Source organism: Enterobacter sp. LM3 (genome assembly GCF_046622475.1).
In the GTDB taxonomy this organism is placed as follows: domain Bacteria; phylum Pseudomonadota; class Gammaproteobacteria; order Enterobacterales; family Enterobacteriaceae; genus Enterobacter; species Enterobacter cloacae_P.
The window spans coordinates 360631-417788 of record NZ_JBJURN010000002.1; the positions used below are offsets into that span (position 1 = coordinate 360631).

Here is a 57158-nt window from a genome sequence, read left to right on the forward strand (position 1 = left end):
TGAGCGTCATTGAGGTGCTGTTGGTTAACGCTTCCAGACGCGCCTCAACGGCTTTCATTTTTCCCTTTACTTCCGCCAGCTGTTCCTCGGTTTTGCTGGCGTTAATGTCCGTTTCGACCCCTTCCACGGAGGAGTTTATCCCGTGCTGGTAGAGCTCGCGGTCGGCACCAATAATATTCTCCTGCTCTTGTTTGATATCTGCGAGGACATCTCCCACGGCGGCCTGAGTTTGCCACTCCCAGTACAGCCGCGCGACGCTGCTGGCAAGCAGTTGACGCGTTTGTTCCATCTCTGCATTTTGCGCATTCACCTTGCCAATACGGGCTTCAACCTGCGCACGGTTTTTGCCCCACAGATCAAGATCCCAGCCAGCAGTCAGGCCAAATGTCCCGTTGGTGTACCACGGCCCGGTGGTGCCAGCAGCCGGGTCGGTGATGGCAAATGGCCCCATTAACCCCTCAGCCGACATTTTCTGGCGTTCAGCATCAGCCGAAAAATCAATGTGTGGGCCGTCGGCAGCCATCGTGGCTTTTGCCTGAGCTTCTGCCAGCGTGATGCGCTGCCGGGCAATTTGCATATCTGGCGCATCATTCAATGCTTTCGCAATCAGCGAATTAAGCTCGGGGTCGTTATAGTCTTTCCACCATTCATTTTTCGGCCAGTCAGTACGACGTAAATGCGTATTTACCGAAGCCACTGTGGTTTGTGTTTTAACAGGCGATACTGTGGAATGTTCTGGCGCACAGGCGGCCAGAATAAAGACGAGGGGAGCACTCAGAGATAAAATAAAGGAACGTTTCATTACGCCATTCACTCAAAAATAAAGGCGCAAATTACGCTTGATACTGTTCGTTTTTTTAGTAACGCGTGGCAATCTGCAAATTGTTATACATTTAAACAATCAGAAAAATATTCATATTAAAAATTAATTAGTTAGCATTATTCACCAAAATTATAAATCTTCAAAAAGAATCGACCTGGATGAACGATCACGTATCACTTTGACTGAATCACCCGCGCAATATCCGCGGAAGTCTGTAACGTACGGATCTCCTGGAATAATCCTAACGCTTCGCTGTACTCTTTGCGCAAATAACTGAGCCACTGCTTAATACGTGCAACATGATACAAGCCGGTATCCCCCTGCTTTTCCAGACGGCTGTATTTTTGCAGTAGCGTCACCACCTCAGCCCACGGCATGCGCGGTTCGTTATATTTCACCATCCGGCTGAGATTCGGCACATTCAACGCCCCACGGCCAATCATTACCGCATCGCAGCCAGTCTCTTTCAGACAGGCCTGTGCGCTCTCGTAATCCCAGATTTCGCCATTCGCAATCACGGGAATAGAGAGTCGTTTGCGGATCTCGCCAATCGCCTGCCAGTTGATGCGATCGGCCTTATAACCATCCTCTTTGGTACGGCCATGCACGACTAACTCTGTTGCACCCGCCTGTTGTACCGCATCGGCTATTTCAAACTGTCGCGCATCGCTGTCCCAGCCCAGTCGCACCTTCACCGTCACCGGTAAATGCGACGGTACAGCTTCACGCATGGCTTTTGCACCGCGATAAATCAGCTCAGGATCTTTCAGCAATGTTGCCCCACCGCCGCTGCCGTTGACCAGTTTCGACGGGCAGCCGCAGTTGAGATCGACCCCGTAAGAACCAAGATCCACCGCACGGGCGGCATTTTCCGCCAGCCATTGCGGATACTGGCCCAGCAACTGAATGCGCACCAGCGTGCCGGATGTTGTTCGGCTCTGGTTGTGCAGCTCCGGGCAGAGCCTGTGAAAAGATTTTACCGGCAATAACATATCGACCACGCGTAAAAATTCCGTCACGCAGAGATCGTAATCATTCACCTCGGTCAGAAGCTCGCGCACGAGGGAGTCGAGCACGCCTTCCATTGGGGCCAGTAAAACACGCATATCAGTACCTGTAAAAAAAGACGCGCTATAGTTGCATTTAAACTTAAGACTGTCCATTTGTGGCAATGTCAGACGTTCCATTCAGGAATGTCTGGTATGCTCAAAATTCATGATGTGATCCGTAGCACATTTCAGGGTTTAATTGTATGATGAATGCGTTTCATCAAGGACTTTCACCATGAGCAAATCATTGAATACTATCTGGCAATACCTGCGCGCATTCGTCCTGATTTACGCCTGTCTGTACGCCGGGATTTTCATCGCGTCCCTGTTACCTATCACCATTCCCGGCAGCATTATCGGTATGCTGATCCTGTTTGTGCTGCTGGCACTGCAGGTTTTGCCTGCAAAGTGGGTCAACCCTGGCTGCTTCGTTCTCATTCGCTACATGGCGCTACTGTTTGTCCCCATCGGCGTCGGGGTCATGCAATATTACGATTTGCTCAAAGCACAGTTCGGCCCCATTGTCGTCTCCTGCGCGGTCAGTACGCTGGTGGTTTTCCTGGTGGTGAGCTGGAGTTCGCATCTGGTGCATGGCGAACGTAAAGTGATTGGGCAAAAAGGAACAAAGCAATGATGGAGAATATCTGGTGGTCGCTGCCGTTAACCCTGGTGGTGTTCTTCGCCGCGCGTAAACTTGCCGTACGTTTCAGAATGCCATTGCTCAACCCTCTGCTGGTGGCGATGGTGGTGATCATTCCTTTCCTGCTTCTCACCGGCATTCCTTACGAACGCTACTTTGCCGGGAGCAAGATTTTAAACGATCTGCTGCAGCCTGCCGTTGTGGCGCTCGCCTTTCCTTTATATGAACAGTTGCACCAGATCCGTGCCCGCTGGAAGTCCATCATTACTATCTGTTTTGTGGGGAGTCTGGTGGCGATGATTACCGGAACGTCGGTCGCACTGTTGATGGGAGCCTCTCCGCAGATTGCTGCCTCTATTCTGCCAAAATCCGTCACCACGCCAATCGCGATGGCGGTGGGCGGCAGCATCGGCGGTATACCGGCCATCAGCGCCGTATGCGTAATTTTCGTGGGTATTCTTGGTGCGGTATTTGGCCATACCCTGTTGAATGCTATGCGCATTCATACCAAAGCCGCGCGTGGTCTGGCGATGGGGACGGCTTCACACGCCCTGGGTACCGCACGTTGCGCTGAGCTGGATTATCAGGAAGGGGCATTCAGCTCGCTGGCACTGGTCATCTGTGGGATCATGACCTCTCTGATCGCGCCGTTCCTGTTCCCGATCATTCTGGCAGTTGTGGGCTAAAATTTGCGATACGTCGCGCAAATTTCATTTTGTTTTCATAAGTTGCATAAGTAATGAGAAGTGGATCACATATAAAGCCGTAATGGCTCCGTACACTACCGATCCATTAACCTTTATGAGGCAAACGCCATGCATCCACGTTTTCAAGCTGCTTTCGCCCAGCTTGCAGAGAATTTGCAATCAGCCCTGGCCCCGGTTCTGGCGGATGAGCATTTCCCCGCCCTGCTGACGGCTGAGCAGGTCACTCTGCTTCAACAGGCAACAGGACTGGACGAAGACGCGCTGGCTTTCGCACTGCTGCCGCTGGCCGCCGCCTGCGCACGCGCTGACCTCTCCCACTTCAATGTAGGGGCGATTGCACGCGGTGTAAGCGGAACCTGGTACTTTGGCGGTAACATGGAGTTCCTGGGTGCGACGATGCAGCAAACTGTCCACGCGGAACAAAGCGCCATCAGCCACGCCTGGCTGCGCGGCGAAAAAGCGCTAAGCGCCATTACCGTTAACTACACCCCTTGTGGCCACTGTCGTCAGTTTATGAACGAGCTGAACAGCGGACTGCAATTGCGCATCAACCTGCCAGGTCGTGCACCACACACGCTGGGTGATTACCTGCCTGACGCTTTCGGCCCGAAAGATCTGGATATCAAAACGCTGCTGATGGATGAGCAGGATCACGGCTTCGCCCTGTCCGGCGATGACCTGAGCCAGGCCGCTATCACCGCCGCCAACAAGAGCCACACCCCGTACAGCAAATCACCTAGTGGCGTAGCGCTACAGTGCCGTGATGGCCGTATCTTCAGCGGCAGCTATGCGGAAAATGCCGCATTTAACCCAACGCTGCCACCGCTGCAGGGCGCACTGAATCTGCTGAACCTGAACGGTTATGACTACCCGGATATTCAGCGCGCTATTCTGGCAGAAATTGCCGATGCACCGCTGATTCAGTGGGATGCTACCGCCGCCACGCTGAAAGCGCTGGGCTGTTCATCGATTGAACGCGTGCTGCTTGCGTAATCCTTCCGGCGGGCAGGAATGCCCGCCAGTGTGATGAAAAACCCCTCAGTTGATTCGCTGTTTCTTGCGCTAACCATGCGGGTAAAGTAGCCTGAGTTAAATTTCACCTTTGGTACGAGCCATCTGCATGTTAAAGCGCGTTTTTTACAGCCTGTCTGTCCTGCTCGGCATACTGCTGTTGACTGTGCTTGGCCTCGACCGCTGGATAAGCTGGAAAACAGCGCCCTACATCTTTGATGACCTGCAGGATCTCCCCTATCGTCAGGTTGGTGTGGTACTCGGTACCGCCAAATATTACCGTACCGGCGTCATCAATCAGTATTACCGTTATCGTATTCAGGGGGCGCTAAACGCCTATAATAGCGGCAAGGTGAATTACCTGCTGTTGAGCGGCGATAACGCGCTGCAAAGCTATAACGAACCGGTGACGATGCGTAAGGATTTGATTGCCGCAGGGGTCGACCCGGCCGATATCGTGCTCGACTACGCCGGATTCCGCACCCTGGACTCCATCGTGCGTACCCGTAAAGTGTTCGACACCAACGATTTCATCATCATTACCCAGCGCTTCCACTGCGAACGGGCATTGTTTATTGCGTTGCATATGGGTATTCAGGCCCAGTGCTACGCGGTGCCATCGCCAAAAGACATGCTGAGCGTGCGCGTACGCGAGTTCGGTGCCCGTTTTGGTGCGCTGGCTGACCTGTACATCTTCAAACGAGAACCGCGCTTTTTAGGCCCACTGGTGCCAATTCCGGCGATGCATGAAGTGCCAGAAGATGCGCAGGGTTACCCGGCAGTGACGCCTGAACAACTGCTGGATATGCAGAAAAAAGAGAAAAAATAGCCCCGCTTTTATACTTTCTTTACGTCGGGCATCACTCTTTTTATCCGCCCTTTACTCTCGCCCTTTTAAGCTGAGTTCATTGCCGCTACGGCTTCATTGAAGAATGACTATGAACTCAATAATGAATGCTTTTTTCCTGAAAAATATCCGCCCGTATTTTAACTTCCCGGGATTATCGCTCCCGACCGCCCTCAATTCAGGCCTGTATCTCGATGAGAAAATTGCAGCCATGAAACAGAATTTGTCAGCGGAAGTGACGGATTATCTGGCACGTTATCCGCAGACTAAACACATTGACGTTTACCTGAACGACATCAATGGCATTATGCGTGGCAAACGGCTCTCAGTGGAAAGCATGCTGAATCTTGAGAAAGGCTGCTATTTTCCCCTTTCGGTCTACTCGATGGATCAAAAAGGAAAGATTGCCGCATCACTTCATGATGAGCCAGACCGGCTTTGCGTACCCGTTCCCGGTTCCCTGTGCCCTTCGCCCCAGGCTCCTGAGCATAACGCGCAGATCCTGTTGACCATGAATGACAGCGATGGAAAATCCTGTCCGCTTGAGCCACGCGTGATATTGCAAAACGTCCTTGCTCGCTTCCACCAGCATGGGCTTTTCCCGGTGATTGCACCAGAGATTGAGTTCTATCTGACGGGGTCAGATTCTCAGGATCCGCAGAATCAGGGTTGCTTTCATATGGATACGTCAACGGCGCACGCGGCATTGTTTGACGAACTGGAGCAGCTGGCGCAACACCAGCACATTCCACTGACCGGGATCGTGGCAGAAGCCGAACCCGGTCAGTACGAGTTGAACCTGAAGCACAGCCATCGGGTTATTGAGGTATGCGATAACGTACTGGCTCTGCGGCGCTTAACCCGATACGTTGCAGAGAAACACGGGCTCCAGGCCAGCTTTATGGCCAAACCCTTCAGCCTTCAGTCCGGCAGCGGTCTGCATTTCCATTTCAGCCTGAATAATATTCACGGCGAAAACATGTTCGCCTCACCGGTGGATGAGCTCAATAGCATGATGCGCCTGTGTATCGCGGGCCAGCTGGCACTGATGCCCGCGTCCGTCGCCATTCTGGCGCCGGGTGTTAACGCTTTCCGCCGCCTGCGTAAAAACCTCAATGAGCCACTATTTAACTCCTGGGGCTATAACACCCGCTCCGCCGCGCTGCGTATTCCCTGCTCGGATGAGAACAACCGTCGTATTGAGTATCGTCTGGCGGGTGCGGATGCCAACCCGTATCTGGTGGTCGCCACAATCCTCACGGGCATGTTGTATGGTCTGGAAAATTTCGATGAGGATGATTTACCTGAACCGCAACAGGATGAACCTGTATTGCCGCTGTTCCAGCAGCAGGCCATTGAGGTATTTTCCCGCAACCAATATCTCACCGACAGCCTTGGCGAAGCCTTTTCCCAACAGTGGGTTGCCTGCAAGCTCTCAGAGCTGGACTGGTTTGAAAGTATCGTCACCGAACAAGAATCCGCGCTGACGTGAAAAACAAAAAAGCCCGCTCAATGAGCGGGCCTGGTCAGGCATGAAGCCATTATTTCTTACGCGCGTATTTCAGTGAATCCAGGGCAACCGCGAAGATGATGATTGCGCCTTTGATGATGTACTGCCAGTACGGGTTCACACCGATGTAGGTCAGACCGTAGTTGATAACGGTGAAGATGATGACACCGGTTACCACGCCAAGCACGGTACCAACACCGCCGCTGAAGGAAACACCACCTACCACACACGCAGCAATCGCATCCAGTTCGTACATAAAACCAAGGTTGTTGGTTGCAGAACCGATACGACCGGCTTCCAGCATCCCACCGAAGGCATAGAACACGCCGGACAGGGCATAAATCATCAGCAGGTTCAGCGCAACGTTAACGCCAGACACTTTTGCCGCTTCCGGGTTACCACCGATAGCGAAGATATTTTTACCGAAGCGAGTTTTGTTCCACAGGATCCAGACGAAGGACACTGCAATCAACGCATAGAAGGTGATGTACGACAGGCGGAAACTGCCCAGCGCGATAAACCCTTGCGTGAAGGTCGAGAAGCCACTGTCAAACCCCGAGATTGGGGACGCACCGACGAAGTCGTAGTACAGGGAGTTGATACCGTAAACGATGATCATCGTACCCAACGTGGTGATAAATGGCGTCACGTTCAGGTAAGCAATGATGATGCCGTTAATCAGACCAATTACCGCACCGATGACGCAGACAATCAGGATCACCACGAAAATCGGCATGGTCGCCATTTCCGGGAACACTTTGTTGGCATTTTCCATCGACTGCAACATCGTTGCCGCGATAACCGCCGCCAGCCCCACCTGACGCCCCGCCGAAAGGTCAGTACCCTGGGTGACGATAAGACCCGCTACGCCCAGTGCGATGATAATACGCACGGAAGATTGGGTCAGAATGTTACTCAGGTTCAGCAGACTTAAGAACGTAGGATCCTGGAAAATAATGATGGCCAGTAACACTAAAAGAACAACGTAAATACCGCCTTCTTTCAGATAAGTGAGAAAACTTTTTTTATTTAACGCACTCATGAGGAGCCCCTGATCTTAAAGGTGCAAAGACGCAAGACGCAGAATTTCGTTTTGCGTTGTCGTTTTGGTGTCAACAATACCGGCAACGAGACCATTGCTCATAACCAGAATACGATCTGTGATCCCTAACAATTCCGGCATTTCGGAAGAAATAATAATGATCCCTTTATTCTTTTTCGCCAGCTCAGCAATCAGCTGATAAATTTCAAATTTTGCACCCACATCAATACCACGGGTTGGTTCATCCAGCATCAGAATTTCAGGCTGAGTTAATAACCAGCGACCGATAATGACTTTTTGCTGGTTTCCCCCCGAGAGCGAACCAATTTGTGTACGGTGGCCAGGCGTTTTCACGCGCATGGAGTCGATCACCCATTGGGTATCGCTTTTCATACGAGAATTATCCAGCAGGCCGATTTTGTTTTTGTAGTTACGAATATTCGAAATTAACGAGTTAAAGTTAATATCGAGATAGGCATAAATACCGGTAGAGCGTCGCTCTTCCGTCACCAGCGCAAAACCGTGGTTAATGGCTTCGTTGGCATTGTGGTTATTAATTTTCTTACCGTGCAGTGTAATGGTCCCCTCGGCTTTCTCACGAATACCAAACAGGGTTTCCACGATATCGGTACGTTTGGCACCCACCAGCCCCGCAATCCCCAGAATTTCGCCTTTGTGCAAGTCGAAGGAGACGTCGCGAATCGATGGCTGACGCAGCGAGGTCAGGTTACGCACCTCAAGGATCACCTCACCCGGTTTGTTTTCACGATCCGGGAAACGCTGATTCAGCGAACGGCCAACCATCATGGCAATGATCTTGTCCATGTCCAGCCCTTCCAGAGGCTGAGTGGCAATCCACTGACCGTCACGCAGGATGGTAATTTCATCACACAGCTGGAAGATCTCTTCCATCTTATGGGAGATATATACAATGCCGCAGCCGCGTTCTTTCAGTTTGCGAATAATGGTAAAAAGGTGGTTAACCTCTTTTTCCGTTAATGACGATGTCGGTTCGTCCATGATGACAATTTTCGCATCATAGGAGAACGCTTTCGCAATTTCGATCATCTGCATCTGGGAAACTGATAATGTCCCGACGCGAGCGCGTGGATCGATATCAATATCCAGTTCATCGAAAATTGCTTTGGTGTCACGATACATTTTATCTTGATCGACAAAGACACCTTTGGTTGGGTAACGCCCCAGCCACATATTATCCATAACCGAGCGTTGCAGTACCAGGTTCAATTCCTGGTGAACCATTGAGATACCGTTTTCCAGTGCTTCTTTAGCTGAATGGAAATCGATCTCTTTCCCCTGAAAAAGAATGCTGCCAGAATCTTTTTGATAGATCCCAAAAAGACATTTTAATAATGTTGATTTACCCGCACCGTTTTCACCCATTAATGCATGAATAGAGTGGGGACGGACTTTTAAATTAACATTATCGAGTGCCTTAACACCGGGAAAAGACTTGTTGACACCGGTCATTTCCAACAAGTATTCACCGGACGACTGAGTAGTTGTGCTGACCATAATTATACCTTGTTGGCCTCGCATATCGCGTTATAAAAGGGCGCAACGAATTGCGCCCAGTGAAGACATGACGACTAACTTATTTGCCGATGAACTCAGCCAGGTTGGACTGGTCTACGCCCACGTAAGGTACGCGAACGATTTTGTTGTCGATTTTCCAGTTGGTGCCATCAGCTGCACCTTTACCGTCGGCCAGGTTTTTCGCCAGATCGAAGGTCGCTTTCGCCTGGTTGTTGGCATCGTTCAGCACGGTACCGGCCATTGCGCCAGACTTAACCAGAGCCAGCGCTTCTGGCAGAGCATCCACACCGAACACAGGAATGGAAGATTTGTTGTGTGCTTTCAGCGCTTCTACTGCACCCATTGCCATCGCATCGTTGTTGGCGATAACCACTTCGATTTTGTTAGCGTTCGGGCCAGACAGCCATGCGTCCATCTTATCTTTCGCCTGAGCGGTATCCCACATTGCGGTATCTAACGCCAGTTGCTGGGTTTTCAGACCTTTGTCGTTCAGCTCTTTGATAACGTAAGTGGTACGTGCTTCAGCATCCGGGTGGCCTGGTTCGCCTTTCAGCAGAACGAACTGAACCTGACCATCTTTGTTCAGGTCCCAGTTCGGGTTAGCCGCCCAGTGTTTAGCAATCAGATCGCCCTGGATAATACCGGACTCTTTGGAGTCGGTACCCACATAGTACGCTTTGTCGTAGCTATCCAGCGCTTTACGAGAAGGTTCTTTGTTGAAGAAGACGATTGGCACGTTCTGGCCACGCGCTTTCTCAATAACTGTGCCTGCTGCAGCCGGGTCAACCAGGTTGATGGCCAGCGCTTTCACGCCTTTTGCCAGCAGAACGTCAATCTGGTCGTTCTGTTTGGACTGGTCGTTCTGGGAGTCATTCATCAGCAGCTGAACGTCTGGCGCTGCTTTAGCGTCTTTCTCGATAGCTTTACGCACAACAGACATGAAGTTGTCGTCGTATTTATAGATAGTCACGCCAATACGGGTATCCGCAGCGTGCGCTGCTGCACCAAAAAGCATACTTGCCATAACAGCAGACAGAGTCAACACCTTCTTATTCATGGTATCTCCGGTTTTTTTATGCAGGGTAGTTCTTGTGAATAACGGTCGGCGGGCAGATGTTAATAAAACGTTACTGACAGCCGAAGTTCACTTATAAAATTTCTATCTTCCGTGTTCGGTAACGCTCCAGAAATGCGTTTTATTGGTTGTTTGCGGCACGTTGGCTATGATGAAAGTGATTAATCACCGTTACATAGCGTTTCAGTCCCTAAAACGCTGACATCATAGTCAGCACCTTGTTAAGATACTGTGAATTTACTCACAGATTGAAAACGGTTACATCAAGCCAAGTAATCAGTTAGTGATCGGAACCACAATTTGCCGAATAGATACGGAATGGCGACGCACTAAAGTCGGCATGAAACAGTGCGTTGCCCCCGGATCCAGCAGCCCTGCAGCCCCCTGTAACGCCAGCTCAGTCGCCAGTTTTGCCATGGATGCAATCGGGTAACGCACCGTCGTCAGCTGTGGGTCGGTGTAACGGGCAATCGGGATATCATCAAAGCCAATCAACGACAAATGCTGTGGCACAGCAATACCGTTATCTTTCAGTGCAGTAAGTGCTCCCGCCGCCATGCTGTCGTTATAGGCAAAGACCGCTGAAAGTTGCAGATTGCGGCCCAGTAACTCCACCATCGCGGCCTCACCGCCCTGCATGTCCGGTGTTCCGGTTCCCACCCAGCTTTCCGGCGGCACAATGCCGTGCTCTTTCAGCGCGTTTTGCCACCCTTCGCGGCGCATCTCGTCATCTTCAATATGGTGGCTGGAAGCAAGGAAACCGATGCGCTGATGACCATTGTTGATGAGCATTCGCGTCGCCATCATTGCACCGCTGACGTTATCCAGCCCGACGCAGCGGTGGGCGTAGCCAGGCACAATTCGGTTGATCAGCACCATACCCGGGATCTGCTCCATAAACCCGGCAAGCTCTTCATCGCTCAGTGCTTTTGAGTGGACAATCAAGGCATTACAACGCTGGCGGATCAGCACTTCGATAGCATGACGTTCTTTTTCAGCCTCATGGTAACTGTTGCCGATCAGCACATATTTCTGGTGCTGCTGGGCGACAACATCCACCGCTTTGACCAACGCACCGAAAAATGCATCCGAGACATCCATCACTACTACGCCAATGGTGTCACTGACCTGAGTCGCAAGCGCCTGCGCATTGGCATTAGGCCGGTATCCCAGTTGGGTGACAGCTTTCATTACGGTTTCACGGGTTTCAGGGCTGACCAGTGCGCTGTTGTTCAGCACACGGGAGACGGTAGCAACAGAAACACCCGCCTGACGGGCGACGTCACGAATGGTGATCATATTCACCATCCTTCAAAGGATTGCAGCAACTCACAGACACCCCCTGTGTTTAGCAAGGAGGCTATTTTGGCAGCGAGAGAAAGGGGACTACGTGAAGAAGCTCACACGAATGAAAACGCTTACATCCGTTTTGTTAATGATTGTGATCCAGATCGTTATCTGGATGTATTAGTCAATGATACACCCGAAGCATGTGAGGTTAATTGCCGCCACCCCCACTCCAGTGGACCCTGGCGAAAATAGCGCAGCCAGATAACAGAAAATGCCACGTTAACAACCCAGACAGGAATAACAAACGCCAACAGCGTAAACCGGTCGAATTTCATAAACAGGCCAAATTGATAGAAAAGCGTGGTGCAAATCAGCGTCTGCAGAATGTAATTGCTTAATGCCATACGGCCAACGCAGGCGATGGCGCTCACCAGCCACAGGCGGCAGATCTGCGGCCAGAAGCCATAAATCAGCGCCGCGTAGCCAATGGTCTGGAATGGTGCGCTCAGTTCCCGGGGAGCCTGAAGCAGGAAAGCGCACCAGCGGTAGTTCCAGTGCAAATGCCACTGCAGCATAACCGCCGGAAGATTGATCAGTATGCCGAGCAGTAACAGCCCCGCCCCTACCAGACGGTAGTGGCGAAGACTGAATTCACCTTTCAGCCAGCCGGTACGCATCAGCGACGCCCCCATCAGCATCATTCCCGCCAGCTGCCAGCCGTATTGTGCGCCCAGCGCAAGAAGGTTGTCCCCGAGCATATCCGCCCGGTTGCTGATGGCTTCAGTACCGCCTTTAAGCTTCCAGTACTGCTCATACTGGAGGTTGGCGGCATCCGGTATCCATGAGCGGTTCGTCGCCTCACCGGAAATCATCCCCAGCAATACCAGTACACCAACGCCCATGACATAGAGCATCACACCGGTGTTAAACAGGCTTTTCACACTGTGTGCATCGCGGATAAGCCGCCAGCAGATCAGCCCCACCAGACCATAGGCCAGCAGAATATCGCCATCCCAGAAGAGTAAACCGTGAATGAATCCGAAGATCACCAGCAGCGTCAGACGTGACTGGATCCAGCGCGTACCGCGCCTGAGCAGAAGCTGCAGACCCGCGCCAAACAGCAGTGCAAATAACGTAAGGAATTTCACCTGCGCGAGGAGATCGAGGATCGCCCATGTCCAGGCATCGCTACGGGTAATCTCACCATACCAGGCTGGGTTGAGATAGGCGGCCTTTGGCAAGCCAAAGGCGCAGATGTTAAGCAGCAGGATACCGAGAATGGCGACGCCGCGAACAAAATCGAGCGTGACGTTTCGCTCCATGTACCCTGCCCTGTCTGATTAGTTGTGGTGACGCACGGCGCGCAGGAACTCCTGGCGGGTGTTCTGGCTGGATTTAAACAGACCGCCCAGCGATGTCGTGGTGGTTGCACTGGTGGCATCACGGACGCCGCGCGCTTTCACGCAGTAGTGAACCGCGTCGATGGATACCGCCACGTTATTGGTGCCCAGCAGCGTTTGCAGCGCGGTCAGGATCTGCTGCGTCAGACGCTCCTGCACCTGAGGGCGCTGCGCGAAGAACTGCACAATGCGGTTGATCTTGGACAGACCAATCACCATATCTTTTGGAATATAAGCCACCGTCGCTTTGCCATCGATGGTCACGAAGTGATGCTCACAGGTGCTGGTGAGTGTGATATCGCGTACCGTTACCATCTCATCAACCTTCATCTTATTTTCGATGACGGTGATTTTCGGGAAGTTGGCGTAATCAAGACCGGAGAAAATTTCGTCGACGTACATTTTGGCAATACGGTTCGGCGTCTCCATCAGACTGTCGTCGCTCAGATCGAGGTTCAGCAGTTGCATGATCTCGGTCATGTGCCCGGAAATCAGACGCTTACGTGTTTCATTATCCATTGCATGAACTGGCGGACGCAGTGGCGTTTCAAGGCCGCGCGCAACCAACGCTTCATGGACCAGGGCAGCTTCTTTACTGAGTGATGACATTCTTTTCTCCTGCAGGTGTGGCGTCTTTCGCCCTCGTAGTGGCAAAAGTGTGCGTTCATTGTGCGTGAGGCGACGCACATAATCCAGTATTCACGACGATAATTATTGCAATTGTTGTTGCCTTTCAGCCTGACGGTTCCACACTAACGCACCGCCGACGAACAATGCCAGACCAGCCAACCCTAACGCTGGCTCCAGCTGATGCGTGAGCCAGGTCGACAGCGCCGAGGTCATCGGGCCAATCAGTTGCCCAATCGCATAGCCAGTGGTCAGAAGGCCTGCCATATAACGGGTATGATTCGGTGCAAGTTCCCGACCATACAGTAAAGAGAGCTGTACGGCGCACAAAAAACCGCCCCCCACCAGCAGCCCACCAATCAGCAGGCCACCAATTCCAGGCAACAGCCAGGCTGCCAGCACACCGGTTCCCTGCAGCCACAGCACGATAGCCAGCCTGCGGTTGGACGTTGAAGTGTGGCGCAAAACGATACTGAGTGCGATACCCACAACGGATGCAACACCGAATATCGGCCAGACAAACTGGGCAAACAGGCTGCCGGGGAACCGCACGGCTGCCATTTGTGATAAAAAGGTCGCCGGCAGGATATAACCAAACCCGGCCAGGCTATAGCTCCAGACCAGACGTTTTAAATTCGTCGTCAGAACGAGAGGTTCCGGCGCGGTTCCAGGCCGATGAAGCTGACCCGCTCGAGGCAGATACCGCGCCACCAGTGCGACGAGCACCAGCGCCAGCACGCCATAAATCTGCCATGCTGCCCCGGCTGACAGCGACTTCGCCTGAATACAGACGGCAAGCAACCCGCTCAGGGCGATACCCGCTCCCGGTCCGGCAAACACCGCGGCGCTGAGACCCGGTTTCCCCAGTTGCCCCAGACGTTCGTTGGTCCACGCGGCAATCAACACCATTGACCAACCGCTCATGCAGCCAATAGCAAAGCGCAGCAGACCGTGAACGATCGCATTATCTGCTGCGGCAGAAAGCAGCGTGAGCGCAACGGCACCAAAAATCCCCAGCCAGAGGCGTGTTTCAACGAAGCGGTGGGCGCGCATCGCATCCCATGCGCCTACCAGATACCCCAGATAGTTCATCGCCGCCACCAGACCCGCACTGGTGAGCGTGAGTTGTCCGGCGGTCATCATCAGCGGTACCTGGGGCGTAAAGGCAAAGCGCCCTATTCCCATTGCCACCACCAGAACCACAAATCCGCTGAATGCAATACGCAGCGCCATGACCGCCCCAATTGTTAAAAATAAGTAAAATCATGATGCAGTATCTGACCGCCAGGCGGAAGTGAAAGTTACTCACAGGTCGATGAAAACTCTGTATTATGGATTTTATGAATAGCAATTCGCATTAAGGAGCCCTGCATGGAACTGCTCGAAGAGCATCGTTGTTTTGAAGGTCGACAGCAGCGCTGGCGGCACGACTCCGCCGTACTGAACTGTGCCATGACGTTCAGCATTTTCCTGCCACCGACAAATGGCGACGTGAAGCCTCCGGTGCTGTTCTGGCTGTCAGGTTTAACCTGCAATGATGAAAACTTCACCACCAAAGCGGGTGCGCAGCGTATTGCCGCCGAACTGGGTATCGCGCTGGTGATGCCGGACACCAGCCCGCGTGGGGATGATGTCGCGGACGATGCCGGATACGATTTGGGCAAAGGTGCAGGGTTTTATCTGAACGCCACGGAACAACCGTGGGCGAGTCATTACCGCATGTATGATTACATTCGTGACGAGCTACCCGCACTGATTCAGGCTGAATTTGAGGTCAGTGACCGAAGTGCCATTAGCGGGCATTCAATGGGTGGACACGGAGCGTTAATAATGGCGCTGAAAAACCCGGGGAAATACACCAGCGTGTCGGCCTTTGCGCCGATTGTGACCCCAACCCTGGTACCGTGGGGGCAGAAAGCATTTACCCATTATCTGGGTAATGATGCCCAAAAATGGCAGGAATGGGATAGCAGTGTGCTGATGCTGGCAAGCCAGGCGGAAGATGCGATCCCGACGCTTATCGATCAGGGTGATGCAGATCAGTTCCTCGCCGGGCAGTTACAACCCGCGGTACTGGCTGAAGCCGCGCGCCAGAAAGACTGGCCGCTAACGCTGCGTATTCAGCCGGGGCATGACCACAGCTATTACTTTATTGCGTCGTTTATTGAGGATCATCTCCGCTTCCATGCGGAGCATTTGTTCGGGTAAGTGCGGTCTGATGCCCTTACCCTGGCCCTCTCCCACTGGGAGAGGGAACAAACATTAAAAACGGTACGTCAGTAAATCAGAACTTATAATCCACACCTACAAAGTAACGGCGGCCATCTTCCGTGTAGCTGTAGTCGTCGCGGCTCAGATCTTTATCCAGCAGGTTTTGCACGCCCGCGCGCAGCTTCACGCTCTTCGTTGCCTGCCACGCGGCACCGGTATTCCAGACCACATAGCCACCCGGCGTTGCCGCGCCAGCAGTAAGCGCACGTTTCTCACCGGTATAGTTACCCTGAACGTAGAACGACCAGTCCTGGGTCGCCTTCCAGTCAACGGTACCGTTGGCGGTATGGAACGGCAGTTCGGACAGCGGTTTATTGCCACCGTTGCTGATATCACGTCCATCGTTGTAGGTGTAGTTCAGCGTCACTTTCCAGTCTTCAGCCACCGGGAACTTCAGCTCTGTCTCCACGCCACGAATACGCGCCTTGTTGACGTTGTAATAACGGAAAATAGGTTCACCGTCAGCGTTCAGGCCCACATAGTTCGGGTAGCTCTGTGCCTGGTTCACGTTAGCCGTACGGCTGATGCTGATACGGTCATCTACATCGTTCTGGAAAGTGGTAATACTGGCCTGCACGCCCTCTAACCAGCCCTCTTCCCCGCTGTAATACAGGCCAAGTTCGAAGCTTTCACTGGTTTCCGGTTTTAGATCCGGATTACCGACAATTTCACAGGCTCCACGGCACGAACCGGTGACCCAGTCCGGGCTAAGCTGCAGCAGCGACGGGGCTTTAAACGCGGTTGCCCAGCCCCCTTTTACCGTCACGGTATCGGTCGCGTTGTAGACCAGATAGGCGCGCGGACTCCAGTGATCGCCGTAAGTTTCGTGGTCATCCATACGGATACCGGTCGTCAGCGCCAGCGGCTCAAAGATACGCCATTCGTCTTCGAGGAAGAGCGCGTACTGGCTTGCAGAGGTATTGCTGCTGGAGCCACCCGTCAGGTTAACCGGATCTTTCAGCTTGTCATGACGCCACTCACCGCCGAAGGTCAGGAGCTGGTTGATTTCACCCAGTGGCAGCACATATTTCCCGTCAACCGAGTTGCTCTCGGAGGTAATCGGGTTACTGTTACCCGGGTTTTTGTTATCAACCTTCTCGCCGTAAACTTTCAGTTCGCTATTACCCACGCCCCAGCGTCCATTGTGGCTCAGAGAGTAATTCTGGCGCTCAAGACGGTTTTTATCGAGGGAATCAGAGTCACGATCCTGACGATCAAAACCATAGCCCGCGGTAAAATCATGCTCTTCCGTTGGTGTCCAGGCGAACTCGACGTTAGCATCACGGCTGGTGAAGCCCTCGATACGTGGCGTTTCACCTGTGGCAGTGGTAGAAGATTTTTGCTGATCGTCTTTTTCTCGCTTCGAGAGGCTACCGTAGGCTTTCAGCCCCAGTACGCCGTCCACCAGCGGGCCGCTGGTATAGAACTGGCCGTTGTATGTGTCACCACGATCGCGGTGTTCCTGAATGGTGGAATCAGCGCTCAGGGTTCCCGTCCACTTCTGTCCAATTTTTTTGGTGATAATGTTCACCACGCCACCCAGCGCATCAGAACCGTAGAGTGAAGACATCGGCCCACGTACCACTTCGATGCGCTCAATGGCATCGACCGGTACCCAGTTCAGGTCAAAATCATTGTGGCGGAACACCGCATTGCGGGAGTTGACGCGTTTACCGTCAACCAGGATCAGCGTGTAGCTGCTGTCCAGACCACGAATACTTACCCCTTTACGGTTATCCCCTTCGTTTGTGAGCTGTACGCCTGGCACGTCCTGTAACACATCTTTCAGGTTCTGGACGGGTTTGCGCTGCAAGTCTTCCTGGGTAATGACGCTGATGCTTGCCGGTGCGTCTTTCAGGTTTTGCTCAGTCGCGGATGCCGTGACAACCAGAGTGTCACCAGATTCCGCTGCAATGACGGGCAGTGCCAGGGACATTGCGGACGCACAAAGTCCTCCCCTGACGAAGGGATTAAGCCTAAACATTCCATATCTCCATGAGGTAAATACAACTAAATCAAATAATGATTGCTCACAGCGCCTTACTGTCCGCCCGCATCTTCGGCAGGTCGGAGGACAACGTATTTTTAGATAACGATAAAGCAAACGATAATTATTATCAATTAAATTGTTAAAAATTATATCTGCTCTTCATACTGCAGAGATAAAAAAGCCCGCTCAAATGAGCGGGCTAAAGAGAGGAAGTGCGGTTATTTTCTAAATCGTTCCGGGAATTCCATTTCACTGTAGCGAACGAATTGCGTTCCTTTCGTCAGTTTGTAGCCAAACCAGATGACCAGGAACAGCGGAATACCAATGTAAGTGGCCGTTACTGCACCCCAGTCAATGGTGTCCGCAAGGAAAGCTTCATAGTTCTGCCCCAGTGTAATAATCAGGCACAGAATGAAGGCGAAAATAGGTCCCAGCGGGAAGAAGCCTGAACGATACGGCAGGTTGTTAAGGTCATGACCCTGCATCACATAACCGCGACGGAAGCGGTAATGGCTGATAGCAATCCCCAGCCAGGCGATGAAGCCCGTCATGCCCGACGTGTTCAGCAGCCACAGATAAACTGTCTGGTTGCCGAACATCGAGGTCAGGAAGCACAGACCCGCAATCACAGTGGTAGCATACAGCGCGTTACGCGGTACGCCGCCACGGGACAATTTCGCGAAGATGCGCGGCGCTTTACCGTCGCACGCCAGGGTGTAGAGCATACGGGTTGAGGCGTACATACCGGAGTTACCCGCAGACAGCACCGCAGTCAGGATAACGGCGTTCATCACCGCCGCCGCAGAGAGCAGACCCGCGTGCTGGAAGACCAGCGTAAACGGACTCACGCTGATGTCTTTCACATCATTACGCAGCAGGCTCGGATCGGTATAAGGAATGATCAGGCTGATAATCAGAATAGCGAACACATAGAACAGCAGGATACGCCAGAACACCTGACGCACCGCGCGCGGAATGTTTTTCTCTGGATCTTCAGATTCACCTGCGGCGATGCCGATAAGCTCTGTCCCCTGGAAGGAGAAGCCGACAATCATCGCCACGCCAATCATCGCCGAAAGCCCACCCGCAAACGGGGCATCACCTATCGTCCAGTTGCTCCAGCCCGCAGGCTCTGCACCTTTGAAAATACCCACGATCATCGCCACACCAACGACGATAAAGATGATGACCGTCGCCACTTTGATCAGCGAGAACCAGTACTCTGCTTCACCAAAGCCACGCACGGAGATGTAGTTCAGCAAGAAGATCACCACCAGGAACAGCGCACTCCAGATCCAGCCTGGGGTATCCGGGAACCACCAGGTCATCACCAGCTGTGCGGCGACCAGGTCAACAGCGATAGTCACCGCCCAGTTGTACCAGTAGTTCCAGCCCAGTGCGAAACCGAAACCTTCTTCAACGTATTTTTGACCGTAGGTCGAAAACGACCCCGACACTGGCATGTATGCTGCCAGTTCGCCCAGACTGGTCATCAGGAAGTACACCATCAGGCCAATCAGGATATAAGAGAAAAGAGCCCCGCCCGGGCCAGCTGCTGAAATCGTTGCACCGGAGGCAACGAAAAGACCTGTACCGATTGAACCGCCGATGGCGATCATCGTCAGGTGGCGCGCTTTAAGTGCGCGACGTAACGTGGGCGCTTCTGTGGTTTTAATTTCTGAAACCATGTGAAAATGCTGTCCATCTAATAAATGAGGCGCGATTGTAGCAGACGATACGCGTTCATTCTGGCAGAAATACTCTGTTATAAGAGAGCTTCATGACTCGGCCAGGATTATAAGCAAAGTATGAATTCGGTCTTTCCCCTCTCCCCTTTTGTGCGAGTGCTCAGATCTCGCAATAACGTAAAAAACGCTGCAGCGAACTGGAAAGGTGTTTCTGACGATGATGGATGCACCACAGCGTGCGTACCAGCTTTGGCAGTGGAACCGCAATTTCAACCAGCGTACCGGCTTCAAGCTGTTCAGCAATCACCCGCCGGGAAAGACAGCTGATCCCCAGGCCATGACGCACCGCATGCTTGATTGCCTCAGAGTTACCCAGCTCCATACCCAGCTGGAAATGAGGCAGATGTGACAGCAACACATAATCGACAATTTCACGCGTGCCGGAACCTTGCTCACGCAGGATCCACTGCGCCTGTGAAAGGCGCTCAAGCGTCACCTCCCCCTGCAGTAAAGAAGAGGCCGGAGAAGCAAAGACCACCAGCTCATCTTCCAGCCAGGGTTCAGCAATGATATCCACGTTATGGCACGGCCCTTCGATGAGACCAATGTCCACGCGAAAATCGATCACCGCATTGATCACATCCTGGCTATTGCCGACGCTCATCTCCAGCGGCAAGGTCGGGAAGTCACGACGATAGCGGGCAATCACTTCCGGCAGAATGTAGTTACCGATTGTGCTACTGGCATAAACGCGGATTGCGCCGTTGTCTTCGCGAAACAGCTGTTCTATTTCAGTGGCCTGCTCCAGCAGCGCCAGCGCACGTGGATAAAGCAAGCGACCGTGTTCATTGACCACCAGACGCTTCCCTACCCTGTCGAAAAGCTGCACGCCCAGCTGCCCTTCGAGATCGGTCAGGGCGGCGCTGACCGCAGACTGAGAGAGAGCCAGCATCAGTGAGGCCTGGGTCGTCGACCCGCTTTTCAGCACTTCGGCAAAAACTTCCAGCTGACGCAATGTAATGTGCATGGTTGCTTACCACTTATAAAGATTGATTATAAATATATAATCAATTTTATTTTTAAACCAGAGCACCGTAACCTTTTAGCCAGAGAAAGGAGAAGGTTATGACAGAACTCACCCTACAGAATCACCGAACAGTGTGGCACTTCGTGCCGGGTCTGGCGCTTAGCGCCGTCGTCACGGGCGTGGCATTATGGGGCGGCAGCATTCCGGCCATCGCAGGCGCAGGGTTTAGCGCCTTAACGCTGGCCATTTTGCTCGGCATGGTCGTCGGCAACACCGTTTACCCACACATCTGGAAATCCTGCGATGGCGGTGTGATTTTCGCCAAGCAACATCTGCTGCGCCTGGGCATTATTCTTTACGGCTTCCGCCTTACCTTTTCGCAGATTGCGGATGTCGGCATCAGCGGAATAGCCATCGACGTGCTGACGCTGACCAGTACCTTCTTACTGGCGTGCTTTATCGGCCAGAAAGTGTTCGGGCTGGACAAACAAACCAGCTGGTTGATTGGTGCAGGTAGCAGTATCTGCGGGGCTGCGGCGGTGCTGGCAACTGAACCTGTCGTGAAGGCGGAATCCAGCAAAGTGACAGTGGCCGTCGCGACTGTGGTGATCTTCGGTACGCTGGCGATTTTCCTCTACCCGGCCATGTACCCGCTGGTTGCTCACTGGTTTAGCCCGGAAACCTACGGCATCTATATTGGTTCGACCATGCATGAAGTGGCGCAGGTGGTCGCGGCAGGTCACGCCATTAACCCCGAGGCGGAAAACGCGGCTGTTATTGCCAAAATGCTTCGCGTCATGATGCTGGCCCCGTTCCTGATTATCCTGGCCGCGCGGGTGAAACAGCTTGCTCCGGCAGGAAGTAACCAGAAAAGCAAAATCACGATCCCCTGGTTTGCGATCCTGTTTATCGTGGTCGCGGTCTTTAACTCTTTCCACCTGCTGCCGAAATCCGTAGTCGATATGCTGGTCACGCTGGATACCGTATTGCTGGCGATGGCGATGGCGGCGCTGGGGGTAACCACTCATGTCAGCGCGCTGAAAAAAGCCGGTGCGAAGCCGCTGCTGATGGCGCTGGTACTCTTCATCTGGTTGATTGTCGGCGGTGGCGCGATTAACCTCGCGGTTCACAGCCTGATGGCATAAACCACTACATCCTTCTCCTGTTAACCCGCTATCATAAGCATTTAGGGTTAACAGGAGTTCTTTTATGAAATATGTTGGAGCGCACGTCAGCGCTGCAGGTGGCCTTGCAAATGCCGCCATTCGCGCCGCCGAAATCGAGGCGACCGCTTTCGCCCTGTTCACCAAAAATCAGCGCCAGTGGCATGCGGCACCGCTCACCACAGAAGTGATTGATGATTTCAAAGCCGCCTGTGAGAAATACCATTTTGGACCAGGCCAGATCCTTCCCCACGACAGCTACCTGATTAACCTCGGTCATCCGGTTGAAGAAGCTCTGGAGAAATCCCGTGAAGCCTTTCTTGATGAAATCCAGCGCTGCGAACAGCTGGGGTTAACGCTGCTGAACTTCCATCCTGGCAGCCATCTGATGCAGATTGACGAAGATGCTTGTCTGGCTCGTATTGCGGAGTCCATCAACATCACCCTGGATAAAACCAAAGGCGTGACGGCGGTGATTGAAAATACCGCCGGTCAGGGCAGCAACCTCGGCTTTAAGTTCGAACATCTGGCGGCCATCATCGACGGCGTGGAAGATAAATCCCGCGTGGGTGTATGTATTGATACCTGCCACGCCTTTGCCGCCGGTTATGATCTGCGCACCCGCGACGAGACGAAAAAAACCTTCGCCGAGTTTGAACGCATTGTCGGTTTTAAATACCTGCGCGGTATGCACTTAAACGACGCAAAGAGTGATTTTGGCAGCCGTGTAGACCGTCACCACAGCCTGGGTGAGGGCAATATTGGCCATGATGCTTTCCGCTTTATCATGCAGGACGCCCGCTTTGACGGTATTCCAATGGTGCTGGAAACCATCAATCCGGATATCTGGGCAGAAGAAATCGCCTGGCTGAAAGCGCAGCAAATCACAGAACAAATGGCATAAAAAAAGCCGGGTTGCATAAGCACCCGGCTTTTTTGTCGGTCGGGTAAAGCGACACCGCTACCCGACATTCATTTCTTTTAAGCCGCTTTAGCAGCAACCGCTTCTGCTTCCGGGCGCTTCAGCACCGCGTAAGACAGACCTGCCACCAGCGTACCGGCAACAATCGCCATCAGGTAACCCAGTACCGGGGTAATTGCGCCAGGGATCAGCAGAACAAACAGACCACCGTGCGGAGCCATCAGTTTCGCGCCAATCGCCATCGAGATAGCACCAGTCACCGCACCACCCACGATACAGCAAGGCAGTACACGCATTGGATCACGTGCTGCGAACGGAATCGCCCCTTCGGTGATGAAGCACAGACCCAGCACCAGCGCCGCTTTACCCCCTTCCTGCTGCGCTTTGTCAAACTTACGACGCGCAACGATAGTGGCCAGCCCCAGTGCCAGCGGTGGCACCATACCTGCCGCCATGATGGCCGCCATCGGTGCATAGGTCTGAGTACTCAACAGGCCGACACCAAAAGCGTATGCCGCTTTGTTTACCGGGCCGCCCATATCGGTACACATCATGCCACCGAGGATTGCACCCAGCAGAACCGCGTTCGCCGTGCCCATCGTTTGCAGCCAGTGGGTCAGACCCGCCAGGATACCCGCAACCGGTTTACCAATCAGGTAAATCATCGCCAGACCGACCACCAGGCTGGAAATCAGCGGGATGATCAGGATCGGTTTCAGCGCTTCCATACTTTGCGGCAGTTTCAGCTTCGAGCTGATAAGCTTCGCGACGTAACCTGCCAGGAAGCCCGCAATAATCCCGCCGATAAAGCCGGAACCGGTGCTCACTGCCAGCATACCGCCGATCAGACCCGGCGTCAGGCCAGGACGGTCAGCGATGGAGAACGCAATAAAACCTGCCAGTACGGGCACCATCAGCGCGAACGCGGAGCCACCACCAATCTGCATTAACGCCGCCGCCAGAGTCCCTTGTTCTTTAAACGCCGTAATACCAAATGCGAAGGAAAGTGCGATACACAGACCACCTGCCACCACCATCGGCAGCATGTAGGAGACGCCGGTCAGCAGGTGGCGGTAAGCCCCCGCAGACTCTTTCTTACCTTCGGTCGCCGCCTGAGCGCTACCGGTTGCCTGGTAAGGCTTCGCTTCTGCCAGTGCTTTATCAAACTCCTGAGCCGTCTTTTTCAGCGCCAGGCCGGTAGAGGTGCGGTACATCGGCTTACCGGCGAATTTCGCCAGATCCACTTCGATGTCTGCCGCCACAATCACCAGATCGGCCTCAGCCACTTCTTCAGGGGTGATAGCATTACCCGCGCCCACGGAACCGCGCGTTTCAACTTTTACCCACCAGCCACGTTTTTTCGCTTCGGTTTCAATCGCTTCAGCCGCCATAAAGGTATGGGCTACGCCTGTTGGGCAAGCCGTTACCGCCACAACGCGTTTCGGACCGGAAGCCGCAGCCGGAGCCGCAGCAACAGGTACGCTATAGACAGACGCATGGCCTTTCGCTTCGCTCAGGAACAGTTCCGGATGCGCAACTGCGCGATTAATATCGCCCAGCCACACTTTTTTGCCGTTCAGCGCGCTATCAGCCGGGAGCTTATCGCCCAGAACAATCGCCAGTTCGGCTTCGCCCGGGTTATCGGTAATCTCCAGATGTGTTTTGTTCGCCGCCGCTCCCAGCAAAGTCTTCGCCATATAGGCACGAGCCTGTCCGAGACCGGAGTCAATGATCAGCAGCGTTTTCATTATTCCTCTCCTGCTGTTAGTTAAAAGGTTTTAAGTCAACGCGCGCCATCATCGCGGCCAACTGGGTACGATCGGTAATACCGACATTGCTCTGGCTCACGGCCAGGGCAGCAACGGCGGTGGCAAGGCGTAAAGTATGTTCACTGGATTCGCGCATCAGCAGGCCATAGATCAGGCCACCAACCATTGAATCCCCTGCGCCAACGGTGCTGACAACCTCTACCGATGGCGGTTTGGCGATCCATTCGCCAGAAGCGTTAACCCACAACGCACCTTCTGCACCAAGAGAAATCACCACATGAGCAATACCCTGCTCGCGCAGCGCATGTGCAGCATCAATCACGTCTTTTAATTCTGGCAGCTTACGGCCAGCCCAGATCTCCAGCTCGCGGCGATTAGGTTTAACCAGCCACGGAGCCGCTTTCAGACCGGCAACCAGCGCATCACGGCTACTGTCAAAAATAATACATGGGCACTGGCTACGCAGGCGCGTCATCCAGTCGGTGAACGCTTCCGGGCTAACACCGGACGGCAGACTGCCGCTCACGCACACCATGTCGAACTGACCCAGCCAGGTCAGGGAATCGTTAACAAAACGCTCCCAGTCAGACGGCGTCACTTCGAAGCCAGAGAAGTTCAGATCGGTCACTTCACCGTCTTTCTCCGTCAGTTTGACGTTGATACGGGTACGGCCCTGAACGACCTGAAAACGGTTAGCAATCCCCAGCTCGCTGAACAGCTGCTGGAAACCATCCTGGTTATCTTTGCCGAGGAATCCGCCTACGGTGACATCGATACCGAGATCCTTGAGCACTTTCGCGACGTTAATCCCTTTGCCTGCAGCATGCAGGCCAGTGGTACGCACGAGGTTTACTTCGCCGCGCTCAATTTCCGGGCAAAACCCCACCAGGTCATAAGCCGGGTTCAGCGTAATAGTCGCAACACGTCTGCTCATTATACGCCCTCCCCCAGACCCGCCGCGATGGCGTCGCCAATCGCTTTCAGCGCCTGTTCAGCATCTGCACCCTGCGCGGTAAAACGCAGGCGGTGTCCTTTCTTCACGCCCAGCGCGACCACTTTCATCAGACTACGCCCATTGGCCGGTTTGCCTGTGCCATCCAGATTAGCCACGGTGATCTCACTTTCGAATTGTTTAATAGTATTAACCAGCATCGTGCCAGGACGGGCATGCAGGCCGTGTTCGTTACGCACGACAAACTCAGCATTCAGCACGTCATCCGTCAGCGCGTCGTCGCTGGTCAGCAACGCCAGCAGCGTCGCCGCATCAGCGTTCAGCAATTTTTCAGCTTTGTTGCTCAGCAGCATGTCACTCAGACGTTTCAGCACGGAAACCGGCTGATCATCCGTCATGGCGACGGTCACGAGCATCGCTGCGCGATCGCCGTCTACGTCAAATGCGCTGGCCGCACGGCTGACCGCGATAGCACTGAACAGGTTGCCTTCAGCACTGTCGTTCAGCCAGATACCCTGTCCCAGGTTCAGCGGTTTATCGTTAACTACACTTGCCACAAATGCAGCGTCTGCCGCACCGGCTTCTTTCAGACGACCCGCGTTCAGCGCCTGCAGCGTCACCAGATCGGAGGCAACGACATCCAGTGTCAGCGTTTCATTATCCAGTTTCAGCGCTTCGCTCTGTTTTTCGCCCATCAGCAAGGCACGCAACTCTTCAGACGTGGTGGCCGATTTCAGCTGCTCAGCAACCGAATCATCGCTCAGTACGTGCGTCAGCTGGCGCAGCAAACCTAAGTGCTCGTCGCTGCTGGCAGCAATGCCGATGGCCACGTACGCCACCTGACCGTCGCCCCACAGCACGCCCTGCGGGAACTGATAAACCTGAACGCCGGTTTTCAGCACCTGATCGCGGGTGTCCGTCGTACCGTGCGGGATCGCGATGCCATTGCCGAGGAAGGTCGAGGTTTGCTGCTCGCGTGCCAGCATGCCGTTAACGTAGCCGTCAGCCACGTTGCCCGCCTGCACGAGGGCAGCAGCAACCTGGCGAATAGCCTCTTCTTTATTCCCGGCCTGTGCGCCCGGATGAATATCCTGTACAGATAACTGGAACATGGTTCTCCTCTCCTGCTGAAATTGAATCGTTTCAGCTCATATGAGAAAAAATGCGCTAACCTGTTCCATCAGTCAAAACAAGAAAGCGCTGAAACGTTTCAAAAAGTCTTGCTCTTTCTGCAAAGTGTTGCAAGGAAAGTTACATTTCTCATTTCAGAATTTAGAGATGCACCACATTTCTTTGTCATTCAGCTGATTTTTGCTGACGTCCAGCACCACCATTTCAGCTACCTTCAGCATCCATCAGCTGGAACGGGTAAGTTGAAATACTATTTTGATTTTTCGTGTCTAAATTAACCACGATCTCTGTTTATTTTCTGACTCGCGGCGTAAACTCCGCCTCTCTTTCTGAACTGCTGATAGTGAACATGCATAACACCCCCGCCGCCGCCCCACCGAAGCCTTTTGATCTGACGTCATCGGCGTTTTTGATTGTTGCCTTCCTCACCGGGATCGCCGGTGCGTTACAGACCCCCACGCTCAGTCTGTTTCTGACCAATGAAGTCCACGCCCGTCCGGCTATGGTGGGTTTCTTCTTTACCGGAAGCGCTATCATCGGCATCCTGGTCAGCCAGTTTCTGGCTGGCCGTTCCGACAGAAAAGGCGATCGTAAAAGTCTGATCGTCTTTTGCTGCCTGCTGGGCGTGTTCGCCTGTATCCTGTTTGCCTGGAACCGAAACTACTTCATTCTGCTGTTTGTGGGGGTGTTCCTGAGCAGCTTTGGCTCAACCGCGAACCCGCAGATGTTTGCCCTTGCCCGCGAACATGCCGACCACACCGGACGTGAAGCGGTGATGTTCAGCTCCATTCTGCGCGCTCAGGTGTCGCTGGCGTGGGTGATTGGCCCGCCGCTGGCCTACGCGCTGGCGATGGGGTTTGGCTTTACGGTAATGTACCTGAGCGCAGCTGTCGCGTTTGTGGTGTGTGGCACAATGGTGTGGTTCTTCCTGCCGTCGATGCGTAAAGAGCCGAAGGCGGCAACAGGTGCGCTGGAAGCTCCGCGTCGCCATCGCCGTGATGCGCTACTCCTCTTTATTATCTGCACGCTAATGTGGGGCACAAACAGCCTTTACATCATCAACATGCCGCTGTTTATTATTGATGAGCTGCATCTGCCGGAGAAGCTGGCGGGGATCATGATGGGCACCGCGGCAGGCCTGGAAATCCCGACCATGTTGATTGCGGGTTATTATGCGAAGCGCTTCGGGAAGCGTTTTTTGATGCGTATCGCCGCCGTTGCCGGGCTGCTTTTCTATGTCGGTATGCTGACGGTACACACGCCGGGGTTGCTGCTGGCTTTACAACTGCTGAACGCCATTTATATCGGCATACTGGCCGGGATTGGTATGCTCTACTTCCAGGATCTGATGCCGGGTCAGGCAGGTTCAGCTACCACCCTTTATACTAATACCACCCGCGTGGGCTGGATCATTGCAGGTTCAATGGCCGGGGTGGTTGCGGAGATCTGGAACTATCACACGGTGTTCTGGATTGCTCTGGTAATGTGTACCCTGACGATAGGCTGTCTGGCACGGATCAAAGACGTTTAAGGCGCGGTGAGCGTTTCCAGCTCAAGAAGATACGTCATTGCCTGTGCTCGCGTGCTGCCGCACATTTCACCCGTAGGCTGAAGCCCGGAACACACCTTCGGGCGCAGGGGCGAGCCAAAAATCATACACAGGTTGGTTTCAGAGAGCTGAACACAGCGGGTGTTGGCAGGCTTGCCTTCCGGCATTCCTGGAATGGGGCTGGAAATAGACGGTGCAGTACAGCACGCGCCACAATCTGGACGACAATCCATAAATGCTCTCTTCGGTGACAAATACCCGCGTAATCGGGCATCGCGCGCACAGTAACACCTTTTGCGTATTGATAGCAAAAGCCACGAATTCCACTTGCCTGAAAGGCCGCGCGCGAGTAATTTGGCGCGATATTTTTGACCTCCCGTAAACAGGATTACTGCAATGCCAAGAGCGAACGAAATTAAGAAAGGTATGGTACTGAATTACAACGGCAAACTGCTGATTGTGAAAGATATCGATATTCAGGCCCCTAGCGCCCGTGGTGCAGCAACGCTGTACAAAATGCGTTTCTCCGACGTTCGTACCGGCCTGAAGGTTGAAGAGCGCTTTAAGGGCGACGATATCGTGGATACCGTAACCCTGACCCGTCGCTATGTCGACTTCTCTTACATCGACGGCAACGAATACGTGTTCATGGATAAAGAAGATTACACCCCGTATATCTTCACTAAAGATCAGATTGAAGAAGAGCTGCTGTTCATTCCTGAAGGCGGTATGCCTGACATGCAGGTTCTGACCTGGGATGGCGTTCTGCTGGCGCTGGAACTGCCGCAGACTGTTGATCTGGAAATCGTTGAAACAGCACCTGGCATCAAAGGCGCATCTGCAAGTGCCCGCAACAAGCCAGCAACGCTGACCACCGGTCTGGTTGTACAGGTTCCTGAATACCTGTCCGCGGGTGAGAAAATCCGCATCCATATTGAAGAAAAACGCTATATGGGTCGTGCTGACTAAAACGAAAAACCCGGCTTTCGCCGGGTTTTTCTTTTACAGCAGTTCAGGATACTTCGTCATCTTCAGCGCCAGTTCAACACCGCGCACTTCCGCCATCCCTTTCAGACGGCCAATCGCCGAATAGCCCGGGTTGGTTTTCTTACGCAGATCGTCCAGCATCTGGTGCCCGTGATCCGGACGGAACGGGATAGGACGTAAATCCCCCTCACGCTTGCGACGTGCCTCTTCCGCCAGAATAGCATCCACTACCGCGACCATATTCACGTCACCGTTCAGGTGCGCTGCTTCGTGGAAGGTTTTTGGGTTGTCTTCACGACAGGTTGCCCGCAAATGCGTAAAGTGGATGCGATCGCCAAAGGTTTCAATCATCCGCACCAGGTCGTTATCCGCACGCACACCGTAAGAACCGGTACACATAGTAAAGCCGTTATAGATGCTATCCACCGTCTCTTTCAGCCACTGCATATCTTCAATGGTGGACACGATACGCGGCAGGCCGAGGATTGGACGCGGAGGATCGTCCGGATGTACGGCCAGGCGAACGCCCGCCTCTTCTGCCACCGGCACGATGGCGCGCAGGAAGTGCGCCATGTTTTCGCGCAGTTGGTTTTTATCAATCTCACCGTATTCCGCCAGACGCGCGCGGAACTGATCCAGCGTGTAGCCCTCTTCGGCACCCGGCAGGCCGGCAATAATATTGCGGGTCAGCTTTTCGATATCGGCTTCACTGGCCGCGTTAAACCACGCAAGCGCCTGCTGTTGTTCTTCTGCGGTGTAATCGGCTTCAGCACCCGGGCGCTTCAGAATGTGCAGCTCAAATGCGGCAAAGGCAATTTGATCAAAACGCAGCGCTTTTGAACCGTCTGCCATCTGATATTCAAGGTCAGTACGCGTCCAGTCCAGGATTGGCATGAAGTTATAGCAAACCGTATCAATGCCACAGGCCGCCAGGTTACGAATGCTCTGCTGATAGTTTGCAATCCAGGTTTTATACTCGCCTGAATGGGTTTTGATGTCTTCGTGAACCGGAATACTTTCCACAACAGACCAGGTTAAACCTTTTTCCGCCAGCACTGCCTGACGCTTTTGAATTTCGTCTACCGGCCACACCTGACCGTTAGGAATATGATGCAGCGCCGTGACGACACCCGTTGCGCCAGCCTGACGCACGTCATCAAGAGAAACTGGATCGTTCGGCCCGTACCAACGCCAGGTTTGTTCCATTTGCCCACCTCTTAAGTTGTTATACCAATACTCACTATCACGATGACGACTACCATACATGTTTAACCAGAAGGGTCAATACACCGCCACACGTTGATTGATCAAACTCACAGAACGGGGATATTTACGGCTTACCAATTTAATTTGTTGTCATATAACTTTACACTGCCATTGTTAATTAATGGTTAATCAGGTGTGTATTTCATGAAGACTATTGCCTCCACCGTGCTTCCTGCCCACGTCCAGCAACCTCACTACGATCGCCAGCTTTTACGCTCACGTATCGTTCACTTTGGGTTTGGTGCATTTCACCGCGCGCATCAGGCGTTGTTAACAAACCGGGTGCTAAATGCAAAAGGAGGCGACTGGGGGATCTGTGAGATTAGCCTCTTCAGCGGGGATGTGCTGATGAGCCAGCTACGTGCGCAGGATCATCTGTTCACCGTGCTGGAGAAAGGAGCGGAGGGAAATCAGCCGATTATTGTCGGTGCCGTGCATGAATGTCTGAACGCAAAGCTGGACTCGCTGGCCGCCATTATTGAGAAATTTTGCGAACCACAGGTGGCCATCGTTTCGCTCACCATCACCGAAAAAGGCTATTGCATCGACCCCGCAACCGGAAAGCTGGATATGCAAAACGCCCGGATTCTTCACGATCTGGAAAATCCGGCTGAACCGCATTCCGCGCCGGGGATCCTGGTCGAAGCGCTCCATCGTCGCCGCGAGCGCGGCCTGGCACCGTTCACCGTTCTGTCCTGCGACAATATCCCTGACAACGGCCACGTGGTGAAAAACGCCGTACTCGGCATGGCCCAGAAACGCTCCTCAGAGCTGGCCGGGTGGATTGACACACACGTGAGCTTCCCGGGGACAATGGTCGACAGAATTGTTCCCGCCGCCACCGATGAAACGCTTGCGGAAATTACCCGGGAACTCGGCGTTGAAGATCCGTGCGCCATCAGCTGCGAGCCGTTTATTCAGTGGGTAGTCGAAGATAACTTTGTCGCCGGACGCCCGGAATGGGATGTGGCAGGCGTCCAGCTGGTGCAGGACGTTTTACCGTGGGAACAGATGAAACTGCGGATGCTCAACGGCAGTCACTCTTTCCTGGCGTATCTGGGTTATCTCGCCGGATATCCGCATATTAATGAATGTATGCAGGACGCCAGCTTCCGCGAAGCCGCACGCCAGCTCATGCTCAATGAACAAGCCCCCACACTACGTATCACAGGCGTCGACCTCACCGCGTATGCCGACAGCCTGCTCGACCGTTTTGCCAATCCGGCGCTCCGGCACCGTACGTGGCAAATTGCGATGGACGGTAGCCAGAAGCTACCTCAGCGCATGCTGGACGGAATTCGGGTGCATCTTGAGCGTAAAAGCGCGTGGCCGCTGCTGGCGCTGGGCGTTGCAGGGTGGATACGCTACGTCAGCGGCGTTGACGAACGTGGAAACCCGATTGATGTGCGCGATCCGCTCGGCGATAAAATCCGCGCGATTGTCGAGAACACCAGCGACACGGATCGCGTCAACGCCCTGCTGGGGCTGAATGAAGTCTTTGGTCAGGATCTCCCGCTGGACAACGTCTTTGTGGATGCTGTCAACCAGGCATACCAGCGTATTGCCCGGCATGGCGCACGCCAGGCCGTTATCGAAACGTTAAATATTTAACATTTATTGCGATTAACGCGAACGGAAATCACCTCCGTTCGCCCTTCCTCTTCTCATTACGCTCTTTTTTCGCCAGGATGATGGGTAATTGTTATAGCATCACAACGACCTTCTGGAGCGCATGTGACCAAAACCAACCTCATCACCGGTTTTCTCGGCAGCGGTAAAACCACCTCAATCCTGCATCTGCTGGCCCATAAAGATCCCGCGGAAAAATGGGCCGTCCTGGTCAATGAATTTGGCGAAGTCGGTATCGACGGTGCGTTACTGTCAGACAGCGGCGCATTGATTAAAGAGATCCCAGGCGGGTGTATGTGCTGTGTAAATGGCCTGCCGATGCAGGTTGGACTGAACACGCTGCTGCGTCAGGGCAAACCAGACCGTTTGTTGATTGAACCCACCGGGCTGGGTCACCCAAAGCAAATCCTCGATTTACTGACCGCACCGGTTTACGAGCCGTGGATCGATCTGCGTGCCACGCTGTGCCTTCTCGATCCACGTCAGCTTCTGGATGAGAAAACCGTGGCAAATGAAAACTTCCGCGATCAACTGGCCTCGGCAGATATTATCGTCGCCAATAAAGACGATCGCGCGACAGCAGAAAGCCAGGCAGCACTGGATGTCTGGTGGCAACATGCGGGTGGCAATCGTAAACGCGTTCAGACCACTCAGGGCAAGATTGACAACGCCCTGCTTGACCTTCCCCGGCTGAACCAGGCAGAACTCCCTGCAAGCCCGGAACATGTCCATAGCCATCCACTGAAGCAAGGTCTGGCGGCGTTGAGCCTGCCGGAACACCAGCGCTGGCGTCGTAATCTGAACAGTGGTCAGGGGTATCAGGCCTGCGGATGGATCTTTGATGCCGATACCGTTTTTGACACTATCGGTATCCTGGAATGGGCCAGACTTGCCCCGGTCGATCGCGTTAAAGGGGTCATGCGAACCCAGGACGGACTGGTGCGCATCAACCGTCAGGGCGCTGATTTCTTTATCGAAACGCAAAATGTTTCGCCACCAGATAGCCGGATAGAGTTAATTAGTGCGGTTAACGCCGACTGGAACGCCCTGCAGTCCAGCCTGTTGAAGCTTCGTTTAAGTTCAGATGGCTAACGTTGCCCCTGATTTAACTGTTCGCTGAATGCTATGACGACTCGATTTTCTCTGATTTTGCTGCTTAATGTCGCCGGTCTGGCGCTCTTTTTCTCCTGGTACCTCCCGGTGAATCATGGTTTCTGGTTTCCCCTGGATTCCGCTATTTTTCATTTCTTCAACCAGGCACTGGCAAAGAGCCCGGCGTTTCTGTGGCTGGTAGCCGTGACGAATAACCGCGCCTTTGACGGCTGTTCGCTTCTGGCAATGGGCTGCCTGATGCTCTCGTTCTGGTTAAAAGAAGACAAATCAGGCCGCCGCCATATTCTGATTATTGGTCTGGTGATGCTGCTGTTTGCCGTTGTGATTAACCAGCTGGCGACGGCGATTATTCCGGTTAAGCGCTCCAGCCCAACGCTCTTTTTTACTGATATTTATCGCGTCAGTGAATTGCTGCATATTCCGACGAAAGATGCTTCCCGGAACAGTTTCCCTGGCGATCACGGAATGATGCTGCTTATTTTTTCCACAATAATGCTGCGCTATTTCGGCAAAAAAGCCTTTGCAATATCCCTGATTATTTTTGTGGTTTTTGCCTTCCCACGCGTAATGATTGGCGCACACTGGTTCACCGATATTGCCGTCGGCTCGCTCTCTGTTGCGTTGATTGCCCTGCCGTGGTGCCTGATGACACCACTCAGCGACAGGATAATAGCGCTGTTCGGGCACCATCTTCCCGGCAAAATGCAACAAATTAAAAACAAATAACCAACCTGAATTAACGTCATCCATCAGGGATCATTGTCGATCCCTGATGAATTTTTCTCCACTCATTGCCTTTATCGTCATCATTTTGTCATATTATTCATGATACAAATGAATGCGTTGCATGATTTTTAACCTAAATCGATGGTATTTTGAGCAATCCCGTTTATTCACTTCCTGTATCACAATTTCTTATAAAAAAACGGACATTTTTGCTCGCAATGCCCCCAGCAATCGGTTAATCTCGAACTCGTTTTGCCCCATAGAGATAATTATTATCATGGTGAATAAATTTGTGCGCTGTACCACAAATCTGACCAGAAAGAATTGTCTCGATGTGCACAGATAATTAGTCTCGTCACGTTTGGCATTTTTATAACGATATTTATCGTTAAGGACTTCAAGGGAAAATAAACAAAATGGTCAAATCTCAACCGATTTTGAGATATATCTTACGGGGAATCCCGGCGATAGCAGTTGCGGTACTGTTATCTGCATGTAGTACATCGAACACCGCAAAGAATATGCATCCTGAGACGCGTGTTGTGGGAATGGAAGATTCCTCTTCACTGCAAGCTTCTCAGGATGAATTTGAGAATATGGTACGTAATCTGGACGTGAAGTCCCGCATTATGGACCAGTATGCTGACTGGAAAGGCGTGCGTTATCGTCTGGGCGGCAGCACGAAAACAGGTATCGATTGTTCCGGTTTTGTACAGCGTACTTTCCGTGAGCAATTTGGGTTAGATCTTCCGCGTTCAACTTATGAACAGCAGGAGATGGGCAAGTCGATTTCACGTACCAAACTGCGCACAGGTGATTTAGTCCTGTTCAACGCGGGTTCTACAGGTCGGCATGTTGGCATCTACATTGGTAACGACCAGTTCGTGCATGCCTCCACCAGCAGCGGTGTGACCATTTCCAGCATGAACGAACCTTACTGGAAGAAACGCTACAACGAAGCTCGTCGCGTACTGACTCGCAGTTAAGATCGCAATTGTATCGCTGGTTATTCCCTTGGCTGGCGATATGATAAAAAAAAGCACTGCTTCGGCGGTGTTTTTTTTTGCCCGTTACACTGAACACATTCAGCGGCAATTCAGGAACCACGACCTCTATGTTCACCCGCTACTTCTCCAGCAATCGCAAGATACTGATCCTCAGTATTATTACAGGTCTGTTCATTGCCCTGCTCCTGGGCTCATTGCAGTTTTTCTGGAGTTACCACAAGCGGGAAGTCAGGTTAAATACCTTGATGACGGATTTGAGCGTTTACATGGAGTCGTATTTCGATGATTTGAAAACATCGATCGATACCCTCCAGCCGCTCACGCTCAGCACGTGCCACGACGTCAGTGCCGAACTCACCTCACGCGCAGCCTTTAGTCTCAATGTCCGTGCCTTTTTACTGGTCAGAGACAAAAATGCATTCTGTTCTTCAGCAACGGGGGCGATGAACGTTCCGATGGAGGAGCTCATCCCCGAGCTTCACATCAACAAGCAGGTTGATATGGTGCTGCTGCAGGGTACGCCAATGCTGCCCAATAAACCGGCTATTGCCATCTGGTATCGCAACCCTCTGGTCAAAGACGGTGGTGTGTTTACCTCGATAAATCTTAATCTGACGCCATACCTGCTTTATACCGAGCGACAGGATGATTTTGCGGGCATTGCCATCATCATTGACGACCATGCGTTATCAACGATGTCCAGTGCGCTGGTCAATGTCCGCGATTTGCCTGTGATGTCCGCCCGTACCGCCACGCTGAAAGACGTTCCCCTTACGCTTAAACTGTATGCAAAAGCATGGACGAGCGAAGAGATGCTGTACGCGCTGTTCTTCGGGCTGGTATGTGGTATCGCGGCCGGGTCGCTCAATTTCTATATCCTCAGCACGCGCCTGAACCCGGGCAAAGAGATTTTAAGCGCCATTAAACGCGGCCAGTTCTATGTGGTCTATCAGCCTGTGGTGGACGCAAAAGAGCTCAAAATGCGCGGCGTCGAGGTATTGATGCGCTGGAAACACCCCACTATGGGTGAAATCCCACCTGACGCCTTTATCAATTTTGCCGAAGCACAGAAGTTGATTGTCCCACTGACGCTGCATCTTTTTGACCTCATCATCCGCGATGCCCCCATATTGCAGAGCGTGTTACCGCAGGGTGCAAAACTGGGTATTAACATTGCGCCGGGGCACCTGCATGCAGAAAGCTTCAAAGAAGATATGCGCACCTTTAATGCCCTGCTGCCGCCGGATCATTTCCAGACTGTGCTGGAAATCACCGAGCGCGATATGCTGAAACATCGGGAAGCCAACACGCTGTTCGAGTGGCTGCACAACGAAGGGTTTGAGATTGCGATCGATGATTTTGGTACTGGCCACAGTGCGCTGATTTACCTTGAACACTTCACAATGGATTACATCAAAATCGACCGGGGTTTTGTCAACACGATTGGTATGGAAACCGTCACATCACCGGTGCTTGATGCTGTGCTGATGCTGGCAAGACGCCTGAATATGTTGACCGTCGCGGAAGGCGTGGAAACACCTGAACAGGCGACCTGGCTGCGTGAACATGGCGTTAACTTCCTGCAGGGTTACTGGATTAGCCGCCCGATGCCGCTGGAACAGTTCAGAAAATGGCAGCCAGATTTACCGCCAGCCAGTGAATAATTTCACAATGACGGCAGCGTCACTTATTATTCAGCATAACTGAGCACGCCAGTAAAAAGAGGGAGCCGTCGCGAGATGCTTATGCGCTTCATGTTGCTGCTGTTGGCATTAACGAGCCTGTCCAGCCAGGCGCAAACCATCAAAGAAAACTATGCGTTTTCCGTGATTGGTGAGCCGAAGTACGAGATTAACTTTTCGCATTTCGATTACGTTAACCCGGCCGCCCCCAAAGGCGGGAATGTAACACTCTCTGCCACGGGGACGTTCGACAATTTTAACCGTTTCGCCCTGCGTGGCGTGGCCGCTGCACGGACAGAATCCCTTTACGACACGCTCTTTGTTACCTCTGACGATGAACCCGGTAGTTACTACCCGCTGGTGGCCGATAACGTTCGTTACGCGGATAATTTTGCCTGGGCTGAAGTCTCGATTAACCCCCGGGCGCGTTTCCATGACGGTACACCGGTTAGCGCCCGCGATGTGGCCTTCACCTTCCATAAATTTATGACAGAAGGTGTTCCTCAGTTCCGCCTGGTGTACAAAGGCGCAACGGTCAAGGCCATCGCCCCACTCACCGTACGTATCGAACTGAGCGAGCCGAATAAAGAGAACATGCTCAGCCTGTTCTCGCTGCCCGTCATGCCGGAATCGTTCTGGAAAGATCACAAGCTTAGTGACCCTCTCTCCACGCCGCCACTGGCGGGAGGCCCCTACCGTATTACCGACTGGCGTATGGGGCAATATGTGGTCTATTCCCGTGTCAAAAACTACTGGGCGGCAAACCTGCCGGTAAACCGGGGCCGCTGGAACTTCGACACCCTTCGCTACGATTACTATCTCGACGACAACGTGGCATTTGAGGCGTTTAAAGCCGGAGCCTTCGATCTACGCCAGGAGAGCAGTGCCAAAAACTGGGCAACACGTTATATCGGGAAAAACTTCGCAAAAGGTTACATCGTCAAAGACGAGCACAAAAATGAGTCCGCTCAGGATACGCGCTGGCTGGCGTTTAATATTCAGCGCCCGGTGTTTACCGACCGTCGGGTTCGGGAAGCTATTTCTCTGGCGTTTGACTTCGAATGGATGAACAAGGCGCTGTTTTACGGAGCCTACAGCCGTGCCAACAGTTATTTCCAGAATACCGAATATGCCGCACGGGATTACCCAAAGGCTGACGAGCTGGTCCTGCTGGCCCCGCTAAAAGCTGAACTGCCGCCAGAGGTGTTCACCACGGTGTTTCAGCCCCCGGTGTCGAACGGAGACGGTTACGACCGCGATAACCTGCTAAAGGCCAGCAAGCTACTGGATGACGCGGGCTGGCCGTTGAAAAACCAGAAACGCGTGAATGTACAAACGGGTAAACCTCTGAGTTTTGAGCTGCTGCTCTCGTCCGGCGGTAACGATCAGTGGGTGCTGCCGTTTAAGCATAATCTTGAGCGCCTGGGGATCACCATGAATATTCGCCAGGTAGATAATGCGCAAATCACCAACCGCATGCGCAGCCGCGATTACGACATGATGCAGCGCCTGTGGCCCGCGCAGCCGTGGCCAAGCTCTGACCTGCAAATTTCCTGGGCATCCCGTTATATCGACTCCTCCTACAATGCGCCTGGCGTCAAAAGCCCGGCGGTTGATGCACTGATTGCGAAAATCGTGGCAGCGCAGGGTGATAAAGACAAACTCCTGCCTCTGGGGCGCGCCCTCGACCGGGTCTTAACCTGGAATTACTACATGCTGCCCATGTGGTATATGGGCGAAGACCGTGTTGCCCACTGGAACAAGTTCTCTCAGCCCTCCATCCGCCCTATCTATTCGCTGGGCTTTGACACCTGGTGGTATGACGTCAACAAAGCCGCCACACTCCCCGCTGAGCGACGCTAAGGAATCATCATGGGTGCTTATCTGATCCGCCGCCTGCTACTGGTTATCCCGACCCTGTGGGCGATTATCACGATTAACTTTTTTATCGTGCAAATCGCTCCCGGTGGCCCGGTCGATCAGGCCATCGCGGCCATTGAATTTGGCAACGGCGGCGGTATGCCAGGCGGTGGTGGCGAAGGGATGGGAGCGAGCCACGCCAGAACCGGCGTCAGTAATATCAGCGAAAGTCATTATCGGGGCGGACGCGGGCTGGATCCGGAAGTGATCGCCGAGATCACCCATCGCTATGGCTTTGATAAACCAATTCACGAGCGTTATTTCAACATGCTCTGGAATTACATCCGTTTTGATTTTGGCGACAGTCTGTTCCGCAGTGCATCAGTCTTAACGTTGATCAAGCAAAGCCTGCCCGTATCCGTCACGCTGGGATTGTGGGGTACGCTGATTATCTACCTGGTCTCCATTCCACTGGGTATCCGTAAAGCGGTTTACAACGGCAGCCGCTTTGATATCTGGAGCAGTACGTTCATCATCATCGGTTATGCCATCCCGGCCTTCCTGTTTGCCGTCCTGCTGATTGTCTTTTTTGCCGGTGGCAGCTATTTCGATATCTTCCCACTGCGGGGATTAGTGTCGGCGGATTTCAGCACCCTGCCGTGGTACAAAAAAATCACCGACTATTTCTGGCATATCACGCTGCCGGTTCTTGCAACGGTCATTGGGGGATTCGCGGCCCTGACCATGTTGACCAAAAACGCCTTTCTCGATGAAATTCGCAAACAATACGTTGTCACCGCGCGCGCGAAGGGGGTCGGTGAAAAGCAGATTATGTGGAAGCACGTTTTCCGCAACGCCATGCTGCTGGTGATTGCCGGATTCCCGGCCACGTTCATCAGTATGTTTTTTACCGGCTCGCTGCTGATAGAGGTGATGTTCTCGCTGAACGGGTTGGGATTGTTGGGTTATGAGGCCACCGTGTCACGTGATTATCCGGTGATGTTTGGCACACTCTATATTTTCACCCTGATTGGCCTGCTGCTGAATATCATCAGTGATATCAGCTATACGCTGGTCGATCCCCGAATCGATTTTGAGGGCCGCTGATGCCGCGTTTAAGCCCCGTCAACCAGGCCCGCTGGGCCCGTTTTCGCCACAATCGTCGTGGCTACTGGTCGCTGTGGATCTTTGCCGTCCTGTTTGTCCTCAGCATGTGTTCTGAACTGATTGCCAACGATAAACCCCTGCTGGTGCATTTTAACGACCGCTGGTATGTCCCCGTGCTCGCCAACTACAGTGAAAGCGACTTTGGTGGCCCTTTTGCGACACCTGCGGAGTACCAGGATCCGTGGCTTCGCAAACAGATTGAGCAACACGGCTGGGCGCTCTGGGCACCGGTACGGTTTGGGGCAAACAGCATTAACTTTGCCACTGCCAGCCCCTTCCCTTCACCGCCCTCCACGCAAAACTGGCTGGGAACGGATGCCAACGGTGGCGATGTGCTGGCGCGCATTCTTTACGGTACGCGCATCTCCATCCTCTTTGGGCTGATGCTGACGCTTTTTTCCAGCGTGATGGGCGTCGTGGCGGGGGCCGTTCAGGGTTACTACGGCGGAAAAATTGACCTCTGGGGTCAGCGTGTCATTGAAGTGTGGTCAGGTATGCCGACGTTGTTTCTGATCATCCTGCTTTCAAGCGTGGTACAGCCGAATTTCTGGTGGCTGCTGGGGATCACCGTCCTGTTCGGCTGGATGGCGCTGGTGGGAGTCGTCCGTGCAGAATTTCTGCGTACGCGTAATTTTGACTATATTCGTGCCGCACAGGCACTTGGGGTTAGCGACCGCGGGATCATCTTCCGTCATATGCTCCCTAACGCCGTGGTCGCGACCCTGACCTTCCTGCCCTTTATTCTGTGCAGCTCCATCACCACCCTCACCTCGCTCGATTTCCTCGGCTTCGGGTTACCGCTTGGCTCTCCATCGCTCGGCGAGCTGTTGCTGCAGGGAAAAAACAACCTGCAGGCCCCCTGGCTTGGCATCACCGCCTTTCTCTCTGTGGCTGTGCTGCTTTCGCTGCTGATCTTTATTGGCGAAGCCGTGCGCGATGCTTTTGATCCCAACAAGGCGGAATAAGATGACGCAACCTCTTCTCAGTATCGATAACCTGTCGATTGCGTTTTCGAAGCAAGGTGAGACTCGTACGGTGGTCAGCGACCTGTCTCTACAGATCAAGCCGGGCGAAACCCTGGCGCTGGTGGGTGAATCGGGTTCCGGCAAAAGTGTCTCGGCGCTTTCCGTGCTGCGCTTGCTCCCTTCTCCCCCGGTGAGCTACCCACAGGGGGATATTCTGTTTCACGGCAGCTCGCTACTGCACGCCGATGAACAGATCCTGCGCGGGATCCGTGGTAATAAAATTGCCATGATTTTCCAGGAGCCGATGGTCTCACTCAACCCGCTGCATACGCTTGAAAAACAGCTTTACGAAGTGCTCTCCCTGCACCGTGGCATGCGTAAAGAAGCGGCGCGTGGCGAAATCCTCGATTGTCTTGAACGCACTGGCATTCGCAATGCGGCCAAACGGCTGAATGATTTCCCTCATCAGCTTTCCGGAGGTGAACGCCAGCGCGTGATGATTGCAATGGCTCTGCTCACACGTCCTGAACTGTTGATTGCCGATGAGCCAACAACAGCACTGGACGTCACGGTACAGGCGCAGATCCTGCAGCTGCTGCGGGAATTGCGTAACGAGCTCAACATGAGTTTGCTGTTTATCACCCACAACCTGAGCATCGTGAAAAAGCTGGCGGACAGCGTCGCCGTGATGCAAAACGGGCGCTGCGTAGAGCAAAATGCGGCAACCCGGCTACTGAATGCGCCTCAGCACCCGTATACGCGGCGTTTGCTCGATAGCGAACCCTCAGGTGACCCGGTTCCCCTGAACGCTGACAGTACGCCGTTGCTGCGCGTTGAGGGGCTGAGCGTCTCGTTCCCCATACGCAAAGGTATTTTGCGACGCGTTGTCGACCAGAACCCGGTGCTGAAAAACATCCGCTTTTCCCTGCGTCCGGGAGAATCGCTCGGGCTGGTTGGCGAGTCCGGCTCAGGTAAAAGCACCACTGGCCTGGCGCTGCTGCGCTTAATCGCCTCGCAGGGTGAAATCCTCTTTGACGGCATGCCGCTGCACAGCTGGAATCGCCGCCAGATGCTGCCTGTACGCCCGCGCATGCAGGTTGTTTTTCAGGATCCCAACTCTTCACTCAACCCACGGTTGAGCATTTTGCAGATTGTCGAAGAGGGTTTACGCGTCCACCAGCCTGGGTTGACGGCTCAGCAGCGTGAAGAAGAGGTAATGCGGGTAATGGTGGAAGTGGGATTAGATCCCGATACGCGACACCGCTACCCTGCCGAATTCTCCGGCGGACAGCGCCAGCGTATTGCTATTGCCCGGGCGCTGATCCTGAAGCCGGAGCTGATTATTCTGGATGAACCGACCTCGTCGCTGGACAGAACCGTGCAGGCGCAGATCCTGGCACTCCTGAAGGGATTACAGGAAAAGCACCGGCTGGCCTACATTTTTATCAGCCATGATTTACAGGTGGTGCGGGCGCTATGCCATCAGGTAATTGTGTTGCGACAGGGAGAAGTGGTCGAGCAGGGAGAATGCCAGCGCGTATTCGCTGCGCCGACGCAAAGCTACACGCGCCAGCTGTTATCGACTGACTAACACTCAGAACGGGTACTGGCCGGAGAAAGGCTCCGCAATTGCCACACCAAAATTTTTCAGACGGCAGGTGGCAGCAAACTCATCCTGACTTTTCACAAACAGGCACGGCTCACCTTCACACTCCAGCACGGAGCTGTCCACTTCAATATCAGTCAGTGCCTGGCTAAGGCGTTCCATAACCGGCCAGGCGTCTTCATCACTCGGGCTAAGCAGCTTGAGTGCAACCAGACAATTCTCACCACCTGCGCCGTTTTGCGGAATCGGTTCAACTTTCGAACCTGCAAAACCCGTCGACCAGCGATAGCTCTGGGGCAAGCGATGGACAATGGAGAGTTGTATTGTATTCACGTTCGTTCCCCGGAAGCAAAATTTACTTCACAATTTATTTACATTTATAGTAACACATGATTGCAAACCTGCACTAATTAGCGGTTTTTATAGGCGTTACAGGTTCGCGTCGGCGCTATATGTACCCGTTTCTGCGATCTAACTCAACCTTTTTAAATACAATGATGTGACTTTTTACACAAATAGATTTTACATAAAAGAAACAAACACAGGGTAAACGAACGAAGGTTTGGTTGACATGCATCAACAAAAAGGCCCTATTCGGGCCTGATGTGCGCCTTAATTAGCCGCTTTATGTGGCCTGCTGGCATAGAGGTAGAAGAGAACAGAGCTGGTTGCACAGAATGCAATCGCCCACAGCATCGGCCAGGCCGTGTTAAACGTCGCCATTGAGAGCAGCGCGCCCACAACAGCACCAATCCCGAAGCGGAATGTCCCTGCCAGCGAAGACGCCGTGCCTGCCATATGTGGAAACTCGTCGAGGATCACCGCCATTGCGTTGGAAGAGACCATCGAAACGCAGCCGACAAAGGCCGCAACGCCCACCACCAGCGCCCAGAAGCCCACGCCCAGGAACGCACTCAGCACCAGCCAGATAGCCATCACAAACTGGATCCACAGCCCGGCGCGGAACATGTTGATCGCACCGACCCGCCGGACAAAACGGCTGTTAATGGTGGTCATCACAAACAGGAACACGATATTCAGCGCGAAGTAATAACCAAAGTGCTGCGGTGAAACGTGGTTCAGCTCAATGTACACAAACGGCCCGGCGCTCAGGAAAGAGAACATCCCGGCAAAGCTGAAGCCGCTTGCCAGCATGTAGCTCAGCACGCGCTTATGGCGAAACAGTGACGCAAAGTTGCCAAGCGTGGTGCGGATATGGAATTTCTGCCGGCGCTCGACGGGCAGTGTTTCATCAATAAAGAAGAAAATCATCGCCGATGCCAGCAGCGCCGCAAGCGCCAGGATCCAGAAAATCGCATGCCAGCTGAACCACACCAGCACTGCACCACCGGCCATCGGGGCCACCAGCGGTGCAATGGTGGTCACCAGCATGACGAACGACATCATGCGGGAGAACTCTTCTTTCGGGTAAATATCGCGCATCAGGGCATTAATGACCACACTTGCCGCTGCCGCCGCCAGACCGTGGAAAAAGCGCATAACGATCAGATGATCGATGGTCTGAGCCAGTGCACAGGCCACCGCCGCGCCGGCAAAGATCAGTGTTCCACCCAGAATCACTGGCTTGCGCCCGAGGCTGTCCGCCATTGGGCCGTAAAGAAGCTGGCCAATGGCAAAACCGAGAATATAGGTACTGAGCGTCATCTGTGCGCTGCCCGCCGGTACGCCAAACTGTGCGGAAATCACCGGTAGCGCAGGCAGATACATGTCGATGGACAGCGGCATTAACATGGCCAGCAGACCAAGAATGAACACGATTTTGAAAGACGAATGTGGCCTGGTGGTCACAGAGTTCTCCTGAAATTAATGCGAAGGCAGCCCGACGCTGGCGATCTCTTCTTCCGTCAGCGGACGGTATTCACCAGGCTCCAGTTCCGGATCGAGTTCAATCTCACCAATACGTTCACGATGCAGGCCCACAACGTGGTTCCCTACTGCAGCAAACATACGTTTCACCTGATGGTAGCGCCCTTCGCTGATGGTCAAACGGACTTCAGTCGGGGTGATCACGTCCAGCACTGCCGGTTTAGTCAGATCTTTTTCATTATGCAGTTGAACGCCTTTGGCGAATTGTTCAGCCGTGCCATCGGCAACCGGAGATTCCAGCGTCACCAGGTAAGTTTTTTCACAGTGATGACGCGGAGAGGTGATACGGTGCGACCACTGGCCATCGTCGGTCATCAGCACCAGCCCGGTCGTGTCGATATCCAGACGACCCGCAGCATGCAGCTTATGCGCCACCGGCTCATCCAGGAAATAGAGGATCGTCGGGTGATCGGGATCGTCGGTCGAGCACACGTACCCTTCCGGCTTATTGAGCATGAAATAGCGTGGGCCATGCTGTTGGGTCAGCGGATTGCCGTCATACTCAACCTGGTGCTCAGGCTGAAGTTTGAAAGCGGTGTCTTTCACAATATCGCCATCCACGGTAACACGGCTGGCGCGGATTTCACGTCCGGCAATAGCGCGGCTTACGCCGAGTTGCTGAGCGATAAACTTATCAAGTCGCATGAAGTCTTTTTTGCCTTACTTAATGGTGCTGGAGTCGAACAACATGTCCGAAAAAGAAGCAGTCAGGAACGGTTCAGTATAATGGTCTGGTTGCGCCACTCAAGGGAAAAAGTTTCGTGGCATACTATGTGCGGAATAACCAAACCGAGACACCATGACTTTTACACTTCGCCCCTACCAGCAGGAAGCCGTTGACGCCACCCTTGCCTGGTTTCGCAAACATCAGGAACCGGCAGCCATTGTGCTCCCAACCGGTGCAGGCAAAAGCCTGGTGATCGCCGAACTGGCACGTCTGGCACGCGGGCGCGTGCTGGTGCTGGCACACGTCAAAGAGCTGGTGGCCCAGAACCATGCCAAATATTGCGCACTCGGGCTTGAAGCCGATATCTTTGCCGCCGGGCTCAAGCGCAAAGAGAGCCACGGTAAAGTGGTGTTTGGCAGCGTACAGTCAGTTGCCCGTAACCTTGACCTGTTTCGTAGCGAATTTTCACTGCTGATTGTCGACGAGTGCCACCGCATCAGCGATGACGACGACAGCCAGTATCAACAAATCCTTACGCACCTGAAAGAGGTCAATCCTCACTTACGTCTTCTCGGCCTGACGGCAACGCCGTTTCGTCTGGGTAAAGGCTGGATTTATCGCTTCCATTATCACGGCATGGTACGCGGGGATGATAAAGCCCTGTTCAGCGACTGCATCTATGAACTCCCGTTGCGCTACATGATCAAGCACGGCTATCTGACGCCGCCAGAGCGGCTGGATATGCCAGTGGTACAGTACGATTTCAGCCGCCTTCAGGCGCAAAACAACGGGTTGTTCAGCGAAGCAGACCTTAACCAGGAGCTGAAAAAACAAAAGCGCATTACCCCGCATATCATCAGCCAGATTGAAGAGTTCGCGCAGACACGCAAAGGGGTGATGATTTTTGCCGCCACCGTCGAGCACGCAAAAGAAATCACCGGGTTGCTGCCCGCTGACGATGCCGCATTGATCACCGGTGAAACACCCGGCCCGGAGCGCGACAGCCTGATTGACGCCTTTAAAGCGCAACAGTTTCGCTATCTGGTCAACGTCTCGGTATTAACCACCGGGTTTGATGCGCCGCACGTCGATCTGATTGCCATTTTACGCCCAACCGAATCCGTCAGTCTGTATCAGCAAATTGTCGGACGCGGCCTGCGCCTGGCACCGGGAAAAACCGACTGTCTGATCCTCGATTACGCCGGTAACCCGCATGACCTCTATTCCCCTGAAGTCGGCACGCCAAAAGGCAAAAGTGACAATGTGCCGGTACAGGTCTTCTGCCCTGCCTGCGGGTTTGCCAACACCTTCTGGGGTAAAACCACCGCTGACGGCACGCTGATTGAACATTTTGGCCGCCGCTGTCAGGGCTGGTTTGAAGATGACGAAGGGCATCGTGAACAGTGCGATTTCCGTTTCCGCTTTAAAAACTGCCCGCAATGTAATGCCGAAAACGATATTGCCGCCCGCCGCTGCCGCGAATGTGACACGATACTGGTCGATCCTGACGACATGCTCAAGGCGGCGCTGAAGCTTAAAGATGCGCTGGTACTCCGCTGTTCCGGTATGACGCTGCACACCGGGGCAGATGAAAAAGGTGAGTGGCTGAAAATCACCTATTACGATGAAGACGGTGCCGATGTCAGCGAACGGTTCAGGGTGCACACCCCGGCACAGCGAACGGCCTTTGAGCAGCTCTTTATCCGCCCGCACACCCGTACGCCGGGCGTACCGCTGCGCTGGATAACCGTGGCGGATATCGTGCATCAGCAAGTGTTGCTGCGCCATCCTGATTTTGTTGTCGCCAGGAAGAAAGGCCAGTTCTGGCAGGTACGTGAGAAAGTTTTCGACTATGAAGGACGCTTTCGCAGGGCGAATGAATTACGGGGTTAGCGGGACTTTTCATTGATGTGAAGTGCATTTGAGTATAAAATGCCGCCCGCTTCACATCCGTGAGGCAGAACACTCACCTGCTGCTGGGTCGCCTGTAGCAGGGTTTTAAATACAGAGAGAAATCAATGTTTACTATCGAAGCAGAAGTACGTAACGTGCAGGGTAAGGGTGCGAGCCGCCGCCTGCGTAACGCTAACAAGTTCCCGGCTATCGTTTACGGTGGCGAAGCTGCTCCAGTTGCTATCGAACTGGATCACGACAAACTGTGGAACCTGCAGAACAAAGCTGAATTCTACAGCGAAGTTCTGACCATCGTTGTTGGCGGTAAAGAAGAAAAAGTGAAAGTTCAGGCTGTTCAGCGTCACCCGTTCAAGCCAAAACTGTCTCACATCGACTTCGTTCGCGCGTAATCGCAAACACGTCGAGAAAAACCCCGCTTCTGCGGGGTTTTTTTATGGCTGTTATTTACCACCGGACGTCCGACGCTGCAGCTGGTCGCGCAGGTTCGGCGGCGTGCCTTTGATGGTCAGCGTGTCAGTTGCGGGATCCCAGAAAATGCGTTCCCCAAGCAGCATGGCATCAAAGTTAACCGTTAAGCCACCGCCGCTGCCGGCAAATTTGGTTAACTGGCGCAGCGTACTGCGATCCGCCGGGAAGCTCTCTTCCAGCTCATAACCTTTATCAGCCGTAAATTCCTGGAAGCTCACTTCACTCACGCCCGCCAGCTCTTTGGACAGCGACTCCAGCTCAATCTCTTCACCCGCCTGCAGCTGTTCGTTGCAGTAGCTGTATACCTGCTGACGCACGGTCTGACGCTCAGATTTATCAAGCTGCGCCTCCGCCGTGAAATCATCAACCGCCTGCAACAGTCCTTTGTTCTGCGCTTTAGCATTAAGGCCTTCGCTGGCTCCGAGGAAGTCCATAAAGAAATCAGCCACTTTACGGCCCACTCGTCCTTTCAGGAAGGTCAGATAGCGGGTTGACTCCGGGTTTGTTTCCCACTCGGTCAAATCAATACGCGCCACAATATCCGCATGGTTGATATCCAGATAGTGTGTTGAGCTGATATCCAGCTGTTCATTCACACGCATACTGCTCAAATTGTTCAGCACGGTTACCAGTAAATACTCAACCGCCAGGTAACGATAGTGACAAAACAGCACAATACCGCCGTCAGCAAACGGGTATTTCGCCAGTTCATCGCGCAGACGTCCTGTTGCTGCACGGCTAAACGCCAGGAAATCTTCTTCGCCCTGACGTTGCAGGCGCAGGCTGTCGGCCAGTTCACTCTCTTCGCTGAACAGACCATAGGCTTTATTCTTTGCGCTATAGACGCGGTGTAACTCCGCCATCATTTCCACAACGGTCGCCGTGGGTTCCAGTAACGAATCGCGCAGCACCACTTCAAGGGTTTGCTCATCACGCTTGATAAGCTGGTGCAAGGCAATCTGGTTGATTTCCAGACTCATGATAAACTCTCCTTTTAGACCGGGCGGTATTCAACCACCACCCAACACATGTGTGCAACCCGAATTATTTAGGCTATAAAAAAGGGGAAAAAAAGCTGTTGCTACGGTAATATGTTGCCCTTTCATCCACAAACTGATTTTGATTTATGCCACAACATTCCCGCTACAGTGATGAACACGTTGAACAACTGCTCAGTGAGCTGGTCAACGTACTGGAAAAACATAAAACGCCGACCGATCTTTCCCTGATGGTGTTGGGAAATATGGTCACCAACCTTATCAATACCAGCGTTGCTCCGGCTCAGCGTCAGGCGATCGCAAAATCTTTCGCCCAGGCTTTACAGTCATCCGTTAGCGACGACCAGGCCCATTAAGGGAAACGAACAACAGTTTATGGTGACGAATCGTCAGCGCTACCGTGAAAAAGTCTCCCAGATGGTGAGTTGGGGGCACTGGTTTGCCTTGTTTAACATTCTGATAGCGGCGGTCATAGGCTGTCGTTACCTGTTTGTGGCAGACTGGCCAACAACGCTTGTCGGGCGTATCTACTCCTGGATGAGCGTAGTCGGTCACTTTAGCTTTTTGGTTTTCGCCACCTACCTGCTGATTTTGTTCCCCCTGACGTTTGTCGTCATCTCGCAGCGTCTGATGCGGTTCTTATCCGTCATCCTTGCAACAGCGGGCATGACGCTGCTGCTTATCGACAGCGAAGTGTTCACCCGCTTCCACCTGCATCTCAACCCCATTGTCTGGGAACTGGTGATTAACCCCGATCAGAATGAAACAGCCCGTGACTGGCAGCTGATGTTTATCAGCGTCCCGGTCATTCTTCTGATTGAGATGCTGTTTGCCACCTGGAGCTGGCAAAAACTCCGCAGCCTGACCCGGCGACGCCATTACGCGAAGCCCGTGGCAGCGCTCTTTTTCGTGTCATTTATTAGTTCGCACGTCATGTACATCTGGGCGGATGCGAACTTCTATCGCCCCATTACCATGCAGCGTGCAAACCTGCCACTCTCTTACCCGATGACGGCCCGTCGTTTCCTTGAGAAGCACGGTCTGCTGGATGCGCAGGAGTATCAGCGTCGTCTGGTTGAACAAGGTAATCCGGAGGCGGTCACCGTTCAGTATCCACTGAACGATCTGCACTATCGCGATATGGGGGCTGGGCAGAACGTTCTGCTGATCACCGTCGATGGTCTTAATTATTCAAATTACGAGAAACAGATGCCTGCGCTGGCCGATTTTGCCAGCAAGAATATATCGTTCACACAGCATATGAGCTCCGGTAACTCAGCTGATGCCGGTATTTTTGGCCTGTTCTACGGGATCTCTGCCGGATACATGGACGGAGTGCTTTCTGCACGCACTCCTGCTGCGCTGATCACCGGACTGAATCAACAAGGCTACCAGTTAGGGCTGTTCTCATCAGATGGCTTTAATAGCGCGCTGTACCGCCAGGCATTGCTGTCTGATTTCTCTCTACCGGCCGCGCAAAATCAGTCGGATGAGCAGACAGCCAATCAGTGGGTAAGCTGGCTTCAGCGCTACGCGCAGGAAGATAACCGCTGGTTCTCCTGGATTGCGTTTAACGGCACTACGTTTGAAGACAGTAACCAGAAAGGCTTTGCCCGCCGCTACAGCCGCGCAGCAGGCGATGTTGATGTACAGATTGGCCGCGTGCTCGACGCGTTGCGCACATCAGGCAAGCTGGATAATACCGTGGTGATCGTTACCGCCGGTCATGGCATACCGCTGGGCGACGAGACGCAGAGTATGAGCTGGTCGCGTCCAAACCTTCATGTTCCACTGGTGATCCACTGGCCGGGCACGCCGGCGCAGCGCATCAACATGCTTACCGAACATAAAGATGTGATGACCACTCTGATGCAACGCCTGCTGCACGTCAGCACGCCAGCAAATGAGTATTCACAAGGACAAGATCTCTTCAGCGCCACGCGTCGCCATAACTGGGTGACGGCTGCAGGAAATAATGCTCTGGCGATCACCACTCCGGGGCTGACCCTGGTGCTGAACAGCAACGGGAATTACCAGACGTATAACCTGCAGGGTAAGAAGCTGAAAGATCAAAAACCGCAGTTGGGCCTGCTTTTGCAGGTTCTGACAGATGAGAAGCGGTTTATCGCTAACTGATTAATTATAAACCAGTTAGCATCTGTCACCCTTGCATTCAAAAAGGAATCGAGTAGTATTCTTTTTACGCGTCGGCACGTAGCGCAGCCTGGTAGCGCACCGTCATGGGGTGTCGGGGGTCGGAGGTTCAAATCCTCTCGTGCCGACCAAAAAACATATTAAAAACCAGCCTCTTATGGCTGGTTTTTTTATGATGATAATTTCCTAATGGTGAAACTATGGTGAAATGGTGGTGATACCTACCTAGATTACTGGGCAATTATCCTATTTAGCACGGTTGATGAAGAATGTTACCCGGCCTAGTACCTCTATCTCTTCCAGCACAATTCCCTCTATCGCTTCACCGTCATCAGTGATGAGTGTCTTACCCATAAGTTTGGCAAATTGCGTATGTCCGTCACTCAGGATCAGCAGTATATCGCCGGACTTTATTTTCATGGCAGGCTCTACGACTGCAAACCCAACATCAGTTTCAAGAACCCTGCTCTCTGAACCAATGTTGCAGAGAACCGTTGGGGATAACGGGCGCTCGGCGTAGTCTGCCGCAGGTGATGCAAATCCCATTAATGAACCCTCCCCATGTTACGCAAGATCCAGTAGCGGTTATTGCTTTCGTCTGTAGTCTTATCAGCAAAGTCAGGCTGGTAGCGTTCGATCCACTGGTTAGCATCATGCTGTGTGAAGTACCAGTTTCTAGCTCGCAAAGCGTTAATAAAATCGTCTGTATGCAGATACTTATACCCATTTGGGTTCATTTGTATAGCCGTAAAAAAAGCTGCACGAATATCTGTTTGACGAGGCATAATCGGCTTCCTAAAGCAACAATTGACTGTATACATATACAGTAGTATTTTTATGAGCGTAGATCAAGCAGAGACATTTTCATACCTAAGGAGTGGTTATGTTTGTAGAACTTGTTTATGACAAAAGAAATGTAGATGGGCTGACAGGAGCCAGAGAGATCATCCTGGCTGAGCTGACGAAGCGGGTACACCAGATTTTCCCTGATGCCGAAGTGAAGGTGAAGCCGATGCAGGCAAACGGTCTGAATAGTGATGCCAGCAAAAGCGATCGGGAAAAACTGAACCGCATGCTGGAGGAAATGTTTGAAGAGGCCGATATGTGGCTGGTTGCTGATTAGCAGCTATTGATCATAAAATCAGCTTAACATAGATTAAGCTGTTAATTATCAGAACATGGAGGGTAAATTATGAACTATGACATCATAAATGGTCAAAAAGTGCCTCAGACAATAATTACTGAAAATACAGTATTAGCTGTCGAACACCGAGGTACAGTTAAAGTTATCAGTGGGAAATTGACAATAACTGGCTCACTTCATGGCACGTTGTCAGTTTCAGCTAACGCAACAGTAAGAATTTTGGGGTCGCAACATGGTACCATTTCCATCTCATCTGGAGCGACTGTTATCATAGAAGGTAACGCGTATGGTACTGTATCCATCTCTCGTGAGGCAACACTAGTCATCGAAGAGTCCGGCTTGCTTATGGGTACCTTAAACAATAATGGGATTATGGTTCTTCGTGGGGTTTACGGTGGAGCACAAAGCGGTTCTCAAAAAATAATTCTGGAAGGTAATGGCTATGTAAAAGAACCGAGAGTTATCAATGGGGTGCATTACTACAATTAGCGTTAGACTGTTTTGTAAAAATCACGACCACTGTTAAAACAATAACTTATTTATATATCAGTGAGTTATGAGAATCATCATTCGGACATTATCGGACAATAAAGGCCAATATAATGCCCCAAAACGCGCCCCCAGCACGATTTCGCCCCCAAATTTGCCCCCAAAATTCACACTTTTGCGTAGCTCCTTCCCGTTTCGAAACGCCGTGCTTTACCGCCTCGCTGACTTCCATCATCATGCTCCTGTTTCAAAATCATAGACTTTCGGTGCGCACCTGTTTTTTCTCCCTGCCCTATACTTTCAGTCTGACATCTGGCTGGAGGTTTCTATGTGTGGACGTTTTGCACAAGCCCAACCCGTGAAGAATATCTGGCATATCTGTCCGATGAAGCCGATCGCGACATCGCCTATGACCCGGAGCCGATTGGACGTTACAACGTGGCACCAGGTACCAAAGTCCTGCTGTTGAGCGAACGCGACGAGCAGCTGCATCTTGATCCGGTTTTTTGGGGTTACGCTCCAGGATGGTGGGACAAACCGCCACTTATTAACGCGCGCATCGAGACGGCGGCCACAAGTCACATGTTTAAATCGTTATGGCAGCACGGACGGGCGATCTGTTTCGCAGATGGGTGGTTCGAGTGGAAGAAAGAAGGCGACAAAAAACAGCCGTACTTCATCCACCAGACAGATGGTCGACCCATATTCATGGCTGCTATCGGCAGTACAAGGTTCGAGTGCGGCGATGATACAGAGGGTTTTCTCATTGTAACGTCTGCAGCTGATAAGGGCCTGGCTGATATTCGCGATCGGTGCCCACTTGTTATGTCACCTGAAACTACCCGTGAATGGATGCGACAGTATGTTGGAGGGAAAGAAGCTCAAGAGATAGCAACCGACGGTTCTGCGACTGCGGAGAAGTTTATCAGGCACGCAGTTACACATGCTCTGGGGAATGTAAAAAATCAAGGGGGAAAATTAATAGAATCAATAGATATCCAATCCAATACTTTTTAGGACTTGTACTTTTTTCAATCTAGTGCCATATCAATCGTATTTTTAAGAAAGAAATATGTTTGCCGCCATCGGACCACTGAGCCCATTTATGCGATAAAATTCAACGCGAACACCTGGTCTTAACGATTGGTTTTCGCTGTTATTTAATGCAGAGATATGTAGGAAAACATCTTTTCGGCCATCTGATGGGATGATGAAACCTTTTCCACTCTTGGAGTCAAAACTTTTGACAATTCCTGTCATTTTACGAGACAAATAATTTCCTTGTAGTAATCGAACTTCGACTATACAGGAAATTATTTTTTTAGCTAATCATCATTAAGTGGCCACCCAGATGGCTAAAATAAAATTTGCTTATTGGCCCAGTCCATGCCTTAATGATTTAGTTAGTTTGATACAAATATCAAATGTAACATTTCACAAGCAGTCCTCATAACAAGGCGCTATCTTTGATATCCCCTCCTTTTGAGTTCATACGTATTCTGATATACGTTTCTTATCATAATTTTGTTACTTTGATAGTCATCAAATGGAGTGTTTTATGTCATCTAAGATCTTAGGTCTGGTCAAGTGGTATAACGAAGATAAGGGTTTTGGGTTCATCTCCCCGCTTGATGGAAGTAAAGATGTTTTTGTTCACTTTTCTGCCCTACAGGGAGAGAGTTTCAAAACACTTTTTGAAGGCCAAAAAGTCGAGTTTGCTATTATGGCAGGTAATAAAGGCCCGGCTGCAGCCAACGTAACACTCTGCGATAAGTAATATTATCATTGGCCCGCGATAACGATGACGTTTTTACTGAGTAGACGGGCTCTTGATAAGATAACTGTGTGTCATTCCAACAGGCCAGCATATTTTTTCTTTCGAACGAGTTTGCTGACCGATGTGATGAAGTGCAGGACTGCTGCACGAACAGTCTCAAAGCAGAAGCTAACTGCTTGTAAAATATTAAAGTGCGTAAGAGGTTAGGCGGCCTCCAAAAGCATCACTTTTTAAATTTTTTGTAAGAGAATGTCTTTAGAAGCGTTGAGTTGATTTAAACAAAGCGCTGCAGTAAGGGCAGACCAGTTGGGCCCCTTTTTGTATGCGATTGTAACTGTGCTCAGAATCTTTAGAGCAGTTTGGACAAGGGCATTTAACTAAATAATTTCGGCGGAATTGAGTGTTTTTACGTCCAGACATAGGCATCTCCTGTTCAAATGGACTGCCACATTACACGTTAAGGCAAGACATTGCTTGCTTTAATTTCGGAAGAGATAAAAAAATCTATAAGGCAAACTCTTTCTGATAGTCTTAGATTGAAAAATCACGAACAAATACATGGTGATATATGAAAACAGTGATCGTTTTTTTTAATGGAAAACCGAGCAAAGTTATCACAGTACTTAAGGGTGTTACATCAATACGTGAAGAATATCCAAATGGAGAAGAAATTAATCTTCAGATAATGTCTGCTGGCTTTCCATCATTAACAGGAGACCATGAAATTATCTATGTCGCATCAGATCGAGAACTTACTTCAGAGGAAGTATTTGATGCAGCAAAAAAATATTTGTAAGATTCTAACTTTTAAGCCCTTGCTGTAGAAAACCGATTTACAACAGCATTACTATAATAACTATGCATCATTATTATCGCCTGCTTAACGTAGGCTTTTTTTAGCAGCCCATATCAACCTTACTAATCAAATTCACCTATCTAACATGCATGAGTTTATTATTAACGCAACCACAAACCAACTCATTTACACTTATTTGTTCTGCGAAAAAGCTTCAACTTTAGCATTCAACTCTTTAATCGCCTGCAAACGATAGCCAAAAAACTCAACGGTGTAACTGCGTTACGACATTTATTCGCCTTCTCCAGCATGCGGTGTTTTCTCAGTAGGACGCATTTTTTGGTTGAACAAAGAATCGACCGGCATTTCCACGCGAACTGAAACAAAGCTATCGGCATTAACTGTGTAGTCAAGCCAGATACGAGGCTGCTTGTTTCTGTCCAGAGGGATTTCAAAGCCACCATCTGTGCCGCCCCATGCCGCATCAGCATTTAGCCCCGTGCAACCTTCAATCAGATACTCCCCCACTGAAGTACGGGTAACAACGCAACCTTCAGATTCGGCATTTGTCTCTGAGGTTCCGTCTCTGAAAATGTTAACGATTGGCGAGGCGGCTTTTATAAATCCGTTACTATCAATAGTCGTGTTGTTTGTATCCCGCGCGATGGCGAGATTGTACCAGGACTGAGAGTTTGGGTTATAGACCTTGTAACCGAACCCATGTTTGCCATTGTTATCCCCATAAAATCCAATTAACTGCATCCGTGCGCCTTCATCGGCAGATGTAATGTCTATCCATGCTCCGACCGCTCCACCCTCAACCTGACCAGTGATAAAACCTGTGCTGTTTTTCCAGTCAAGACTGGTCGGGTTTTCACCGGATACAAAACGCGCTGTCTTTGGTCTTATGGCTCCAATGTTCGTACAGGCTACCCACTCGTTTTTGCGAATCATAATTGCCTGCTCCCGTGCAGGGCCATAGACAGTACTCTGGTCTTCAAGAGTCAAGAATGCGCTCAAACCGACCTTTATTCATCGCCTTTATTAACTAGGGCTATCTCGGCTGCACGCATTTTTTTGTTGAACAACGAATCGGCTGGCATTTCCACACGAACACTGATGAACTGGTCAGTCGGGATATCAATTGGGTCACCGTCAGAAAATCCATCAATGAGGTTTTGCGCGAACTTTGGTGCGTCTGAATGGGTACGGTGGAACGTCTTAACAAGCACAGAACCGTCAGCATAAACTTCGTAATCAAGCCATAACAGCGGCTGCTTATTCCTGTCTGTGGGGATCTCAAAACCGCCATCGATGCCACCCCATGCTGCATCAGCATTCAGCCCCGTGCAACCTTCAATCAGATACTCCCCCACTGAAGTGCGGGTAACAACACAACCTTCAGATTCAGCATTTGTCTCTGCAGTTCCGTCCATGAAAATGTTAACTATTGGCGAGGCGGCTTTTATAAATCCGTTACTATCAATAGTCGTGTTGTTTGTATCCCGCGCGATGGCGAGATTGTACCAGGACTGAGAGTTTGGGTTATAGACCTTGTAACCGAACCCATGTTTGCCATTGTTATCCCCATAAAATCCAATTAACTGCATCCGTGCGCCTTCATCGGCAGATGTAATGTCTATCCATGCTCCGACCGCTCCCCCCTCAACCTGACCAGTGATAAAACCTGTGCTGTTTTTCCAGTCAAGGCTGGTCGGGTTTTCACCGGATACAAACCGCGCTGTCTTTGGTCTTATGGCTCCAATGTTCGTGCAGGCTCCCCAATAATCACCTGTTGTTGCTCCTGTTCCACCATACCGGGTTCCGAGTGGTACTGGCTTACCATTATTCGTAATAACGGCCCCCCACTCATTTTTGCGAATGATAATTGCCTGCTCCCGTGCGGGGCCATAGACAATACTCTGGTCGTCAAGGGTAACGAATGCGCCTAAACCGAGGTTTGTGCGAGCGTCTGATGCATTTGTCCCGCCGGTTCCACCATGTTCTACAGGCAGCGCACCATTGGCCCCTTTCTGAGCCAGTTTACCGATGGCGGGGATGGTTACGGCGATGCCGTTGATTGTTACAGTGATGCTCTGATTGGCTGAGGTTGTGGCGAACGTCTCCCACGCGCCAATGTTCTCGTCATACTCTTTGATAAGCTGCGACATCGCCTGGGCCAGCCCGTCGACAGAGATATTGTCGGACACCAGAATGCCGTACTTCTGGCCGCTGAGCGCTGGAGATGCGGCAGGCGTAACGGTCAAGGATGTCGCGCCGTCGACAGTTGTAATCTGGAACATCTGCACCGGGTTTGACGCAACGATAATCGTCTGACCAGCACGAACCTGGCTGCCTGGTGCAGTCCAGTTCGTGCCAGTACCAGTTGCGGTGTTTCCATTAATTGCGATGGTTCCAGTGTTATAAAGCATATTTTCTCCGGGTAATAAAAAACCCGCAGAGCGGGTTATAAGTGAAATTGAAAATCTGCGTCAGACGAAAGAGCCTGTTCCTCGCGTTATCGTCAAAGTGGGTGACGAAATGGTTTTACCCGCCGTTCCTGTTCCTACGACTGTAATAATTCCGGTTACTGTACTGGATGTTATGTTACTCACCGCATGCCTTACCGTTATCCAAAGACCACCTGTTCCGGCAGGTACATTGATTGTTCCAAAATCACGAATGCTGCCATTGATATTGAGGGTTATATTTACGGTAGTTGTACCAGATAAAGAAGAAACGAAAATAAGTGCCTCAAGGAGTGCTGACTTCCCTAATAATGATGAGGACGAATCGGTAAAAGTAATTGTTCTTGA

Annotated in this window: 55 protein-coding genes, 1 tRNA gene and 2 pseudogenes (1 of these 58 running past the window's edge); 31 read left to right on the forward strand and 27 right to left on the reverse strand. The window is 52.2% G+C overall.

Annotated elements, in window-relative coordinates; genetic code table 11:
• Both mdtQ and dusC read right to left on the reverse strand, forming a co-directional pair.
• Nucleotides 1–802, reverse strand: the 5' portion of a protein-coding gene (gene mdtQ, locus ACJ9N4_RS03805; RefSeq protein ID WP_182272045.1) for a multidrug resistance outer membrane protein MdtQ. The gene continues 617 nt to the left of window position 1, outside the view; 802 of the gene's 1419 nt are visible here — the first part of the coding sequence; it begins with the start codon at nt 800–802; the stop codon falls past the left edge of the window.
• A gap of 194 nt (nt 803–996) precedes the next feature.
• Nucleotides 997–1929, reverse strand: coding sequence for a tRNA dihydrouridine(16) synthase DusC (dusC, locus tag ACJ9N4_RS03810; protein ID WP_182272049.1), 933 nt, complete (start codon nt 1927–1929; stop codon nt 997–999).
• 178 nt (nt 1930–2107) lie between these two features.
• On the opposite strand from dusC, the gene ACJ9N4_RS03815 reads away from it, so the two are divergent.
• The 5 genes from ACJ9N4_RS03815 (at nt 2108) to ACJ9N4_RS03835 (ending at nt 6569) form a co-directional block, all read left to right on the forward strand.
• Entirely contained in the window at nt 2108–2506 is a 399-nt protein-coding gene (locus tag ACJ9N4_RS03815) for a CidA/LrgA family protein (RefSeq protein WP_182272050.1), read from the forward strand.
• A complete protein-coding gene (locus tag ACJ9N4_RS03820) occupies nt 2503–3198 on the forward strand; it encodes a CidB/LrgB family autolysis modulator (RefSeq protein WP_182272051.1) in 696 nt (231 codons plus the stop codon). Before ACJ9N4_RS03815 ends, ACJ9N4_RS03820 begins: the two co-directional genes overlap by 4 nt.
• Before the next feature lie 129 nt (nt 3199–3327).
• The gene (gene cdd, locus ACJ9N4_RS03825) at nt 3328–4212 is read left to right on the forward strand and encodes a cytidine deaminase (RefSeq protein ID WP_182918679.1); all 885 of its coding nucleotides are present in this window, start codon (nt 3328–3330) and stop codon (nt 4210–4212) included.
• A 127-nt stretch (nt 4213–4339) separates the two neighbouring features.
• A complete protein-coding gene (gene sanA / locus ACJ9N4_RS03830) occupies nt 4340–5059 on the forward strand; it encodes an outer membrane permeability protein SanA (protein ID WP_196390241.1) in 720 nt (239 codons plus the stop codon).
• 121 nt (nt 5060–5180) lie between these two features.
• The gene (locus ACJ9N4_RS03835; RefSeq protein ID WP_182274546.1) at nt 5181–6569 is read left to right on the forward strand and encodes a glutamine synthetase family protein; all 1389 of its coding nucleotides are present in this window, start codon (nt 5181–5183) and stop codon (nt 6567–6569) included.
• 49 nt (nt 6570–6618) lie between these two features.
• Here ACJ9N4_RS03835 and mglC read toward each other — a convergent pair whose 3' ends face one another.
• The 7 genes from mglC to ACJ9N4_RS03870 form a co-directional block, all read right to left on the reverse strand.
• Nucleotides 6619–7629: a galactose/methyl galactoside ABC transporter permease MglC gene (gene mglC, locus ACJ9N4_RS03840; protein WP_182272054.1), complete on the reverse strand. Its 1011-nt coding sequence runs from the start codon at nt 7627–7629 to the stop codon at nt 6619–6621.
• A gap of 15 nt (nt 7630–7644) precedes the next feature.
• Nucleotides 7645–9165: a galactose/methyl galactoside ABC transporter ATP-binding protein MglA gene (gene mglA, locus ACJ9N4_RS03845; RefSeq protein ID WP_182272055.1), complete on the reverse strand. Its 1521-nt coding sequence runs from the start codon at nt 9163–9165 to the stop codon at nt 7645–7647.
• Between the two features lie 79 nt (nt 9166–9244).
• Complete coding sequence (gene mglB / locus ACJ9N4_RS03850; RefSeq protein ID WP_182272056.1) at nt 9245–10243, reverse strand: galactose/glucose ABC transporter substrate-binding protein MglB; 999 nt, start codon at nt 10241–10243, stop codon at nt 9245–9247.
• Nucleotides 10244–10537: 294 nt separating this feature from the next.
• Entirely contained in the window at nt 10538–11560 is a 1023-nt protein-coding gene (gene galS, locus ACJ9N4_RS03855; protein WP_182272057.1) for an HTH-type transcriptional regulator GalS, read from the reverse strand.
• A gap of 155 nt (nt 11561–11715) precedes the next feature.
• Nucleotides 11716–12873: a DUF418 domain-containing protein YeiB gene (gene yeiB, locus ACJ9N4_RS03860; RefSeq protein ID WP_182918681.1), complete on the reverse strand. Its 1158-nt coding sequence runs from the start codon at nt 12871–12873 to the stop codon at nt 11716–11718.
• A gap of 18 nt (nt 12874–12891) precedes the next feature.
• Nucleotides 12892–13560: a GTP cyclohydrolase I FolE gene (gene folE / locus ACJ9N4_RS03865; protein ID WP_182272059.1), complete on the reverse strand. Its 669-nt coding sequence runs from the start codon at nt 13558–13560 to the stop codon at nt 12892–12894.
• A gap of 102 nt (nt 13561–13662) precedes the next feature.
• Nucleotides 13663–14811, reverse strand: a complete 1149-nt coding sequence (locus ACJ9N4_RS03870) for a YbfB/YjiJ family MFS transporter (RefSeq protein ID WP_182272060.1) — start codon at nt 14809–14811, stop codon at nt 13663–13665.
• A 138-nt stretch (nt 14812–14949) separates the two neighbouring features.
• On the opposite strand from ACJ9N4_RS03870, the gene fghA reads away from it, so the two are divergent.
• Nucleotides 14950–15786, forward strand: coding sequence for an S-formylglutathione hydrolase (gene fghA / locus ACJ9N4_RS03875; RefSeq protein WP_182272061.1), 837 nt, complete (start codon nt 14950–14952; stop codon nt 15784–15786).
• 76 nt (nt 15787–15862) lie between these two features.
• Here fghA and cirA read toward each other — a convergent pair whose 3' ends face one another.
• From cirA to yieE, 3 genes are all read right to left on the reverse strand, one after another.
• Entirely contained in the window at nt 15863–17833 is a 1971-nt protein-coding gene (gene cirA / locus ACJ9N4_RS03880; RefSeq protein ID WP_182272063.1) for a catecholate siderophore receptor CirA, read from the reverse strand.
• 224 nt (nt 17834–18057) lie between these two features.
• Nucleotides 18058–19527: an amino acid permease gene (locus ACJ9N4_RS03885; RefSeq protein WP_182272064.1), complete on the reverse strand. Its 1470-nt coding sequence runs from the start codon at nt 19525–19527 to the stop codon at nt 18058–18060.
• A gap of 160 nt (nt 19528–19687) precedes the next feature.
• Nucleotides 19688–20554, reverse strand: a complete 867-nt coding sequence (yieE, locus tag ACJ9N4_RS03890) for a DNA-binding transcriptional regulator YeiE (RefSeq protein WP_182272065.1) — start codon at nt 20552–20554, stop codon at nt 19688–19690.
• Nucleotides 20555–20652: 98 nt separating this feature from the next.
• On the opposite strand from yieE, the gene ACJ9N4_RS03895 reads away from it, so the two are divergent.
• Nucleotides 20653–21699 (forward strand): YeiH family protein, encoded by a 1047-nt coding sequence (locus tag ACJ9N4_RS03895; RefSeq protein ID WP_182272066.1) that lies wholly within the window; start codon nt 20653–20655, stop codon nt 21697–21699.
• A gap of 64 nt (nt 21700–21763) precedes the next feature.
• The gene (gene nfo, locus ACJ9N4_RS03900; RefSeq protein ID WP_182272067.1) at nt 21764–22621 is read left to right on the forward strand and encodes a deoxyribonuclease IV; all 858 of its coding nucleotides are present in this window, start codon (nt 21764–21766) and stop codon (nt 22619–22621) included.
• A 77-nt stretch (nt 22622–22698) separates the two neighbouring features.
• Here nfo and fruA read toward each other — a convergent pair whose 3' ends face one another.
• From fruA to fruB, 3 genes are read right to left on the reverse strand one after another with little or no spacing between them, the layout of a single operon-like run.
• Nucleotides 22699–24387, reverse strand: coding sequence for a PTS fructose transporter subunit IIBC (fruA, locus tag ACJ9N4_RS03905; protein WP_182918683.1), 1689 nt, complete (start codon nt 24385–24387; stop codon nt 22699–22701).
• 16 nt (nt 24388–24403) lie between these two features.
• Entirely contained in the window at nt 24404–25342 is a 939-nt protein-coding gene (gene fruK / locus ACJ9N4_RS03910) for a 1-phosphofructokinase (protein ID WP_182272069.1), read from the reverse strand.
• Nucleotides 25342–26472, reverse strand: a complete 1131-nt coding sequence (gene fruB, locus ACJ9N4_RS03915) for a fused PTS fructose transporter subunit IIA/HPr protein (protein WP_182918684.1) — start codon at nt 26470–26472, stop codon at nt 25342–25344. The genes fruK and fruB overlap by 1 nt, the downstream gene beginning before the upstream one ends.
• 368 nt (nt 26473–26840) lie before the next feature.
• Here fruB and setB point away from each other — a divergent pair, with 368 nt between their 5' ends.
• Nucleotides 26841–28022 (forward strand): sugar efflux transporter SetB, encoded by a 1182-nt coding sequence (setB, locus tag ACJ9N4_RS03920; RefSeq protein ID WP_182918685.1) that lies wholly within the window; start codon nt 26841–26843, stop codon nt 28020–28022.
• Here the strand turns inward: setB and ACJ9N4_RS03925 are convergent.
• Nucleotides 28019–28273: a YkgJ family cysteine cluster protein gene (locus tag ACJ9N4_RS03925; RefSeq protein WP_182272072.1), complete on the reverse strand. Its 255-nt coding sequence runs from the start codon at nt 28271–28273 to the stop codon at nt 28019–28021. The genes setB and ACJ9N4_RS03925 overlap by 4 nt on opposite strands.
• A gap of 163 nt (nt 28274–28436) precedes the next feature.
• On the opposite strand from ACJ9N4_RS03925, the gene yeiP reads away from it, so the two are divergent.
• The gene (gene yeiP, locus ACJ9N4_RS03930; protein ID WP_003859355.1) at nt 28437–29009 is read left to right on the forward strand and encodes an elongation factor P-like protein YeiP; all 573 of its coding nucleotides are present in this window, start codon (nt 28437–28439) and stop codon (nt 29007–29009) included.
• 33 nt (nt 29010–29042) lie between these two features.
• On the opposite strand, the gene uxuA is transcribed toward yeiP, so the two are convergent.
• Nucleotides 29043–30233 (reverse strand): mannonate dehydratase, encoded by a 1191-nt coding sequence (uxuA, locus tag ACJ9N4_RS03935; RefSeq protein ID WP_182918686.1) that lies wholly within the window; start codon nt 30231–30233, stop codon nt 29043–29045.
• Between the two features lie 204 nt (nt 30234–30437).
• Between uxuA and ACJ9N4_RS03940 the strand changes: the two genes are divergently transcribed.
• The 9 genes from ACJ9N4_RS03940 (at nt 30438) to yejF (ending at nt 42033) form a co-directional block, all read left to right on the forward strand.
• Complete coding sequence (locus ACJ9N4_RS03940) at nt 30438–31904, forward strand: mannitol dehydrogenase family protein (RefSeq protein ID WP_182918687.1); 1467 nt, start codon at nt 30438–30440, stop codon at nt 31902–31904.
• A gap of 123 nt (nt 31905–32027) precedes the next feature.
• Nucleotides 32028–33014 carry a CobW family GTP-binding protein gene (locus ACJ9N4_RS03945; RefSeq protein WP_182918688.1) on the forward strand — a complete coding sequence of 329 codons (987 nt, stop codon included), beginning with the start codon at nt 32028–32030 and terminating at the stop codon, nt 33012–33014.
• A 33-nt stretch (nt 33015–33047) separates the two neighbouring features.
• Nucleotides 33048–33761 carry a phosphatase PAP2 family protein gene (locus ACJ9N4_RS03950; protein WP_182918689.1) on the forward strand — a complete coding sequence of 238 codons (714 nt, stop codon included), beginning with the start codon at nt 33048–33050 and terminating at the stop codon, nt 33759–33761.
• A 416-nt stretch (nt 33762–34177) separates the two neighbouring features.
• Entirely contained in the window at nt 34178–34747 is a 570-nt protein-coding gene (mepS, locus tag ACJ9N4_RS03955; RefSeq protein WP_182272077.1) for a bifunctional murein DD-endopeptidase/murein LD-carboxypeptidase, read from the forward strand.
• A 128-nt stretch (nt 34748–34875) separates the two neighbouring features.
• On the forward strand, nt 34876–36432 hold the full coding sequence (locus tag ACJ9N4_RS03960; protein ID WP_182272078.1) for a cyclic di-GMP phosphodiesterase: 1557 nt from the start codon (nt 34876–34878) through the stop codon (nt 36430–36432).
• A 75-nt stretch (nt 36433–36507) separates the two neighbouring features.
• Nucleotides 36508–38313, forward strand: a complete 1806-nt coding sequence (locus tag ACJ9N4_RS03965) for an extracellular solute-binding protein (RefSeq protein WP_182272079.1) — start codon at nt 36508–36510, stop codon at nt 38311–38313.
• 9 nt (nt 38314–38322) lie between these two features.
• The gene (locus tag ACJ9N4_RS03970) at nt 38323–39417 is read left to right on the forward strand and encodes a microcin C ABC transporter permease YejB (protein ID WP_182272080.1); all 1095 of its coding nucleotides are present in this window, start codon (nt 38323–38325) and stop codon (nt 39415–39417) included.
• Nucleotides 39417–40442: an ABC transporter permease gene (locus ACJ9N4_RS03975; protein ID WP_182272081.1), complete on the forward strand. Its 1026-nt coding sequence runs from the start codon at nt 39417–39419 to the stop codon at nt 40440–40442. Before ACJ9N4_RS03970 ends, ACJ9N4_RS03975 begins: the two co-directional genes overlap by 1 nt.
• Before the next feature lies 1 nt (nt 40443).
• Entirely contained in the window at nt 40444–42033 is a 1590-nt protein-coding gene (gene yejF, locus ACJ9N4_RS03980; protein WP_182272082.1) for a microcin C ABC transporter ATP-binding protein YejF, read from the forward strand.
• A 3-nt stretch (nt 42034–42036) separates the two neighbouring features.
• Here yejF and ACJ9N4_RS03985 read toward each other — a convergent pair whose 3' ends face one another.
• The 3 genes from ACJ9N4_RS03985 to rsuA all read right to left on the reverse strand — a co-directional run bounded on the left by ACJ9N4_RS03985 (nt 42037) and on the right by rsuA (nt 44580).
• On the reverse strand, nt 42037–42381 hold the full coding sequence (locus ACJ9N4_RS03985) for a YejG family protein (RefSeq protein ID WP_182272083.1): 345 nt from the start codon (nt 42379–42381) through the stop codon (nt 42037–42039).
• Between the two features lie 279 nt (nt 42382–42660).
• Nucleotides 42661–43857 carry a Bcr/CflA family multidrug efflux MFS transporter gene (locus tag ACJ9N4_RS03990; protein ID WP_182272084.1) on the reverse strand — a complete coding sequence of 399 codons (1197 nt, stop codon included), beginning with the start codon at nt 43855–43857 and terminating at the stop codon, nt 42661–42663.
• A 15-nt stretch (nt 43858–43872) separates the two neighbouring features.
• On the reverse strand, nt 43873–44580 hold the full coding sequence (rsuA, locus tag ACJ9N4_RS03995; protein ID WP_411500266.1) for a 16S rRNA pseudouridine(516) synthase RsuA: 708 nt from the start codon (nt 44578–44580) through the stop codon (nt 43873–43875).
• 154 nt (nt 44581–44734) lie between these two features.
• On the opposite strand from rsuA, the gene ACJ9N4_RS04000 reads away from it, so the two are divergent.
• Both ACJ9N4_RS04000 and rplY read left to right on the forward strand, forming a co-directional pair.
• Nucleotides 44735–46495: a DEAD/DEAH box helicase gene (locus ACJ9N4_RS04000; protein ID WP_182918691.1), complete on the forward strand. Its 1761-nt coding sequence runs from the start codon at nt 44735–44737 to the stop codon at nt 46493–46495.
• Nucleotides 46496–46620: 125 nt separating this feature from the next.
• Nucleotides 46621–46905, forward strand: coding sequence for a 50S ribosomal protein L25 (gene rplY / locus ACJ9N4_RS04005; protein ID WP_182272087.1), 285 nt, complete (start codon nt 46621–46623; stop codon nt 46903–46905).
• Between the two features lie 51 nt (nt 46906–46956).
• Here the strand turns inward: rplY and yejK are convergent, their stop codons facing one another.
• Nucleotides 46957–47964, reverse strand: coding sequence for a nucleoid-associated protein YejK (gene yejK / locus ACJ9N4_RS04010; protein WP_063214742.1), 1008 nt, complete (start codon nt 47962–47964; stop codon nt 46957–46959).
• A gap of 146 nt (nt 47965–48110) precedes the next feature.
• Between yejK and ACJ9N4_RS04015 the strand changes: the two genes are divergently transcribed.
• From ACJ9N4_RS04015 to ACJ9N4_RS04030, 4 genes and pseudogenes are all read left to right on the forward strand, one after another.
• The gene (locus ACJ9N4_RS04015; protein WP_001135586.1) at nt 48111–48338 is read left to right on the forward strand and encodes a YejL family protein; all 228 of its coding nucleotides are present in this window, start codon (nt 48111–48113) and stop codon (nt 48336–48338) included.
• Between the two features lie 19 nt (nt 48339–48357).
• Nucleotides 48358–50118 carry an LPS biosynthesis-modulating metalloenzyme YejM gene (gene yejM, locus ACJ9N4_RS04020; RefSeq protein WP_182918692.1) on the forward strand — a complete coding sequence of 587 codons (1761 nt, stop codon included), beginning with the start codon at nt 48358–48360 and terminating at the stop codon, nt 50116–50118.
• Between the two features lie 72 nt (nt 50119–50190).
• Nucleotides 50191–50267 (forward strand) — tRNA-Pro (locus ACJ9N4_RS04025).
• Nucleotides 50223–50309: pseudogene (locus ACJ9N4_RS04030) on the forward strand (hypothetical protein); the annotation flags it as partial. The gene ACJ9N4_RS04025 and the pseudogene ACJ9N4_RS04030, both read left to right, overlap by 45 nt.
• 73 nt (nt 50310–50382) lie before the next feature.
• Here ACJ9N4_RS04030 and ACJ9N4_RS04035 read toward each other — a convergent pair.
• Nucleotides 50383–50682, reverse strand: a complete 300-nt coding sequence (locus tag ACJ9N4_RS04035) for a hypothetical protein (protein WP_411500267.1) — start codon at nt 50680–50682, stop codon at nt 50383–50385.
• On the reverse strand, nt 50682–50921 hold the full coding sequence (locus ACJ9N4_RS04040; RefSeq protein ID WP_411500268.1) for a hypothetical protein: 240 nt from the start codon (nt 50919–50921) through the stop codon (nt 50682–50684). Before ACJ9N4_RS04040 ends, ACJ9N4_RS04035 begins: the two co-directional genes overlap by 1 nt.
• A gap of 98 nt (nt 50922–51019) precedes the next feature.
• On the opposite strand from ACJ9N4_RS04040, the gene ACJ9N4_RS04045 reads away from it, so the two are divergent.
• The 3 genes and pseudogenes from ACJ9N4_RS04045 to ACJ9N4_RS04055 all read left to right on the forward strand — a co-directional run bounded on the left by ACJ9N4_RS04045 (nt 51020) and on the right by ACJ9N4_RS04055 (nt 52786).
• Nucleotides 51020–51259 (forward strand): DinI family protein, encoded by a 240-nt coding sequence (locus ACJ9N4_RS04045; protein ID WP_411500269.1) that lies wholly within the window; start codon nt 51020–51022, stop codon nt 51257–51259.
• Between the two features lie 69 nt (nt 51260–51328).
• Nucleotides 51329–51769, forward strand: a complete 441-nt coding sequence (locus ACJ9N4_RS04050; protein WP_411500270.1) for a hypothetical protein — start codon at nt 51329–51331, stop codon at nt 51767–51769.
• 328 nt (nt 51770–52097) lie between these two features.
• A pseudogene (locus ACJ9N4_RS04055) lies at nt 52098–52786 on the forward strand (SOS response-associated peptidase).
• A gap of 42 nt (nt 52787–52828) precedes the next feature.
• On the opposite strand, the gene cspF reads toward ACJ9N4_RS04055, so the two are convergent.
• Complete coding sequence (gene cspF, locus ACJ9N4_RS04060) at nt 52829–53041, reverse strand: cold shock-like protein CspF (RefSeq protein WP_232105424.1); 213 nt, start codon at nt 53039–53041, stop codon at nt 52829–52831.
• Nucleotides 53042–53327: 286 nt separating this feature from the next.
• Between cspF and ACJ9N4_RS04065 the strand changes: the two genes are divergently transcribed.
• Nucleotides 53328–53546 (forward strand): cold shock domain-containing protein, encoded by a 219-nt coding sequence (locus tag ACJ9N4_RS04065; protein ID WP_182918607.1) that lies wholly within the window; start codon nt 53328–53330, stop codon nt 53544–53546.
• Nucleotides 53547–53801: 255 nt separating this feature from the next.
• Here ACJ9N4_RS04065 and ACJ9N4_RS04070 read toward each other — a convergent pair whose 3' ends face one another.
• Complete coding sequence (locus ACJ9N4_RS04070; RefSeq protein ID WP_411500271.1) at nt 53802–53972, reverse strand: YnfU family zinc-binding protein; 171 nt, start codon at nt 53970–53972, stop codon at nt 53802–53804.
• A gap of 142 nt (nt 53973–54114) precedes the next feature.
• Between ACJ9N4_RS04070 and ACJ9N4_RS04075 the strand changes: the two genes are divergently transcribed.
• Nucleotides 54115–54342 (forward strand): hypothetical protein, encoded by a 228-nt coding sequence (locus ACJ9N4_RS04075; RefSeq protein ID WP_411500272.1) that lies wholly within the window; start codon nt 54115–54117, stop codon nt 54340–54342.
• A 291-nt stretch (nt 54343–54633) separates the two neighbouring features.
• Here ACJ9N4_RS04075 and ACJ9N4_RS04080 read toward each other — a convergent pair whose 3' ends face one another.
• Both ACJ9N4_RS04080 and ACJ9N4_RS04085 read right to left on the reverse strand, forming a co-directional pair.
• Nucleotides 54634–55296, reverse strand: a complete 663-nt coding sequence (locus tag ACJ9N4_RS04080) for a hypothetical protein (protein ID WP_411500273.1) — start codon at nt 55294–55296, stop codon at nt 54634–54636.
• Between the two features lie 74 nt (nt 55297–55370).
• A complete protein-coding gene (locus tag ACJ9N4_RS04085) occupies nt 55371–56774 on the reverse strand; it encodes a phage tail protein (RefSeq protein WP_411500274.1) in 1404 nt (467 codons plus the stop codon).
• A gap of 109 nt (nt 56775–56883) precedes the next feature.
• On the opposite strand from ACJ9N4_RS04085, the gene ACJ9N4_RS04090 reads away from it, so the two are divergent.
• The coding region (locus ACJ9N4_RS04090; protein ID WP_411500275.1) for a hypothetical protein at nt 56884–57158 on the forward strand (275 nt) is incomplete at its 3' end.

Coding starts and splice junctions, on each gene's coding strand:
- fruA (WP_182918683.1), bottom strand. CDS start 24,387: ATGAAAACGCTGCTGATCATTGACTCCGGTCTCGGACAGGCTCGTGCC.
- ACJ9N4_RS03970 (WP_182272080.1), top strand. CDS start 38,323: ATGGGTGCTTATCTGATCCGCCGCCTGCTACTGGTTATCCCGACCCTG.
- ACJ9N4_RS04000 (WP_182918691.1), top strand. CDS start 44,735: ATGACTTTTACACTTCGCCCCTACCAGCAGGAAGCCGTTGACGCCACC.
- ACJ9N4_RS03815 (WP_182272050.1), top strand. CDS start 2,108: ATGAGCAAATCATTGAATACTATCTGGCAATACCTGCGCGCATTCGTC.
- mepS (WP_182272077.1), top strand. CDS start 34,178: ATGGTCAAATCTCAACCGATTTTGAGATATATCTTACGGGGAATCCCG.
- nfo (WP_182272067.1), top strand. CDS start 21,764: ATGAAATATGTTGGAGCGCACGTCAGCGCTGCAGGTGGCCTTGCAAAT.
- ACJ9N4_RS04080 (WP_411500273.1), bottom strand. CDS start 55,296: ATGATTCGCAAAAACGAGTGGGTAGCCTGTACGAACATTGGAGCCATA.
- ACJ9N4_RS04045 (WP_411500269.1), top strand. CDS start 51,020: ATGTTTGTAGAACTTGTTTATGACAAAAGAAATGTAGATGGGCTGACA.
- uxuA (WP_182918686.1), bottom strand. CDS start 30,233: ATGGAACAAACCTGGCGTTGGTACGGGCCGAACGATCCAGTTTCTCTT.
- mglC (WP_182272054.1), bottom strand. CDS start 7,629: ATGAGTGCGTTAAATAAAAAAAGTTTTCTCACTTATCTGAAAGAAGGC.
- yejF (WP_182272082.1), top strand. CDS start 40,444: ATGACGCAACCTCTTCTCAGTATCGATAACCTGTCGATTGCGTTTTCG.
- ACJ9N4_RS04040 (WP_411500268.1), bottom strand. CDS start 50,921: ATGCCTCGTCAAACAGATATTCGTGCAGCTTTTTTTACGGCTATACAA.
- ACJ9N4_RS03885 (WP_182272064.1), bottom strand. CDS start 19,527: ATGGTTTCAGAAATTAAAACCACAGAAGCGCCCACGTTACGTCGCGCA.
- ACJ9N4_RS03965 (WP_182272079.1), top strand. CDS start 36,508: ATGCTTATGCGCTTCATGTTGCTGCTGTTGGCATTAACGAGCCTGTCC.
- yejM (WP_182918692.1), top strand. CDS start 48,358: ATGGTGACGAATCGTCAGCGCTACCGTGAAAAAGTCTCCCAGATGGTG.
- mglB (WP_182272056.1), bottom strand. CDS start 10,243: ATGAATAAGAAGGTGTTGACTCTGTCTGCTGTTATGGCAAGTATGCTT.
- fruK (WP_182272069.1), bottom strand. CDS start 25,342: ATGAGCAGACGTGTTGCGACTATTACGCTGAACCCGGCTTATGACCTG.
- ACJ9N4_RS04085 (WP_411500274.1), bottom strand. CDS start 56,774: ATGCTTTATAACACTGGAACCATCGCAATTAATGGAAACACCGCAACT.
- ACJ9N4_RS04070 (WP_411500271.1), bottom strand. CDS start 53,972: ATGCCTATGTCTGGACGTAAAAACACTCAATTCCGCCGAAATTATTTA.
- cdd (WP_182918679.1), top strand. CDS start 3,328: ATGCATCCACGTTTTCAAGCTGCTTTCGCCCAGCTTGCAGAGAATTTG.
- ACJ9N4_RS03975 (WP_182272081.1), top strand. CDS start 39,417: ATGCCGCGTTTAAGCCCCGTCAACCAGGCCCGCTGGGCCCGTTTTCGC.
- yieE (WP_182272065.1), bottom strand. CDS start 20,554: ATGCACATTACATTGCGTCAGCTGGAAGTTTTTGCCGAAGTGCTGAAA.
- rsuA (WP_411500266.1), bottom strand. CDS start 44,580: ATGCGACTTGATAAGTTTATCGCTCAGCAACTCGGCGTAAGCCGCGCT.
- ACJ9N4_RS04035 (WP_411500267.1), bottom strand. CDS start 50,682: ATGGGATTTGCATCACCTGCGGCAGACTACGCCGAGCGCCCGTTATCC.
- ACJ9N4_RS03940 (WP_182918687.1), top strand. CDS start 30,438: ATGAAGACTATTGCCTCCACCGTGCTTCCTGCCCACGTCCAGCAACCT.
- ACJ9N4_RS03950 (WP_182918689.1), top strand. CDS start 33,048: ATGACGACTCGATTTTCTCTGATTTTGCTGCTTAATGTCGCCGGTCTG.
- yejK (WP_063214742.1), bottom strand. CDS start 47,964: ATGAGTCTGGAAATCAACCAGATTGCCTTGCACCAGCTTATCAAGCGT.
- ACJ9N4_RS04050 (WP_411500270.1), top strand. CDS start 51,329: ATGAACTATGACATCATAAATGGTCAAAAAGTGCCTCAGACAATAATT.
- sanA (WP_196390241.1), top strand. CDS start 4,340: ATGTTAAAGCGCGTTTTTTACAGCCTGTCTGTCCTGCTCGGCATACTG.
- ACJ9N4_RS04075 (WP_411500272.1), top strand. CDS start 54,115: ATGAAAACAGTGATCGTTTTTTTTAATGGAAAACCGAGCAAAGTTATC.
- galS (WP_182272057.1), bottom strand. CDS start 11,560: ATGATCACCATTCGTGACGTCGCCCGTCAGGCGGGTGTTTCTGTTGCT.
- setB (WP_182918685.1), top strand. CDS start 26,841: ATGCATAACACCCCCGCCGCCGCCCCACCGAAGCCTTTTGATCTGACG.
- mglA (WP_182272055.1), bottom strand. CDS start 9,165: ATGGTCAGCACAACTACTCAGTCGTCCGGTGAATACTTGTTGGAAATG.
- ACJ9N4_RS03960 (WP_182272078.1), top strand. CDS start 34,876: ATGTTCACCCGCTACTTCTCCAGCAATCGCAAGATACTGATCCTCAGT.
- folE (WP_182272059.1), bottom strand. CDS start 13,560: ATGTCATCACTCAGTAAAGAAGCTGCCCTGGTCCATGAAGCGTTGGTT.
- ACJ9N4_RS03820 (WP_182272051.1), top strand. CDS start 2,503: ATGATGGAGAATATCTGGTGGTCGCTGCCGTTAACCCTGGTGGTGTTC.
- ACJ9N4_RS03895 (WP_182272066.1), top strand. CDS start 20,653: ATGACAGAACTCACCCTACAGAATCACCGAACAGTGTGGCACTTCGTG.
- yeiB (WP_182918681.1), bottom strand. CDS start 12,873: ATGGAGCGAAACGTCACGCTCGATTTTGTTCGCGGCGTCGCCATTCTC.
- cirA (WP_182272063.1), bottom strand. CDS start 17,833: ATGTTTAGGCTTAATCCCTTCGTCAGGGGAGGACTTTGTGCGTCCGCA.
- ACJ9N4_RS03925 (WP_182272072.1), bottom strand. CDS start 28,273: ATGGATTGTCGTCCAGATTGTGGCGCGTGCTGTACTGCACCGTCTATT.
- rplY (WP_182272087.1), top strand. CDS start 46,621: ATGTTTACTATCGAAGCAGAAGTACGTAACGTGCAGGGTAAGGGTGCG.
- ACJ9N4_RS03835 (WP_182274546.1), top strand. CDS start 5,181: ATGAATGCTTTTTTCCTGAAAAATATCCGCCCGTATTTTAACTTCCCG.
- ACJ9N4_RS03870 (WP_182272060.1), bottom strand. CDS start 14,811: ATGGCGCTGCGTATTGCATTCAGCGGATTTGTGGTTCTGGTGGTGGCA.
- ACJ9N4_RS04015 (WP_001135586.1), top strand. CDS start 48,111: ATGCCACAACATTCCCGCTACAGTGATGAACACGTTGAACAACTGCTC.
- fruB (WP_182918684.1), bottom strand. CDS start 26,472: ATGTTCCAGTTATCTGTACAGGATATTCATCCGGGCGCACAGGCCGGG.
- dusC (WP_182272049.1), bottom strand. CDS start 1,929: ATGCGTGTTTTACTGGCCCCAATGGAAGGCGTGCTCGACTCCCTCGTG.
- ACJ9N4_RS04065 (WP_182918607.1), top strand. CDS start 53,328: ATGTCATCTAAGATCTTAGGTCTGGTCAAGTGGTATAACGAAGATAAG.
- fghA (WP_182272061.1), top strand. CDS start 14,950: ATGGAACTGCTCGAAGAGCATCGTTGTTTTGAAGGTCGACAGCAGCGC.
- yeiP (WP_003859355.1), top strand. CDS start 28,437: ATGCCAAGAGCGAACGAAATTAAGAAAGGTATGGTACTGAATTACAAC.